Origin of the sequence: Streptomyces cucumeris, assembly GCF_024295805.1 — a bacterium.
Lineage (GTDB): Bacteria > Actinomycetota > Actinomycetes > Streptomycetales > Streptomycetaceae > Streptomyces > Streptomyces cucumeris.
The window spans coordinates 111,547-167,737 of record NZ_JANCLX010000019.1 but is presented as its reverse complement, the minus strand read 5'-3'; the positions used below and the strand labels follow the sequence as shown (position 1 = coordinate 167,737).

The 56,191-nt window shown below is 69.3% G+C and carries 54 protein-coding genes and 2 pseudogenes; 16 read left to right on the top strand and 40 right to left on the bottom strand.

The features are described from left to right. Positions 1-140: 140 nt before the first annotated feature. On the top strand, positions 141-992 hold the full coding sequence (locus NMK44_RS26060; RefSeq protein ID WP_254747255.1) for an oxidoreductase: 852 nt from the start codon (positions 141-143) through the stop codon (positions 990-992). 474 nt (positions 993-1,466) lie between these two features. Here the strand turns inward: NMK44_RS26060 and NMK44_RS42740 are convergent, their stop codons facing one another. From NMK44_RS42740 to NMK44_RS26040, 5 genes are all read right to left on the bottom strand, one after another. Beyond that, on the bottom strand, positions 1,467-1,682 hold the full coding sequence (locus NMK44_RS42740; RefSeq protein ID WP_374215342.1) for a transposase: 216 nt from the start codon (positions 1,680-1,682) through the stop codon (positions 1,467-1,469). A 127-nt stretch (positions 1,683-1,809) separates the two neighbouring features. Then, positions 1,810-2,109, bottom strand: coding sequence for a hypothetical protein (locus NMK44_RS26055; RefSeq protein ID WP_254747253.1), 300 nt, complete (start codon positions 2,107-2,109; stop codon positions 1,810-1,812). Between the two features lie 143 nt (positions 2,110-2,252). Further along, complete coding sequence (locus tag NMK44_RS26050; RefSeq protein ID WP_254747251.1) at positions 2,253-2,651, bottom strand: DUF5958 family protein; 399 nt, start codon at positions 2,649-2,651, stop codon at positions 2,253-2,255. Between the two features lie 552 nt (positions 2,652-3,203). Continuing rightward, the gene (locus tag NMK44_RS26045; protein ID WP_254747249.1) at positions 3,204-3,620 is read right to left on the bottom strand and encodes an SCO4225 family membrane protein; all 417 of its coding nucleotides are present in this window, start codon (positions 3,618-3,620) and stop codon (positions 3,204-3,206) included. Positions 3,621-4,019: 399 nt separating this feature from the next. Then, a complete protein-coding gene (locus NMK44_RS26040) occupies positions 4,020-5,177 on the bottom strand; it encodes a Dyp-type peroxidase (protein ID WP_254747247.1) in 1,158 nt (385 codons plus the stop codon). 88 nt (positions 5,178-5,265) lie between these two features. Here NMK44_RS26040 and NMK44_RS26035 point away from each other — a divergent pair, with 88 nt between their 5' ends. After that, positions 5,266-6,606, top strand: coding sequence for a right-handed parallel beta-helix repeat-containing protein (locus NMK44_RS26035; protein ID WP_254747245.1), 1,341 nt, complete (start codon positions 5,266-5,268; stop codon positions 6,604-6,606). Positions 6,607-6,613: 7 nt separating this feature from the next. Here the strand turns inward: NMK44_RS26035 and NMK44_RS26030 are convergent, their stop codons facing one another. The 5 genes from NMK44_RS26030 to NMK44_RS26010 form a co-directional block, all read right to left on the bottom strand. Beyond that, complete coding sequence (locus NMK44_RS26030) at positions 6,614-7,309, bottom strand: hypothetical protein (protein WP_254747299.1); 696 nt, start codon at positions 7,307-7,309, stop codon at positions 6,614-6,616. A gap of 284 nt (positions 7,310-7,593) precedes the next feature. Further along, on the bottom strand, positions 7,594-10,152 hold the full coding sequence (locus NMK44_RS26025) for an SdrD B-like domain-containing protein (RefSeq protein ID WP_254747243.1): 2,559 nt from the start codon (positions 10,150-10,152) through the stop codon (positions 7,594-7,596). Between the two features lie 1,059 nt (positions 10,153-11,211). Beyond that, positions 11,212-12,825 (bottom strand): FAD-binding oxidoreductase, encoded by a 1,614-nt coding sequence (locus tag NMK44_RS26020; RefSeq protein ID WP_254747241.1) that lies wholly within the window; start codon positions 12,823-12,825, stop codon positions 11,212-11,214. A gap of 323 nt (positions 12,826-13,148) precedes the next feature. Further along, positions 13,149-13,289, bottom strand: a complete 141-nt coding sequence (locus NMK44_RS26015) for a DUF8825 domain-containing protein (protein WP_308358554.1) — start codon at positions 13,287-13,289, stop codon at positions 13,149-13,151. Positions 13,290-13,554: 265 nt separating this feature from the next. After that, on the bottom strand, positions 13,555-14,160 hold the full coding sequence (locus NMK44_RS26010) for a dihydrofolate reductase family protein (protein ID WP_254747239.1): 606 nt from the start codon (positions 14,158-14,160) through the stop codon (positions 13,555-13,557). A gap of 1,120 nt (positions 14,161-15,280) precedes the next feature. On the opposite strand from NMK44_RS26010, the gene NMK44_RS26005 reads away from it, so the two are divergent. The 3 genes from NMK44_RS26005 to NMK44_RS25995 all read left to right on the top strand — a co-directional run bounded on the left by NMK44_RS26005 (position 15,281) and on the right by NMK44_RS25995 (position 19,280). Further along, complete coding sequence (locus NMK44_RS26005) at positions 15,281-17,041, top strand: serine/threonine-protein kinase (protein WP_254747237.1); 1,761 nt, start codon at positions 15,281-15,283, stop codon at positions 17,039-17,041. A 139-nt stretch (positions 17,042-17,180) separates the two neighbouring features. Beyond that, positions 17,181-17,405 (top strand): hypothetical protein, encoded by a 225-nt coding sequence (locus NMK44_RS26000; protein ID WP_254747235.1) that lies wholly within the window; start codon positions 17,181-17,183, stop codon positions 17,403-17,405. 840 nt (positions 17,406-18,245) lie between these two features. Then, positions 18,246-19,280: an ABC transporter permease gene (locus NMK44_RS25995; protein ID WP_254747234.1), complete on the top strand. Its 1,035-nt coding sequence runs from the start codon at positions 18,246-18,248 to the stop codon at positions 19,278-19,280. A gap of 863 nt (positions 19,281-20,143) precedes the next feature. Here NMK44_RS25995 and NMK44_RS25990 read toward each other — a convergent pair. Both NMK44_RS25990 and NMK44_RS25985 read right to left on the bottom strand, forming a co-directional pair. Further along, entirely contained in the window at positions 20,144-21,319 is a 1,176-nt protein-coding gene (locus NMK44_RS25990; RefSeq protein WP_254747232.1) for a TolB-like translocation protein, read from the bottom strand. Further along, the gene (locus NMK44_RS25985; RefSeq protein WP_254747230.1) at positions 21,316-21,864 is read right to left on the bottom strand and encodes a SigE family RNA polymerase sigma factor; all 549 of its coding nucleotides are present in this window, start codon (positions 21,862-21,864) and stop codon (positions 21,316-21,318) included. The genes NMK44_RS25990 and NMK44_RS25985 overlap by 4 nt, the downstream gene beginning before the upstream one ends. A gap of 182 nt (positions 21,865-22,046) precedes the next feature. On the opposite strand from NMK44_RS25985, the gene NMK44_RS42140 reads away from it, so the two are divergent. Next, the gene (locus NMK44_RS42140; RefSeq protein WP_302888648.1) at positions 22,047-22,139 is read left to right on the top strand and encodes a ribosomal protein L7/L12; all 93 of its coding nucleotides are present in this window, start codon (positions 22,047-22,049) and stop codon (positions 22,137-22,139) included. Positions 22,140-22,223: 84 nt separating this feature from the next. Here the strand turns inward: NMK44_RS42140 and NMK44_RS25980 are convergent, their stop codons facing one another. Together NMK44_RS25980 and NMK44_RS25975 are read right to left on the bottom strand one after the other, a co-directional pair. Beyond that, positions 22,224-22,373: a hypothetical protein gene (locus tag NMK44_RS25980; RefSeq protein WP_254747228.1), complete on the bottom strand. Its 150-nt coding sequence runs from the start codon at positions 22,371-22,373 to the stop codon at positions 22,224-22,226. Between the two features lie 112 nt (positions 22,374-22,485). Next, positions 22,486-22,896, bottom strand: a complete 411-nt coding sequence (locus NMK44_RS25975; RefSeq protein WP_254747226.1) for a winged helix-turn-helix transcriptional regulator — start codon at positions 22,894-22,896, stop codon at positions 22,486-22,488. A 101-nt stretch (positions 22,897-22,997) separates the two neighbouring features. On the opposite strand from NMK44_RS25975, the gene NMK44_RS25970 reads away from it, so the two are divergent. Further along, the gene (locus NMK44_RS25970) at positions 22,998-23,855 is read left to right on the top strand and encodes an alpha/beta hydrolase (protein ID WP_254747297.1); all 858 of its coding nucleotides are present in this window, start codon (positions 22,998-23,000) and stop codon (positions 23,853-23,855) included. A gap of 24 nt (positions 23,856-23,879) precedes the next feature. Here NMK44_RS25970 and NMK44_RS25965 read toward each other — a convergent pair. The 4 genes and pseudogenes from NMK44_RS25965 to NMK44_RS25950 all read right to left on the bottom strand — a co-directional run. Beyond that, a pseudogene (locus NMK44_RS25965) lies at positions 23,880-24,714 on the bottom strand (IS5 family transposase); the annotation flags it as partial. Between the two features lie 101 nt (positions 24,715-24,815). Beyond that, entirely contained in the window at positions 24,816-25,484 is a 669-nt protein-coding gene (locus NMK44_RS25960) for an HAD family hydrolase (protein WP_254747224.1), read from the bottom strand. A 49-nt stretch (positions 25,485-25,533) separates the two neighbouring features. Then, positions 25,534-25,746: a hypothetical protein gene (locus tag NMK44_RS25955; protein WP_254747222.1), complete on the bottom strand. Its 213-nt coding sequence runs from the start codon at positions 25,744-25,746 to the stop codon at positions 25,534-25,536. Between the two features lie 557 nt (positions 25,747-26,303). Then, positions 26,304-27,812, bottom strand: a complete 1,509-nt coding sequence (locus NMK44_RS25950; RefSeq protein ID WP_254747220.1) for a hypothetical protein — start codon at positions 27,810-27,812, stop codon at positions 26,304-26,306. Positions 27,813-28,820: 1,008 nt separating this feature from the next. On the opposite strand from NMK44_RS25950, the gene NMK44_RS25940 reads away from it, so the two are divergent. The 4 genes from NMK44_RS25940 (at position 28,821) to NMK44_RS25925 (ending at position 32,145) form a co-directional block, all read left to right on the top strand. Next, positions 28,821-29,150 carry a hypothetical protein gene (locus NMK44_RS25940; RefSeq protein WP_254747218.1) on the top strand — a complete coding sequence of 110 codons (330 nt, stop codon included), beginning with the start codon at positions 28,821-28,823 and terminating at the stop codon, positions 29,148-29,150. 160 nt (positions 29,151-29,310) lie between these two features. Then, entirely contained in the window at positions 29,311-29,685 is a 375-nt protein-coding gene (locus NMK44_RS25935) for a hypothetical protein (RefSeq protein ID WP_254747216.1), read from the top strand. Positions 29,686-29,762: 77 nt separating this feature from the next. Further along, on the top strand, positions 29,763-30,554 hold the full coding sequence (locus NMK44_RS25930; protein WP_254747214.1) for a class I SAM-dependent methyltransferase: 792 nt from the start codon (positions 29,763-29,765) through the stop codon (positions 30,552-30,554). Positions 30,555-31,176: 622 nt separating this feature from the next. Beyond that, complete coding sequence (locus NMK44_RS25925) at positions 31,177-32,145, top strand: SDR family NAD(P)-dependent oxidoreductase (protein WP_374215341.1); 969 nt, start codon at positions 31,177-31,179, stop codon at positions 32,143-32,145. A gap of 551 nt (positions 32,146-32,696) precedes the next feature. On the opposite strand, the gene NMK44_RS25920 is transcribed toward NMK44_RS25925, so the two are convergent. From NMK44_RS25920 to NMK44_RS25885, 9 genes are all read right to left on the bottom strand, one after another. Next, positions 32,697-33,299 (bottom strand): helix-turn-helix domain-containing protein, encoded by a 603-nt coding sequence (locus tag NMK44_RS25920; protein ID WP_254747201.1) that lies wholly within the window; start codon positions 33,297-33,299, stop codon positions 32,697-32,699. A 35-nt stretch (positions 33,300-33,334) separates the two neighbouring features. After that, positions 33,335-33,790 (bottom strand): acyl-CoA dehydrogenase family protein, encoded by a 456-nt coding sequence (locus NMK44_RS25915; RefSeq protein WP_254747295.1) that lies wholly within the window; start codon positions 33,788-33,790, stop codon positions 33,335-33,337. Between the two features lie 199 nt (positions 33,791-33,989). Then, positions 33,990-35,216 carry a Cmx/CmrA family chloramphenicol efflux MFS transporter gene (locus NMK44_RS25910; protein ID WP_254747199.1) on the bottom strand — a complete coding sequence of 409 codons (1,227 nt, stop codon included), beginning with the start codon at positions 35,214-35,216 and terminating at the stop codon, positions 33,990-33,992. A 296-nt stretch (positions 35,217-35,512) separates the two neighbouring features. Continuing rightward, positions 35,513-35,764, bottom strand: coding sequence for a globin family protein (locus NMK44_RS25905; protein WP_254747197.1), 252 nt, complete (start codon positions 35,762-35,764; stop codon positions 35,513-35,515). A gap of 236 nt (positions 35,765-36,000) precedes the next feature. Further along, complete coding sequence (locus NMK44_RS25900; RefSeq protein ID WP_254747293.1) at positions 36,001-36,558, bottom strand: TetR/AcrR family transcriptional regulator; 558 nt, start codon at positions 36,556-36,558, stop codon at positions 36,001-36,003. Positions 36,559-36,563: 5 nt separating this feature from the next. Next, positions 36,564-36,926, bottom strand: a complete 363-nt coding sequence (locus NMK44_RS25895) for a DUF1304 domain-containing protein (protein ID WP_254747196.1) — start codon at positions 36,924-36,926, stop codon at positions 36,564-36,566. A gap of 12 nt (positions 36,927-36,938) precedes the next feature. Beyond that, on the bottom strand, positions 36,939-37,346 hold the full coding sequence (locus NMK44_RS42735; RefSeq protein ID WP_374215340.1) for a transposase: 408 nt from the start codon (positions 37,344-37,346) through the stop codon (positions 36,939-36,941). Between the two features lie 310 nt (positions 37,347-37,656). After that, complete coding sequence (locus tag NMK44_RS25890; RefSeq protein ID WP_254747194.1) at positions 37,657-38,151, bottom strand: DoxX family protein; 495 nt, start codon at positions 38,149-38,151, stop codon at positions 37,657-37,659. A gap of 105 nt (positions 38,152-38,256) precedes the next feature. Continuing rightward, complete coding sequence (locus tag NMK44_RS25885; RefSeq protein WP_254747192.1) at positions 38,257-38,646, bottom strand: VOC family protein; 390 nt, start codon at positions 38,644-38,646, stop codon at positions 38,257-38,259. A gap of 104 nt (positions 38,647-38,750) precedes the next feature. Here NMK44_RS25885 and NMK44_RS25880 point away from each other — a divergent pair, with 104 nt between their 5' ends. Next, positions 38,751-39,809, top strand: a complete 1,059-nt coding sequence (locus NMK44_RS25880; protein WP_254747190.1) for an Lrp/AsnC family transcriptional regulator — start codon at positions 38,751-38,753, stop codon at positions 39,807-39,809. A gap of 89 nt (positions 39,810-39,898) precedes the next feature. Further along, positions 39,899-40,282 (top strand): annotated as a pseudogene (locus tag NMK44_RS25875) (nuclear transport factor 2 family protein). A gap of 441 nt (positions 40,283-40,723) precedes the next feature. On the opposite strand, the gene NMK44_RS25870 reads toward NMK44_RS25875, so the two are convergent. Both NMK44_RS25870 and NMK44_RS25865 read right to left on the bottom strand, forming a co-directional pair. Next, positions 40,724-41,083: a DoxX family protein gene (locus tag NMK44_RS25870; RefSeq protein ID WP_254747188.1), complete on the bottom strand. Its 360-nt coding sequence runs from the start codon at positions 41,081-41,083 to the stop codon at positions 40,724-40,726. 172 nt (positions 41,084-41,255) lie between these two features. Next, positions 41,256-41,759 carry a cupin domain-containing protein gene (locus NMK44_RS25865; RefSeq protein WP_254747186.1) on the bottom strand — a complete coding sequence of 168 codons (504 nt, stop codon included), beginning with the start codon at positions 41,757-41,759 and terminating at the stop codon, positions 41,256-41,258. A gap of 75 nt (positions 41,760-41,834) precedes the next feature. On the opposite strand from NMK44_RS25865, the gene NMK44_RS25860 reads away from it, so the two are divergent. Next, positions 41,835-42,686: a LysR family transcriptional regulator gene (locus tag NMK44_RS25860; RefSeq protein WP_254747184.1), complete on the top strand. Its 852-nt coding sequence runs from the start codon at positions 41,835-41,837 to the stop codon at positions 42,684-42,686. 290 nt (positions 42,687-42,976) lie between these two features. Here NMK44_RS25860 and NMK44_RS25855 read toward each other — a convergent pair whose 3' ends face one another. Together NMK44_RS25855 and NMK44_RS25850 are read right to left on the bottom strand one after the other, a co-directional pair. Next, positions 42,977-43,858, bottom strand: a complete 882-nt coding sequence (locus NMK44_RS25855) for a GNAT family N-acetyltransferase (RefSeq protein ID WP_254747182.1) — start codon at positions 43,856-43,858, stop codon at positions 42,977-42,979. A 368-nt stretch (positions 43,859-44,226) separates the two neighbouring features. Continuing rightward, positions 44,227-45,192, bottom strand: a complete 966-nt coding sequence (locus tag NMK44_RS25850; RefSeq protein ID WP_254747180.1) for an SMP-30/gluconolactonase/LRE family protein — start codon at positions 45,190-45,192, stop codon at positions 44,227-44,229. A gap of 99 nt (positions 45,193-45,291) precedes the next feature. On the opposite strand from NMK44_RS25850, the gene NMK44_RS25845 reads away from it, so the two are divergent. Further along, positions 45,292-45,750, top strand: coding sequence for an Lrp/AsnC family transcriptional regulator (locus tag NMK44_RS25845; protein WP_254747178.1), 459 nt, complete (start codon positions 45,292-45,294; stop codon positions 45,748-45,750). Positions 45,751-46,067: 317 nt separating this feature from the next. Here NMK44_RS25845 and NMK44_RS25840 read toward each other — a convergent pair whose 3' ends face one another. From NMK44_RS25840 to NMK44_RS25805, 8 genes are all read right to left on the bottom strand, one after another. Then, positions 46,068-47,135, bottom strand: coding sequence for an alpha/beta hydrolase (locus tag NMK44_RS25840; protein WP_254747176.1), 1,068 nt, complete (start codon positions 47,133-47,135; stop codon positions 46,068-46,070). A 4-nt stretch (positions 47,136-47,139) separates the two neighbouring features. Continuing rightward, positions 47,140-48,333: a bifunctional 3-oxoadipate enol-lactonase/4-carboxymuconolactone decarboxylase PcaDC gene (gene pcaDC / locus NMK44_RS25835; protein ID WP_254747174.1), complete on the bottom strand. Its 1,194-nt coding sequence runs from the start codon at positions 48,331-48,333 to the stop codon at positions 47,140-47,142. After that, positions 48,330-49,730 (bottom strand): 3-carboxy-cis,cis-muconate cycloisomerase, encoded by a 1,401-nt coding sequence (pcaB, locus tag NMK44_RS25830; RefSeq protein ID WP_254747172.1) that lies wholly within the window; start codon positions 49,728-49,730, stop codon positions 48,330-48,332. Before pcaB ends, pcaDC begins: the two co-directional genes overlap by 4 nt. Then, a complete protein-coding gene (gene pcaG, locus NMK44_RS25825; RefSeq protein ID WP_254747170.1) occupies positions 49,717-50,259 on the bottom strand; it encodes a protocatechuate 3,4-dioxygenase subunit alpha in 543 nt (180 codons plus the stop codon). Before pcaG ends, pcaB begins: the two co-directional genes overlap by 14 nt. Continuing rightward, positions 50,259-51,014 carry a protocatechuate 3,4-dioxygenase subunit beta gene (gene pcaH / locus NMK44_RS25820; RefSeq protein ID WP_254747168.1) on the bottom strand — a complete coding sequence of 252 codons (756 nt, stop codon included), beginning with the start codon at positions 51,012-51,014 and terminating at the stop codon, positions 50,259-50,261. Before pcaH ends, pcaG begins: the two co-directional genes overlap by 1 nt. A 6-nt stretch (positions 51,015-51,020) precedes the next feature. Further along, positions 51,021-52,211 carry a thiolase family protein gene (locus tag NMK44_RS25815; protein WP_254747166.1) on the bottom strand — a complete coding sequence of 397 codons (1,191 nt, stop codon included), beginning with the start codon at positions 52,209-52,211 and terminating at the stop codon, positions 51,021-51,023. Positions 52,212-52,282: 71 nt separating this feature from the next. Then, positions 52,283-52,927 (bottom strand): 3-oxoacid CoA-transferase subunit B, encoded by a 645-nt coding sequence (locus tag NMK44_RS25810; RefSeq protein ID WP_254747164.1) that lies wholly within the window; start codon positions 52,925-52,927, stop codon positions 52,283-52,285. Next, complete coding sequence (locus tag NMK44_RS25805) at positions 52,927-53,709, bottom strand: CoA transferase subunit A (protein ID WP_254747162.1); 783 nt, start codon at positions 53,707-53,709, stop codon at positions 52,927-52,929. The genes NMK44_RS25810 and NMK44_RS25805 overlap by 1 nt, the downstream gene beginning before the upstream one ends. A gap of 148 nt (positions 53,710-53,857) precedes the next feature. Here NMK44_RS25805 and NMK44_RS25800 point away from each other — a divergent pair, with 148 nt between their 5' ends. Then, complete coding sequence (locus tag NMK44_RS25800; protein WP_254747160.1) at positions 53,858-55,519, top strand: IclR family transcriptional regulator domain-containing protein; 1,662 nt, start codon at positions 53,858-53,860, stop codon at positions 55,517-55,519. Between the two features lie 61 nt (positions 55,520-55,580). Here the strand turns inward: NMK44_RS25800 and NMK44_RS25795 are convergent, their stop codons facing one another. Further along, a complete protein-coding gene (locus NMK44_RS25795) occupies positions 55,581-56,075 on the bottom strand; it encodes an MFS transporter (protein WP_254747158.1) in 495 nt (164 codons plus the stop codon). Positions 56,076-56,191: the final 116 nt, after the last annotated feature.

The window sequence follows — 56,191 nt, the reverse complement described above, 5'->3', positions numbered from 1 at the left end:
TCCTGCTGTCCCCGGGGCGAAGCGGACCCCCCGGAAATCGATCAGCAGCCGATTCCGGTGCTGAAGTGGAACGTGTCGGGACCGACCGGGGCCTCACCGCCCCGGTCGGTCTCTGTTCGCATCGAACGAAGGGAACTCCTGTGTCGGACACCAAGACATTCCTGATCACCGGCGTCAGCACCGGCCTGGGCCGCGCACTGGCGTGCGCGGCGCTGGCAGCGGGCCACCGGGTAGTGGGCACGGTGCGCACGCCCGCCGATGCACGGGCCTTCGAGGCGCTCGCCGGCGACGCGCACGCCCGCATCCTGGACGTGACCGACCATGACGCGGTGGACACGGTCGTGGATGAGACCGAGCGCGACCTGGGCCCGGTCGACGTACTCGTCGCCAACGCCGGGTACGGCCATGACGGCCTCTTCGAGGAGTCGTCGATGGATGACCTTCGCCGTCAGTTCGAGGTGAACGTCTACGGAACCGTGGCGGTGATCAAGGCCGTGCTGCCACACATGCGGGAGCGCCGTTCGGGCCACATCATCGCCGTCACCTCGATGGGCGGGCTGATCACCATGCCGGGCCTCAGCTTCTACCACGGCAGCAAGTTCGCGGTGGAGGGCATCCTCGAAACGCTCGGCAAGGAGGTCGCCGATTTCGGCATCCATGTCACCGCCGTCGAGCCGGGCAGTTTCCGGACCGACTGGTCCGGCCGCTCGATGATCCGCGCACCCCGTGTGATCGCCGACTACGACGAGCTGTTCGAGCCGCTGCGCGCCCGGCGCATCCACGGCAGCGGGCAGCAGCCGGGCGACCCGGACAAGGCCGCAGCTGCGGTGCTGCGCATCGTGGCGGCCGACCAGCCGCCGACGCGCCTGCTGCTCGGCGCCGACGCGCTTCAGCTCGTCCAGGCCGGACGCGACGCCTTCGACCGCGACGTGCTGGCATGGGCCGAGCTGTCGGCCTCCACCGACTTCGACGACGTCAGCCGGTCCGCCTGACGTCACTCGCTGTCGGGCCCCCGGCGCGGGGCCTCGACGGCGACCACCATCGCCAAGTCGGCCGTGGAAGGTCAGCACTGCGCCCGCCAGGATCCGCCGTACGGCATCGGACCGAAACGCACCGCGCGACTGGCTGCGGTACGAATCCGTACGGCGGCTGGCTTCAGCGGCTACCGGCGTGTGCAGAACACCCACTACAACAGCACCGGCGATGTGCTCGTGCTGAACAGCGGCCGTGTCATCGACATCCCGGCACCGGTGAGGCCAGACCGACCACACTCGGGGCGTCAGAACGGCAGTCGATCGAACAGGGAGGACTTGCAGGCGATCAGGCCCGACTGCAGCGGCAGGAGTTCGGTCGGCGTACGGTGACGCTTCAGCACAACAGCGCCCTCCGCCGAACACTGAGCGCGTCGGTCGAGGCTGCCAGGCTCCTGCAGCCCTGGCTGTCATTCGCTGCCTGTGGCTTCTCCATCAGTCTCGGTCGCTGACGGCCAGGTCACGCGAGCGACTGGGAGTGGAGGCGAAGGTCCCGTCGACAGCCCACCGGGCAAACCTGCCGTGCACGGTCTGCCAGGGGCCGAACCGCTCCAGTAAGTCCCGCCAGGGCACCCCCGTAGGGAACTTGAACACGATGCGTTCCATCACCTGGCGGTGATCACGCCACCGACCGCGGGCACGGCCCCGCAGGCGGAAGAAGCGGCGCCATCACTGCCCACGCGGCATCGGAGATCTCAGGCACATCCCTCATGACCATCCAACGACCCGATGACCGGCAAGACGCTGCCTGGGCATACCGGCAACTCGGCGGGGCCCGTCAGTCCGTGGCCGGCAGCGCGTTGTCCAGGAGGATCTCCGTCGCCGTCCGCGCGTGCCGGCCGTAGTCCGCCTCGCCCAGCACCATGGCGCGGCTGGCGGCGCCGTCCGCGAGGGTCACGAGCTGCTCGGCGAGGACGGTGGGCTGGCGGCAGCCCAGTTCCGCTACCAGGTCGGCCACCAGTCGCACCATCAGCAGTTTGCGTTCGCGGGCATAGGAGTGGACTGCGTTCTGCGGGTCGGGGAACGAGCACGAGGCACTCCTGGTCGCGGCTGAGCACTTCGTCTTCTGCCCGGACACATCTGCAGGGCAGCAGGCCGTACACACCAGCCGCATACGCCGAACGGATCGTCGGCGCCCATCACCGGGACTTGGTGGGACCGATCCGCTCCGCGGAAAACACTCAACCGGGATCTGGCCTTCAGAGGCGCGGTGCTGGGTTTTCAGGCGACGGCGGACAGTCTGTGCCACCAGTGACTGCAACCGCCAGAGCAGAAGCGCTCGCGGCGGCGCGCGTCGGCAAGCGTGAGCACCGCGATCAGCAGCCTGAACCCCTTGCGGCGCTCGTCGAGAGGCGCGAGACCGGCGATTTTTCCCAGTTGCTCGTCGATCCGGCCTCGTGAGATCAGCACTGCAGGCGTATGCGTCGGGCGCAGCCCGGCACGGCGGATGCTCTCCGGTGCGTCCTCGGCGACAGCGCCGGCCTGGACACAGTGATGACGCAGGAACAGCAGCACCTCGGACTGCTCTTCCCAGCCGAGGCCGTCGAACCATTCGATGCCCTCTGACATCGGACGCAGCCCCTGCGCGAGCTCGTTGAGCAGGACGTCGCGTTCGTTCAAGCCTGCCTCCCGTGGGGCAGAGGCCGCCTTGCAGCGTTGATCAGGATTCCGAGGAGCACCGCCAGATCGGCCGCGCCTCCAGCGTCGACCTCGAAGCAGCGCCAGAGGTCTTCCTTGTCCCAGTAGGAGCACATCCATGCTGTCACCAGCCCACGATGACATAGTCCTCGATGTCTTCCTCGAGTCGATGTCTGAACAATGTTGAAGGATCGGGCCACGCTGATTGCAACAGATGAGGCGGGGCGCGTGGTGAAGAGCCCCTCGAAACCAGTGACAGGCAGGATGCCGGCCAACCCCAAGCGTGGTAACGCGCATATGGTCCTGGAGCTCGTCGAGGAAGGCATGGAGGGCAGCTGGTAAGTCCAGGTGCTGCTTCGTGACGACAACACGTACCAACTCGAATGCCGGGACGGGGTAGCCGCCCAGCACTACCAGACGCGCACCACTTCCCAGGAGAAGCTCCACCCCCACCATCCCAGGCCCAGTGTCCCCGGACATCGCCCCCATCCGACGCGCCTGACCCTCCATACGACAGGACAAGGCCCGCCACCATCACGGCAGGCGGCCCCGTGCGCTACCCCCCTGCTGTCCGCGGGGCCGACCCACCCACCGGGCCACAAGACCGATCAGGAAAGCATTCACCACTGCTCCAGCCGCCATTGCAGCCACCTCAAAGGCAGGAGCCAGCCAACCGGGAGCACCCTCTGCCCCCCACACCGGCTCCAGCGCGCCGAGCAGACCGATCGCCACAGGGCTCGTCACCACCAGCGGATAGACAACCGAATAAGAGGCGTCCAGCTGATCGTGGACGCCTGACGCCACAAGCCAGAACACCACGGCCACGGCAACCACACCCAAGTAGAACTGCGACGGCCCATTGCCGAGGATCAGCCCTCGCAAGGATCCAACGCGCTGCATGCTTTTGCGCCCTTCGATCTCGAACTCCCACAAACCGGTACGGCGAAGCATGCAGGGTCAAGACCCGTCGGCAGATGGGCATCCGTACCTAGACGCCGTACTCGAGTAGCCGCTACTCACGGAGTACCCGGATGCCCGGCGATCCCCAAACTCCTCCCTTGATCCTTCGCGCAACCAACTGAGGACCCAAGCGATCCTGAGTGAAATCGCGGATCCTCATCACCCGGAATGACATCAAGAGTCACTGACATTGATCATGACGCTCGGCGCAAAGCGACTCCCGAAGAAACCGAAGCACACCACGAGGAGGAGGGTCAGCCTGTCGGCAGGGTTCGGGCGTCGCGCTTCGGTCGCTCACCAGATGCCTCCCCTCCCCCGTCTGCTCCTGCTTACGCGGTGCGGCGGTCACGTCAGCCGTCTGATCAGGTCGAGGCGGCGAAAACGGGGTAATCAGGCGAACATCTGGGAGCCGAGTGGGTGTTGCCGATCGAAGCCGGGGAGGATCAGGAATGTCGCGCTGGCGGTTGTGGTGGTGAATTGCAGTAGTGCGTCGGAGGTGTCCATGTGGGTGAGGGTGGCGGTGAAGGTCCGCAGGTCGTTCTGGAAGCTGATGAAGAGCAGGCCGGGGGCGAGCTCGTCAGTGCTGTAGGAGCGGCGGAGCATGAGGCCGGCGCCGACCACGGAAGGGTTCGCCCTGCGCACGTGGGCGTCCGCGGGGACGAGGTAGCGTCCGTCCGGTGTCTTGGCGCCGAGTTCCGGGCCCGAGGCGACGGTGCCACCGGAGAGGGGGACGCCGCTGGCCCGGCGCCGCCCGAAGACCGCTTCCTGCTTGGCTACGGACAGGGCTGCAAACCGGGGCAGGTCGAGTTCCATGCGCCGCAGTACGGCAAGGGTGCCACCGGCGACCGCGGGGGGCCCGGCCAGCCACAGGTCGCGTTGTTGTTCGGCGGTCGTGTGCGGGCCCACGATGCCGTCGATGAAACCGAGCGGGTTTCGTGGCGCGGTGAGGCCGTTGCCGACGGGCACGTTCGCACCGCGGCGCCCGGACTGCCGCCAGCGTTCGTGGATGCGGTCACCGGCCTGGTCCAGGATCGCGGCGGCGACGACCGGTAAGAGCAGCGCGTCGCTGGCGCAGATCTGCATCAGCAGGTCACCGCCGCGTGCCCGCCGGGCGATCCGCTCGCGGGAGAACCGCGGGAGGTCGGTCGCGCCAGGCAGCGAAGCACCGGCCATGCGGACCAGCCGGGGACCCACACCCACGGTCACGGTGAGGTCGCCCGGCGGCAGACCCAGCAGCCGCGGATCGTTCCCCGCGACGAGTGTGCGGATGGCTTGGCCGAGTTCGGCCAGTAACGGGCCGGGAGCCACGGTGGCACCGAGGTCGGCCACCACGGCCAGCAGGTTGCGCTGGGCCGGCTGGGGGAGCGTGATGCCTGCCTGATGCCGGCCCGTCGCCACAACCGGCGTCGGCGTGGCCGCGGCGGTAGGGGCGTGCCGGCCTGGCTGAGCGGACTCCGATGTGCACCCGGCAGTCAGGCCGGCGGCCACCATGGTGCCGGCGACATCGAGGAACGCGCGGCGCGACGGACGGTGATCGGCTCGATGCATGGGGTGCAGGGTGCCACATCCCGACCGTGCACGTCGGTCAATCTCACCAATTACGGCGAGTAATTGGGCGTTCTGCCAGACTGGGGCCATGCCTCGATTAGCTCTTCGCGTGGTGGCGGCGGTACTGGGCACGCTGGCACTTGTGGTCGGCTGCGGCGGCGGGGATGGCGGATCGGCCAAAGGCCGACGACCGACCGGTGCGCATGTGACGATCCGAGTGCCTGCCGATGCCCCGACGATCTCTGCTGCGGTGTCCTTGGCTCACCCCGGTGACCTGGTGCTGGTCGCGCCGGGCGTCTACCACGAATCGGTGAAGATTGACACGGCTCGCATCACTCTTCGCGGCGCGTCCCGGGACAAGGTCGTCATCGACGGGCGGTTGCGGCAGCCGAACGGTGTCGTCGTCGCTGCGCCCGGGGTGGCCGTGGAGAACCTGACCGTGAAGAACAACACGCAGAACGGGGTGCTGGTCACCGGTTCAGCGGCGGCCGCCGCCGGGCTGCCGGGGCAAAGCGGCGGCTACGACACCGGCGATGAGCCCGTCACCTTCCTGAAGTCGTTCCTGGTCTCGTACGTGACCGCGACCCGCAACGGTCTGTACGGCATCTACGCGTTCTCCGCGCAGAACGGTGTCATCGAGCACTCGTACGCGTCAGGCGGGGCCGACTCGGGGATCTATGTCGGGCAGTGCAAGCCGTGTCACATCGTGGTGCGGGACAACGTCGCCGAACTCAACGCGGTCGGTTACGAAGGGACCAACGCCGGCGGCGAGATGTACGTGGTCCGCAACCGTCTGGTCGGCAACCGGGTCGGCCTGACCACCAACTCCGACCACCAGGAGAAGCTGCTCCCGCAGCGGGGCGCCGTCATCGCGGGCAATCTGATCGCCGCCAACCAGCAGAAGGCCACCCCGCAGCAGGCCGACGGCGGGTGGGGCACCGGCATCGGCATCGACGGCGGCGGCGACAACCAGTTCGTCCGCAACCGCGTCGCCGACAACAGCAGCGCCGGGCTGGTGATCACCGCGACCGCCGACATCCCTTCGGTCGGCAACCGGATCGTGGACAACACGTTCACCGGCAACGGCATCGACGTCGGCTGGACGTTCCCCACCGCCACGCGGGGGCGGGGCAACTGCCTGCGCGGCAACGATCTGCGCACCACAGTCCCCGCCCGGCTCGCGACAACCGCGTCCTGTCCGCTGCCCGCCAAGTCGCCCTCGCCGGGCGGCCGGTGGACGATGCCGACGGCACCCGGTGGCATCCCCTTCAGCAAGGTCGCGGCGCCTGCTCGACAGCCGCAGTTCCCCCACGCCACCACGACGGGCGCCACCGATGTCCCGGCCGTTCCGGCCCCGCCGGACACGGCAGACATCCCGCTGCCACCGGCCTCCCTGCTTGCCACGGACGCGCGGGTGCGGACCTCCTGAACAGCGGCTACTGGGTCGGGGTGACTCCGGGTACCGGCTTGACCGGAACGTACTTGTGGGGGTCGAAATCGATGACCACCGGCCGCGACTCGGAACCCACACTGACGCGGACCCGGTGCATGGTGCCGTCCGAGCCGACCCAGTAGCGGACCCTGCCCGCCGTACCGGAGCGGTCACGGGAGGACGGCCCGGCCATGACGTCCACCCGATGCCCATCCACCTGGTCCCGTCCAAGCCAGGCGGCGCCGTTCTGCGGCAGAAGTTGGGCGTTGTCCGGCCGGTCGCTGCCGAGGCTGAGTGCGATGGCCAGCGAACTGTCCAGCGAGCTGCCGGACGACTGCAGCGGACGGCCGTACCAGCCCGAGCGGGGCGGCGACGCGGGTGCGTGCGCCGGGGCGTTCGCCATTGGGTGGACGAACACCGAGCGGGCCGTCCACTCGATCAGCCCATCGCTGGATGTGTCACGCCCGGCGCCGTGCACCACGCCATAACCGATCTTGCGTTGGTAGTCGACGGACCCGGTGACGATCAGCCCCCCGGCGGTACCCGGTACGGTGATCGTCATCGAGCGGCCCTGCGCCTCGTAATTGCGGAACCGCGTCATCGCCAGCCGGTTCACCTCATCCGACGTCAGTGCGCGCGGACCGCCGGGGCCGGAACCGCCGACGGCGACCAGGAACGCGGTCACCGCGACGCCCGCCATGCCGATGAAGGCGGCCGCCCAGCGTGGCCGCAACCATCGGCGCCGGTCAGCCGCACGGCCTGGTCGAGTTTGCCGACTTCTCACGCTCCGCACCCGACTCGACGCTGACACGCTGATTCACCCTCTCAAGCACCACACCGCTCGGCCGCCGTGCGGTCGCGGCGACACTCGGCAGTCCGGTGACAGACGACTCCAAGGCCGGCTCTCGTGGACCGGCCGAGACGTGATCTGCCTGACCGCGCCATACGGATCGCGGGCAGGCAGATCACTGTTGTTCGCTTCGTTCAGTGTTTCTGGGCGCGACGTTTCCGGCTCACGAACGCGATGGCCAGACCCGCACCCACCAGCAGACCGACGAGGGCGATCACCTGTGGCAGCCCGGACGTACCGGTGTTCGCCAGCGAACCCTTGCTCCCCCCGGCCGGGGCCGGGTTGGCAGGCGGCGCGCCTGACGCCGGCGAGGTCGGGACCGGTGGTGAGGTCGGGGCCTGGGTCGGTGGTGAAGTCGGGGTCGGGTTCGCGGTATCGGTCGGGGTCGGGGTCGCGGTATCGGTCGGGGTCGGCGTCGGGGTCGGCGTTGCCTTCGGGATGTACACCCCGGCGTCGATCGTGTGATCGACCCCGCCCGGCTTGTCCGGCGCCGTGACAGGCGCGGAGCCGTCGCACAACCGCCCGGTGGTCGGCGGGGTCACATTGGAGTCATGCGCACGGTTGCCACCGGCTCGCGGGAGCGTGAACCGCAACTCGCTCGCCGCAGGCTGCTCGGGCACCTTGCTGGTGTCCGCGGTGCACACGTCGAACTGCACCGTGTACTTCGCGCCCGGAGTGAGTTCGTACTCGGCACCGACACCACCGAAGTAGTACTCGCCGTCGGCATTGGTCCTGGTCGTGGCGACCTGTTTGCCGTCCGCGTCCAACAGGTTGATCGTCGCCCCCGGCAGCAGCACGTGCCCCGGGTCCTGGATCCCGTTGTGGTCACCGTCGAACCACACGACGTTGCCGATCTGGACCGGCGCGTTCGCCGCCGCGTACGCGATGTCACCGAGCCCGCCGGCCTTGCCGAACCCGCCTTGTTCCCGGCTGACGAACTGGAACCCGTTGGCCTTCGGGTTGTTGCCCGGGCCCTGACCGGTCGTGATGTCGTGGTACCCGGTCCCTGAGGTCGCGACGTCGACGACCGGGTCGAACTCCGTGCTGGCGACCCACTGCTGCTGCGGGATATAGGCCACCGATCCCAGCGCGGTCTCCTGGTGTGCGTTGGCGTAAGAGTCGCCCGGGAAGTATTCGACGACATCGGCGGGCTGGCCGCCACTGTTGGCGGGGGTGGCGTGGTTGGGGCAGCTCCCGGTGCCTTCCCACTCGTATTCACCGGTGGGAGTGGCGCAGACCATGGTGATGTCACCACCGGACATGGCGTTTTCCGCCGTGTCGTTCCCCGGGCGGGGGTCCAGCCCTCCCCAGCTGAGCACGTCCATGAACCGGTCGCGGAAACCCAGGATCATCGAGCCGTCGCGGCCGAAGGCGAGGGAGGACAACTCCGGCTGAGGATCGATGAAGACCCCGCCCGCCTTCCGGTCGTCCCACGTGTCCAGACTGGTGTTCCACGGGTTCCAGTGGGTGGCCTTGTCGCCCGAACCGAAGACGCTGCCGCGTGTCTCCGTGAGCGGGTGGCTCAGCACCGTGGTGAACCGTTTGCCGTCGTAGGTGGAGACGAAGGCTTTCAGGTCCGCGCGCCGCTGCGTGCTCTCCGCGCTACACACGCCGCCCACGTACAGCGTGTTGTTATGGACCTGGAGACCGAACGGCCGCCAGTCGTCGGGGCTCGCGCACCCCGGGTCCGGGATCGGGACCGTCGCCTCGGGCTCCGAGGCGGTGTTCCCTGTCGCGTCGAAGCTCACCAAGCTGCGGGTCCGCAGGTTCACCGCGTACAGCGTGGAGCCGTCCTCCGACAGGGCCAGGCCACCGATGCTCTCCTTGCCCGGCGCGTCGGTGAACCCGGGATCCTTGATCATGTTGGCGGTGTCGTGCTGCGTCACCGCGGCGTCCGGCACCCGCGCGAACAGCTCCGGCGCACCCGAGCCGTTGACCGGCACCGTGTAGATCGCGCCGGCGCCCTGCGGCCCGTACGGGGCGTACCGGCGGGCGAACGCGCTCTGGAACAGCCGGGTCCGGTCCTTGTCGTACGCCAGCCCGAACGTCGTGCCCACCTGGTCCTGCGTGGCCAGCGTGTCGGGGCACGCCACATCGGTGGGACACGTGCCCCGGGTCTTCGTCCCGAACGCCACCAACGCCCGGGTGTCCGTCCCGTTGGCGCCGTTGTGGACCGGTACGAAGTACCGCGAGTCCGGCAGCGCGTAGTCGGCCGGATCCCACACCCCCGTCACCACTGAGGCGTTCTTTCCGTCCGACACCTCCACGAACGACGTGAAGCTGTTGAAGTGGTTCTCCGCCGTCGACGCGGGCGCCGCCCGCAGATAGTCGCTGTACGGGGCCGGGATGCTGACGTCGACACGGTATTGGCCGCCCTTCAGCACCGTCGACTGCGACACCACGACCTTTCCGGTGGCATCGGTGACGCCGGTGACCACGTGCCCAGCGGGGTCGGAGATCTCCACCTTCATACCCCGCTGGGGCACGTCCATCGTCGTGTTGATCACGCCGGTGCCGAAGAAGTCGCGCAGCACCTCGACCGTCAGCGTGCCATCGGCGGTCGAAGCGGCGGCCGGTCCAGCCGTCGCTCCCACGGCGCCGCCTGCCACCAAGAGAACAGATAACCCTATGCGCGCCAGCGGCCCTGCAAGCCTGCGGGCCGACCGGCGTGAGTCTCTGCCGACTCGGTTCATGGCATCACACTCCACACTTCTCTTGTCGTGAAACCGAAGCCCCCGCTTCTCGCCGCACGTCCACTTCGTGGCCCCGGACACGGATGCCGCCCGCGAACGCCACGGAAAAGAAAAAGGGCCCACCGCTGTTGCGCGGACCACATGGTGATGATCGTTTGCGGGTATTGCGGATGGGCCATAACCGCCGTGGGCCAGGAAAAGCGAACGCGCGTTCAGGGCCTCGAGCAGGACCGCCCCGGATGGTGTCTTTTTGCAGCTCAACCACGGCATGCCCCCACCACCGACCTCACCGACCGCCATCGCGAGCAGCGCGCGATATCTTATCCGGTGGAGTCTCGCCGTCACCAGCAGAACCCCTGGAATCCATCGGGATACCCGATGGTCCCCGAGCACCCAGAGAATGGCGGTCGGAAGAATGTGCGACAGTTGCGTGATGACCGGATCCGGTCCCGTCGGGTGCGTTTAGGCCGTGGTGTGTCACGCCTGGGACGCGCTCGTCACGCAGAGGCGTTGGGTAGCCGAGATTGGTCCACGGTTCGCCTGCTGAATGATTGTTGGTTTGTCATATTTGTTATGCGGAAAGGGGATCCCGAACGCGAATGGTTCACGGATGCCCCACAATAGGTACTGGACGTCCTCAGGACGTCCCGCCAGGGCGCCGTAGCCCCCCCCGCCACCGCGATAGGACCCATCGGCTCAAAGTGCCGCGTCCAGGACCTGCTGCACGAGCAGGGTGTTCACGTGCGCGAGCGCGGACTGGAGCAGGTGCGGGGCGAGCACCGAGGTCTCGGCATGTTCCTTGTCCGGGCCGGTCAGGGCGCCTTCCGGCTCACATCTGCATCATCACACCCCGCACTGACAACGCCAGGGATCGGCAGGACACTCAATATTGCCGACCCAGCCAATGTGGTCAGGTCGCCGGTGGGCAGCCCCACTTCGCCCGGGTCGCCGAGGCCGAACTACCCCAGCAAGAGCACGACGCCGGTGTCGACGGCGCTCTGCGTCCAGGCGGTGATGTGGAGCAGGATTTCGTCAGGAGGCTGCCCGGGTGTGCCAGGGTCACCTCGGCGGACGGACGGCCAAGGTGTGCCGGAACTCGTCGCGGGGATCCCAGCGGGCCTTGATCCGCTGCAACCGGGGGTAGTTCCCCTTGTAGTAGAGGGTGTGCCACGCGGTGCCGGAGGTGTTCAGGTCGGTATCGGCGAGGTCGGTGTCCGGGTAATTGATGAAAGCGCCGTCGTTCGCCCCACCGGGTGCGGGCACACCACCGCTATCGGCGTACACGGCCCGGTAGAAGTCGCGGACCCACTCAAGCCGGGGGTCGACGTCCTGCTGGGCTTCCCATTCGACCAGATAGATCGCCTTGAGGATCGAGTCCCGCTGTGCGACGGCGGTCGCCTCCGCGGGGACGGTGTTGACCTTGCCGCCGTAGGAGACCAGCCACAGCGCCCCGTCAAAGCTGACCCCCCTCTCCAACCTGTCGTGCACGACATCGATCTGACGATCCGTGAAGCGGTGACGCAGATAGGCCGCCTTGGCCTTGAACGGTGCGGCGGCACTCTCCTGTACGGCTCCGGCGGCCTGTAGCCACGGTTGGCTCTCGTGCCCGCGCACCGGCTCCACCGTCACTCCGCGCCCCACCGCGGCCACGTAGTCGTCGATCAGCCGCTCCGCGCCTCGGCCACTGGAATCCAGCTGACCGGCCAGGGTGACGCTGTCCGCCTTGCGGGATCTGAGCATGAGAATGCTGAACAGGCCGGCGTAGGGCGAGTCCGGCCCGCTGTTGCGCTCGTGCCAGCTTCCGTGGTTGCGCACCAGCCGGGCGAAGGAGCGCTGGTCCAGGTTCTTCCAGCGCCACGAGGCATAGAAGGAGGTCACGGACTCCGGCGGGCGGGGCAGCAACCGCGTGGGGTCCTCGCCCTTCGCCGCCGGGTCGCGGAACCAGTAACACGTGACGATGCCGAAGTTCCCACCGCCTCCACCGGTGTGTGCCCACCACAGATCGTGGTGAGGGTCGGAGGGCTCGCGCGTGGCCACCACACTGCGCACCTCGCCGGACGCCTCCACCACGACGACCTCCACGGCGTACAAGTGGTCAACGGACAAACCGTGCCGGCGCGACAGTGTTCCGTATCCGCCACCCAGGACGTGTCCTCCCACCCCGACCTCGGCGGTCGCACCCGCCGGGATGGTCACGCCCCAACCCAGGAAGAGCTTGCGGTACACCTCCCCCAGCAGAGCGCCCGGCTGGACCGCGAACGCCCCGCGGCGGGCGTCGTAGGAGACGGACGCCATCGGAGACAAGTCGATGACGACCTTCACCGCCGGGTCGTCGACGAAGCCCTCGAAGCAGTGTCCGCCACTACGCACGGCTATGCGCTTACCCTCCCGTACCGCCTGCCGTACCGCGCTCACGACCTCTTCGGTGGAGCCGGCCACGCGTATGTAGTCCGGCCGGCCGACGAAACGCGCGTTCCAACCGCGGTGCGTCAGGGACCGGTAACGCGGATCGCCGGGCGCGACCATGATCGAGCCCACCGGCACCTCACCGCCACCCACCGGTGACGCCACCGCCTCATGCGCCGTCACACCTTGTGCCACCACCCCGGTGGCCGCCGCTCCCCCGAGCACTGCAGCGCCGGCCAGGACACCTCGCCGCGTCACCTCTGCCATGATCCACTCCCATCGAGCCGGATGCCGGGATGCTCCCGCCGTTTCCTCAGCAATCCTCGGGGGACCAGCGCGACCGGACATCGTCTCCGAAGACCAACCGCCCGCTACATCCAAGGAATGAGCAGTGCCGTCCCCAAGAAGGTTTCGCCGGACGCCGCTCCGGAGCTTCAGCCGCCCCGCATCAACAAAAGGTCGTACGAGGTGAGCCAAAGCCGCCGACGAGAGTCCCACGGCGGCGAGGTCGCGCAGCGATGGTGCTTCGCCGTGTTCGGCGATCCAGTTGCGGGCGGCGCGGGCGAATGCTTCCTGACGGTTGGTGAGGGTCACTGTTCCGCCTGCCGCCGTGCGTGCTCTTTGAGCGCCATCGGTGCGGCGGGTGTGCCGGATGGGCAGTCCCAGAACGGATGACCGGCGATCCGGGCGGACAGCTCCTGCAGACGCCTGCGGTACACCGTGGCACCCACGGTGGGCTCTTGTGTGCGAGTGCCCGGTATACGCGCTACCAGGCGATCTGCGCTGTCAGGAGATCGGAGGGGGAATGAGACTGAGCGCTTCAGTTTGCCCCATCGGCCATGTGGAGCGCCCAGCTCGCGAGGCTCTACTCTGAAAAGCGTCCAGCGACGCATCCGTATCCGGAAGTTGGATCCTTGCAGGGACTACGGTTAGGTCTTGCTCCGCGCCCGCCGTCCGCCGGCCTGGCGGTCGTCCAGACCGGCGGACGGGGCGACGTCATGTGGGGACACCGAGCGGCGGGTGCTCGAGCACGCGGGGCTTGTACTCGACCAGCTGGATGCGGCCGTCGAAGGTGCGGTGCTCGATCATCTCGAGGGCAACGTCCGGATAGCCGTCGTAGATGCGTTCTTCACCCGTGGACCCGGTGATCACCGGGAACATCACGACCCGGAAGCGGTCGACGAGTCCGGCTCGCAGCAGGGACCGGCACAGGCTGAGGCTGCCGATCGTGCTGAGGAGCCCCGAGCCACTCGATTTCATGGCGCGGACCGCCTCGACGGCGTCGTCGCGGACGAGCGTGGAGTTGCCCCACGTCAGTGGCTCCTCGAGTGAGGAGGAGAACACCACCTTGGACGCTTGCGTGAGCTCGTCGATGGACGCCTCTTCTTCGGGCCTGAACTCGTCTTGACCATTCGGGACCTCGCCTGCGGCGAAGCCCGACATCAGGCGGTAGGTGTTTGCTCCCATCAGATAGGTGGCCTCGGGCTGCTCGCCGAGCCACGCGAGGTACTCCGGACCCTCGAGGCCCCAGAACCCGGGCCATCCCTCTCCCGATGCATGGCCGTCGAGGGAGGTGATGAAGTCGACGAGAAGCTCTGACATGGCGGTTCCCTCCTGAGGTGTCACGAGCTTGGACCGGCCGCGAGACACAAACTCATCGGCCGCGCCGTGGACTGGGGACGGCGGTTTGGGTCCCGCCAAAGACCCAGCTCAGCCCCACCCGCGAACGGCCCAGGTCAACCGTCACGCTCAGCCGGCCGAGTACAAGGCTCAGAGCAACTGAAGCGCTCAGTCACAGGAGATCGCGCTCGGTCACGACCATATTGGATAGTATGTTCGATTTTCGAGGCAGCCGGGCAGCTCGCGGCACCCGAGCCGCCTGCGTTCCGCCTCAAGCGATCTGGCTCCGGGCTGGGCTACTGACGTGCGGCGACCAGTTCGTTTGCACCTCGATGTCGGCCACGGTGCGGTCGGGCACGCCTCTCATTCGAAGGTCTTCGCCCACAGCCAGGAACTCGATCTGGGCCTCGAACCGGTCGCAGCGGCCGTCGGATACCCTACCGGCCGCGGCGGCGGAACAGCCGCCGTGCCGTAGTGCTGCCGCGGGTCGTGCCCTGGCCTTGGCCCCCGTGTCCCCTCCACGTTCCGCTTCTCCCCTGAGCTGGCCCAAACGCTTCGTCAGGCGGCTGACCCTACCGGCCTCTTCTCGTGTCTGCTCGCGCCGACCAGTCCCCTACCGCCGCGCGGGATGCACACCCCCGGCTGTGCCCGCCCAGCGGGCCCTGAGTCCCACTGACGGGCATGTAGCTGTTGCACCCCCGGACCGCCGTGGTTCGTAGATCACCAGCAGCATGCTGTAGACCTGCTCCTCGTCCAGTCCCCAGTTGGCCGGTGCCCGGCTGGAAGGCGCCGACGGCCCGCGCTCCGGTACCAGATCGAAGTCCCCTCAGCCGCCCCGGCCGCATCGCTGCTCGGCGGGGACCGGGCCGCGGACGGTCTTCCTTCGTCCGGACCGCTTCACAGGGCGCTCGACGGACTGCAGTACCCCGCCGATCGCGAGGCGTAGCGCGCATTGCGCCAGGACAGCCTCTGGATGAACGACCGGCGCCTTCATCGAGCTCCTCCACACCGGCCCACGCACGCCGGTGTAGAACGCCCCGGTCGGAGGCGTTGGAGCCACCTGCGTGGGGCAGTGTCACCGGCATCTCGTAGTCTCCCAGCCATGAGCGATGGTCAATCCGGCAGACGGGTCATAGATGGGCGCTTCGAGTTGGAGGCGCGGCTCGGTGGCGGCGGCATGGGCCTGGTGTGGCGGGCACGCGATCTGGTCCTGGACCGGGCCGTGGCACTCAAGGAAGTACGGCCGCCCGATCCGGGTCTTGCCGAGTACGACCCGCAGGGCGCGGCCATGCTCCGGGCCCGGGTACTGCGCGAGGCACGGGCGCTCGCCCGAGTCGACCACCCCAACGTGGTGACCATCCACCACGTGGTGGACGGCGGGGAGCACACCTACCCGTGGCTCGTCATGGAGTTGGTGACCGGCGGATCGCTCCACGAACGCCTCGGGAAGGGGCCGTTGGCGCCCCTCGAGGCCGCCCGGCTCGGCCGCGAGCTGCTGGCCGCGTTGCGCGCCGCACACGACGTCGGCATCCAGCACCGCGACGTGAAGCCCGCCAACGTCCTGATGAGACCCGACGGACGTCCCGTCCTCACCGACTTCGGCATCGCAGCCATCAGGGAGTCGACCGCCCTGACCGCGACCGGGGCCATCATCGGCACGCCCGACTACATGGCACCCGAGCGTATCTCCGGCCACGAGGGCGGCCCGGGCTCCGACCTGTGGTCGCTGGCGATGATGCTGTACGTCGCTGTCGAGGGGCACCACCCGCTGCGCCGGGGAACCACTCTCGCAACGCTGGCGGCCCTCCTGAGCGAGGAGCTTCCGCCGCCCCTCCGGTCCGGACCGCTGACCGGCTTCCTGAACGCCGTGCTCGTCAAGGATCCACTCGGCCGGGCGGACACGGAGACCGCTGACCGCATGCTCGCAGAAGCGGCCGAGGGCCAGGACACGGCTGCTCCGAGCACTGAAGGAGCGCGCGGCGCCGGCGGGACCACCTCGTACCGGCTGACGCCTCCGACGGGGCCGACGACCACACCCTCCACACCGGTTGCACCGGCCGGATTCGGACCCCCGTCGGGCTTCAGGCCGCCGATCGACTCCGGACCGTCGGCTCCGCACGACGCCGTGCCCGCTCCAGTCGAGTCGCCGACTCCCTACTCGGTGGGCTCCAAGCGGCCGACGCCCTCGCGACCGGGCGGCCATGCGAAGAGCCGGGTCGCGATCGCCTCGTCCGCCGTGGCGACCGTGCTGGCAGGAGTCCTGGTGTGGACCCTGCTGCCGGACGGAGGCGACAAGGACCGCGGAGCGGCAGCCAATCCAGCCGCCTCATCCCCGGCCAAGACGAATGACCCGACTCCCGCATCACCCAAAGCATCCCGTTCGGTGTCGACGCCCCGGGCCGACGCGAAGACCGATCTGCTGACCCCGGACGGCATCCGGACGGCGGTGAAGGAGATCAAGGCCGCGACCCGCACGGACCGGGCGTGCGACTTCACCGTCTATCCGGACCACGTGTCCACGGAGATCATGGTCAAGGGCAGCGACACCAAGTACGACAGCTACTCCTACCGCCCGGGCCAGGGCGTCGAAAAGGGCATCATCAGCAGCTCGATCATCGGCGGCGACCGCCCGTTCAGCCTGGACGACTTCGACTGGGACGTCCTTCCTGCCCTGCTGAAGCGGGCGGAGAAGGACCTGAACGTCAAGCACCCGACCATGCGTTACGTCCTGGTCCGCGCCGCCGACGACACGTTCGGCACCCCGCTGGGGCTGGCCGTCTATCTTGCCGACGACCACGTCACCGGCTATCTGGAAGCCAACCTGAAGGGCAAGGTGACCCGGGTGATGCCGGCCCAGGACTGACAGTGATGCTTGCTGTGGATCCGCTCGGCGGTCGACCCCAGGAGTGACTGGCGCTTCGGTCCCATCACCGTCTTGTCCGTCTGCCCGAGCGGCACGTGTCTTCCCACACGCTTCAGTTGGAAGGACACCTACCACGAGCATGGCAGCAGACGAGACAGCGGTCATCGGCGGCATCGATACTCACACCGATGTCCACCAGGCCGCGGTGATCGACACGATAGGCCGGCACCTGGCCACTGAGGCATTCCCCACTACCCCGGACGGCTACCAGCATCTGCTGGACTGGCTGTACTCGCATGGCGAACTGCTCCCGTGGGGCTGGGAGGCACTGGCGCCTACGGCGCCGGGGTCGCACGCTTCCTGACCGCCAACCGCAAGGCCCGCCGGGATAACGGCAAGCCGACCTGACCAGTGGCGAGTCGGGGGCGGGCGCCGACGCGATCGGTGTCGCGCAGGATGCTGCCGAGCTCGGTCAGCGCTTTGGCGTGCTCCAGTCTGCCGACTGGCTCCTGAGCTGCGGCCACGGCTTCTTCGAGCAGGCGGACTCCCTCGGGTCCTGGCGTAATGCAGGCAGCGGCCCGCAGGGCGCGGCTGAGCATGTGGGGTGCACCCCGGGTGCGGGCCCAGGGCGACTTCTCCGCGGGCATACTGGTGGGCTTCAGCGTTGCGGTGCAGGGCAGGGGCGGACCCGCCCGGCTGCTCTGCTTCAGGTCTACCGGCGCGTGACGATCACCCGCGTTGGGGAAGCAGCCCAAAGTTTGGGGGTCGGCGAGTCGCGGGCTGTCGGCCCGGGCGGGGGGGAACGCGCGAGTGGGAAGCAAGAGCCTCCTGCGGCCGTGTTCGGACAACGGCTCAGCCTGCGCGGGTTCGGCGTCGGCGGCATCACCGGCGATGAGCACACCGGTAGGCGCCGGGGGTGGGCCGCTGTGCACTCGGCTCGGCAGTCCGCCGCATGTGCCCCCTCTCCAGAGCATGTGCCGTTTCGGGGATTCCGGCGCCCTCAGGCATTGCGGTAGCGATTACTCAAGGCGGCGGAAATCGCGCTCTTAGCCTTTCCTCGTCATGACGCACAGCACTACACGCTGCCGCGTGGAGATGCGCTTGTGCCGACGCAGGATGGTCCCGGGCTGGAGGCCCGGGCATCCTTCACGGGCTGGCCCCGTGGCCGCCCAGATCGTTTCCTGGAGGATCCATGAATCCGGCAATGACAGGTGGGCTGGCCACCGAGGGCGAGGCCACCACGGACGTCTCTGCGGCCGGGGCGGGCTCCGCTCCTCGCCCCGGGAAGGCGCCGCTGCCCATCGTTCTGGCTGTCGTTCTGGCTGGGGTGCAGCTGCTGGTGCTCATCGCGTTCGCCTGGCCCGCGGCCCGTATGGGCCCCAACGGGGTACCCGTCGTCGTGGCCGGTGACGGTCCGGCCGCCGCGGCACTGCAGAGGCACATCGAACAGTCCAAGCCGGGCGGATTCGACATCGCCCACCGCAAGGACGAGGCGAAGGCTCGTGCGGCCCTGCTCGACCGTGAGGCCTACGCCGCCGTGGTCGTCGGCGGGAAGGGGCAGATGAAGGTGCTCGTGGCCTCGGCGGCCAGCGCCGCCATCAGCTCGGCGTTCCGTGATGTCGCCGCCGATCTCGGCGAGAAGAGCGGCAACAGCGTTCCGGTCGAGGACGTGCAGCCCGCCCCGACCAAGGACCCGCACGGTGCCGCGTTCGCCTCGAGCGTCCTGCCGGTGGTCCTGACCAGTCTGCTCGGCGGCATTCTGTTCACCCTGAAACTGCGGCAGCGCCGCAGCCGCGCCGTCGCCGCGCTGGCCTTCGCCGCCGTGGCCGGCCTTGCCACCACCGCTCTGGCCCACGGCTGGATCGGCGCCCTCAACGGGTCCTACCTCGGGGAAGCATCCGTGGTGGCCCTGATGATCCTGGCGATCTCCGCGACCGTGGCGGGCCTGGGCAATGCACTGGGTCACGCCGGGATGGCGCTGGGGGCTCTCACCATGCTGCTGATAGGCAACCCGTTCTCCGGCGTCACGGCGGCCCCGGAAATGCTGCCGACCCCCTGGGGGGACCTGGGCCAGCTGCTTCCCCCTGGCGCGGGCGCGACCCTCCTACGGTCGGTCACCTTCTTCGACGGGGCAGGCGCCGGCAGGCCCCTGACCGTGCTGCTGATCTGGGCGGCGTGCGGACTCGCTCTCCTCGCCGTACGAGCCCGCGGCAACACTCACACCCCGGCATCCCCCTGAATCCCGAGTGCCTCCGCTCGGCGCAGGAGCCCTGACACAGCCTGCGCCGAGCGGAACACCGGCCCGGACCCGGTGCGGTACGGCAGACGCGATGCTGCCGCGCCGGGCCCTGGCCCTCCACTGCCCGGGCCGTCCGGTCGGCGTGAGGCTGTCTCCGCAGCCGATGACGCTCGCCACCGCGGGAATTCACGGCTTCGGCCCGAGATTGGATCCAGTCCCCCGCCCTCGCGCCAGCACAGAGGCAACGGGCGTCTTTTCTTGCCAGTCGTCATCAGAGAGGTCGGGATCCTGAACCCGCTGACCGCGACATCCCGCCCCGCTTCTGCGGTGACGACCGGTCCAGGCGGTCCTCGGCTTCCCCTGATCCCCCTTGGTGCTACGTGACGAGGTGACCGTGACCGTTGGGCCTGGCGGAAGCGTGAAGGGGGCTGTGTGGGATTGGTACTCAACCGGTAGCGGAGGGCTGCGAGGCGCTCGGCCATGCAGCATCACACGTGGTACGAGCTGCTGGGGAAAACGACCCGAGCGACTATGTCAGTCGCTCCGCGCGCGAGCGGAGACGGGGTCGCTCCCTTCTGGCGGCGCCACCCAGATAGCGGCTGTCCCGCAGCTGAGTGGTGCTGAAGGAGCCTCCCCGAGCCCTGGAGCAGTGGGACACGGGCAGCACGGCCCTTCGAGCAGCAACGCCGTGCAGCAACAACCCCGCTGCCCGAATAGCACCCGTATGCCGCCTGCCAACAGCCCCGACCGTCATCATTCCCCGGCAACCAGGGCACCAGGGCAGAGTCGTCAAAGCCGAGGGACCGGAAGCCGAGGCGGCACGGTGCCCGTCCGCGCGGAGCGGCCGGGGACCGTGCCGCCGGTCAGCGTCGGGTGATCAGCGGCTCCCACTCCCGGGGGCTGTCGTCGTACCGGTAGCCCGTGAGCGGGACCCTGCTACGCCCCGCGGGATCGGTCAGCACCAGCCGCTCGCCCATGCCACGCGTGCAGCCCCGATCCGGCCGGCACTCCCAACGCACCAGGCGCCCGTTGTCGGCCCACGCGAGTGTCATGCTCCCGCTCGACCCACTGACCGTCCGGTGAGTCCGTGTCTCCTTCACCGTCGCCGTCCAGCCGTCGCCCACCGTGTAGTAGCGGCCGTCCGGTGACAGGCCCGAGGGCGCCGCGTCCGAGCCCTCGTACGAGGGAGCCTTCTCGCTCGCCTGCCCATCCAGGTCGTACCAGGTCTCCATGGCGCCGCCCGGCGGTGTCGGAACCACCAGCAGCGTGCCGTCCCGGCTCCACCGTACGTCGATACGGCCGGCCCCGACGGAGCTGTCGCCGGTGTCGACACCCATCGGGCGGTATTCCTTCCGACCCGAGTCGACGTCGACCAGGTAGTAGCCGGTCCTCGCATGGGGGGTGAACCGATCGCGGGCGCTGGTCTCCACATCCGGGTATCCGCGGTACGTGGTCACCACCAGCCGCTTCCCGTCCGGCGACCACTGCACCCCGCCCGCCTTGCGCGCCAGCGGGATCCACTTCGTCACCTTCCCGGTGTCCAGGTCGAGGATCCCGACCCGGGACGCGGGCAGTGTCTTCTCCAGCACGGCCGCCTGCCGCATACCGGGGGCGACATCCAGCCAGCCCCAACGCGTCTTCTCGTAACGCTTCGTCCCGCGGTCGTACACATACCAGGTGTAGGTCGTCCGCTCGACCCCGTCCTGCGTCTGGGTCTTCCAGTCCGACTGGTACGCGGACACCGCGACGTCCCCGGCGGCGATCAGATGGCGCGGCGGAGATTCGCGCGGGTGTGCGGACACCGTGTTGTCGATCAGGCTCCCCGGCCCCGAGTGGACCGGCTGGTCGCTCTGGGCCAGCACGGGCACCGCCACTCCGCCCGCCAGCAACGCGAAGGCAGCGGCCGCGACCGTCAGCGAGGTCGCCCGGCGCCGACGGCGCCGCAGCAAAGCCCGGCTCGCCAGGTCCGGGCCAGGCGGGGGCGGTGTCTCCTCGGCCCATTCGCGCAGGGTGTCCCGCAGCAGCCGGTCAGCGTTCATTTCCACACCTCCGAGGGTGAGTTGCCGAATTCGTGGTCGCGAGTCGCGGCGCCGGGGTCCAGCTCCGGCACGAGCTTGCGCAGTTTGGCCAGCGCCCGGTGCGTCGTGCTGCGGACCGTGCCCACCGAGCAGCCGAGCAGTTCGGCCACCTCCCTTTCGGGGCAGTCCTCGAAGTAGCGCAGCACGAGCATGGAGCGCTGACGTACCGTCAGCCGGGCCAGCGCCCGGCGCATCTGGATCCTCAGCTCGGCCGGGCCGGTGGAGTCCTCGCGCCCGGCAGCATCGGGGAGTTCGGCGACCGTGGTCTCGCGGCGCGTGCTCAGGAGCCGCCACAGACTCACCTGCTGTCGGTAGAGCACCCGCCGCAGATATGCCTCGGGGTTGTCCAGCCTGCCCCAGCGGCCCACCGCCTTCGCCAGCGCAGTCTGCAGCAGGTCCTCGGCGGCGTGGGTGTCGCCGCCGGTCAGGAGGGTCGCCGTGCGCATCAGCGCGGGCGAACGCGCCGCGACGAATTCGCGGAAGCGGCGCTCTTCCTCATCATTCATGGTTCCCCGTGATCGGTCGACTTCATCTCGCGGTCGTCTGTCACCTCCATGGACGTGTTCGGGGGCGCGCCGCTATGCCTGGTCCATCAAAAAAGTTCGAGTTCGGGCCGACGCCCCCTCGCCTCGAACTCCAGCAGTTGCCGCTTGCGGTCGAGCCCGCCGCCTGAGCCGGTGAGGCTGTCCTGGAGTCGGCCGGTGACAACCGACTCCAGGTCATCAAGGTCGTGTGCCAGGCCGTCTCCGGTCTCGGCATCATGGAGGCCAAGGAGACATGACCGTGCGGCAGTTGGTCGAAGTCGTCCGGCTTCGACGCGAACTGGCCCCCGACTCCGACATCAGACTGGGGGCCTCGGGCACGATCACTTCACCAGTTCCTTCATCGCCAGCCGCTGCGCCGGCGATTCCCCTTCCATCTCCCGCTCGCCCAGCAGCCCGCAGTACCGCTTCATCGCGTCCACGGCCGTCGCCGTGCCCTGCCCGTCGAAGTGGAACGACGTGCCCAACACCATCGCGTCGACGTCCTCCTCTGGCGTCGACTGACAAAGCGACGTAATGCCAGGGCGGCGGTGCCGGCTGCATCGAGCACCCCAGCCACCGGTACTGAGCGCGAAATCGGCCTGTCTACCCCTCATCAGCCTCCTGGGCGGCAGCTTCGTTGGCGCGCTCGATCTCGGCCATGTGCTCCTCCGCCCAGGTCCGCAGCCCCGCAAGCGCGGCTTCCAGGGACAGCCCGAGTCCGGTGAGTCGGTAGAAGACCCGCGGCGGCACGGTGGGTTCGACCCTGCGCGCCACCAGCCCGTCGCGGGTCAGGCTTCGCAGCGTCACGGACAGCATCTTCTGCGACACGCCGGGCATCCGGCGTCTCAGCTCCGCGAAGCGCACCTCGTCCGGTGCGGCATCGGCGAGCGTCTTGACGGCCATGGACGTCCACTTCGTACCGATGCGGTCCAGCAACTGCCGCGTCGGGCAATGGGGATCGAACAGATCGCCGCGTACCCCGTGACCGGGGGCCCGGGCTCCTCGGGTGGTCACCTGTGGCTCACCACCTTCCCTGAAAGTGCCGTCTAGGAAGCGGTCGGTCAGTTACCTATCGTTCTGTGGTCACCAATGGTAACCATCAGGGAGGAGCCGTCATGCCCGTCACCACCGCACACCACCTGCGCCGCATCGCGACGCACGACGTCCAACTCAATGTCGCAATCGCCGGGGACGGACCTGCGGTTCTCCTGCTGCACGGCTTCCCGCACACCTGGCAACTCTGGAGCGGCATCATGGGCCGACTGGCCGGGCAGTACCGGGTCATCGCCCCGGACCTTCGAGGCTTCGGTGCCAGTGCACGCGCCGTCGAGGGTTACGACGCAGGCACCCTCGCTGCCGACGCCGAAGGGCTGCTCGACGTACTCGGCGAGCCCTCGGCAGCGGTGGTCGGCATCGACGCGGGCGCTGCCCCCGCCGTCCTGCTCGCGCTGCGCCGGCCCGGCCTCGTCCGGCGCCTGGTCGTGATGGAGGCACTGCTCGGCCGCCTGCCCGGAGCAGAGGACGTCGTCGCGGGCGGTGTCCCGTGGTGGTTCGGCTTCCACGCCGTCCCCGGCCTCGCCGAGACCGTCCTGGCCGGCAACGAGGCCCCGTACATCGACTGGTTCCTCGACTCGGGGACGCTCGGGCGAGGAGTACCCGACGATATCCGTGCGGCCTTCGTCCACGCGTACACCGGGGGTGAGGCTCTGCGCTGCGCGTTCTCCTATTACCGGGCCCTGCCCACCAGCGCGCAGCAGATCCAGGACGCAGTCGCGACGGCCCGGCTGACCATGCCCACCATGGCCGTCGGCTCTCACCCCGTCGGCCGCGGGCTCGAACGCCAACTCCGTCCCATCGCCGATGACCTGGTCGGATACCACCTTCAGGACTGCGGCCACATCATCCCCCTGGACCGCCCCGACGCGTTGTTCGCGCTCCTTGCTCCCTTCCTCTCCGCCGATCTGCCGAAGTGACCGGAGCGGGGCCGGAGGATCACGTCGGCGGTCCGGGCGTTGGTCCCAGCGGTGAGTTGTCCAGGACCGCCGGATCAGGCCGCGCACGGTGATGATCGTGTCGGCGAGACCGAAGAACGCATCGACCACGGTGGCGCGCCGCTCGGAGCAGCGGGCAAGCCGGTGGAAGGCGTTCTGCCAGGCGTGGTGCGTTCGATGTGCCAACGCCGACTGGCCTGGATGGGCGCCTTCTCGCCTTTGTGCGCGATGCGGCCGTGGAGGCTGCGTTTGTTGAGCAGGGCGCGGGTGGTGTCCGAGTCGTAGCCGGCGTCCAGGTTCACGGTGATGTCGTCGGGCAACGGCCCGAGGTCGTCCAGGCAGTCCAGGGTCGGGGCGAGCAGCGGAGAGTCGTGACGGTTGGCACCGGCCAGGACACGGCCCAGCGGAATGCCGTATCCATCCGTCATGCCCGAGCGCTTCAGTCCCTGTTTGCCGCGGTCGACCGATGAGCGTCCGGCGGCCTCCCCGCCTCCAGATGCCTTGGTGATCGCTCCGTCGACGGCGATCTGGTCGAGGACGAGACCGATGATTCGGCCGCAGGACTCCAGCGCGAGCTGTATGGGCAGGGCGAAAACGCCCAGTCGGATCCACTCGTCGCGGCGGCTGAGGATCGTGGTGGCCGAGCAGGTTGTGTCGGCGATCGCCTCGTAAGAACAGCCGAAGCGCAGCAGTTGCAGCATCTTGTCGAAGATGATCCGGTCGCTGATGCGTCGGCGGTGGCAGCCGAGTGGATGGTCCGGGTGGTACTTCGGCCGCTCAGGCAGCAGGGCTGCGCATTGGTCCCAGAGAGGTTCGTCAGCCATGGTGGAAGCGCGGGCACAGGTCTCCCCAGTGATCACAGAGCGTCGCAACTCCATGATCACCGGGATCTGTGCCCGCTCTGTTGCCGGTGTCCCCAACCGCGCCTATCCGCGCGACCTCTTAGGCTGCCGGGCTCCGGTGTGGTCCGGACGCGAAGCCAAGGATGTGCGGAACCGCCTCACGCAGGCTTTCGAAGTGGCGGTGCACGCCCTCCACCGCGACAGCGGCGTTCACGCCCCACACCTCCATCCCGGCCCGCAGGCCGGACTCCACTCCAGACGGTGCGTCCTCGATGACCAGGCAGTCTCCCGGCTCGGCACCCAGCCGCGCAGCGGCCCGCAGATACGGAACAGCAGAAGGCTTGCCCTCCTCAACAGCAGCCGCGTCCACGATGACGCCCGGCAACGGCAAGCCCGTCCGCTCGAAACGTCCGCGTACCCGGTGCTCGTAGTTCGAGGTCACGAGCGCCCAGGACCCTGTCGGCAGACCATGCAGCAGCTCCGCCGCACCGTCGAATGCCGCATAGACGCCGGACCGCACGTCCTCATCCTCCAGCTCATGGAGCGCGGCCAGGCACTCACGCGGATCACGGTCCCCAGCAACCCGCGCGAACGTCTCCATCGGCCGTGTCCGCAGGGCTACTTGGTAGACCTCGTCTGCGTCCAGCCCGTTCCGCTTCGCCCACGTCCGCCACACCTGGCGCTGATTACTCACCGCGTCCATCAAGGTGCCGTCGACATCGAACAGGACATACCTCGGACGGCGGGACTGCGCCGAATCACTGGTCACACGTCGATCATGCCAGAGACTGAACAGACGGCTGCGGGACAGCCCTTCATCACGAACGACGGATTCCAGGAGCAGCGGCTACTGCGCTGGAGACAGATACACCTCGCCGGACCGCGTCAAGCCATTCCGGGAGCCCCTCGCCCTGGCGTTCGGCCAGCATGACGGCGAACGAGCGGCGGAGGTGCCGGGTCAGGGCCTCGAGTTCGGGGTAGTGGGCCAGGACGGTCCTGAGCTGGAGCTGTTCGGCCTGGGACAGTGTCATGGGGTCGGCCGCAAGCTAGGAGCGTTGCCTCAGCAGCCACAAAGCCGGACGGGACCGGCTGGACGCACAGCGAGAGGCTGCCTTGTGACCTGCTGCTTCTCCCGTTGCCTCACGGCTTGTCGGACATCGGAGACCCAGCTTCGTGTCGCTTCCCCGGCGGTCCGTCCTGATCGGAAGCAGACCGCCGGGCCAGTGAACTGGGCTGTCGCGCACCTTCCAAGTCACCAGCCCCAGATATCCCACCTGTGCGGCTGTCCAGGAGGTTCGAGGACGAGCGCAGTGTCCGGGTCGGAAGTGCGGGCACACCTCGGCGCCGCTGGCGAGGCCTGGATGTCGGCTGCCGGAGCGGAACTCGCCCGGACAAGCCTGAAGATGTTCTCGCGGTGGCTGGTGTGATCGGACGGTCGGCATGCCGGTGGCGTCCTGGCGTTGCGTCGGGTCCCGGCACCAAGGTCGGCTCTCGAGAGCCGCCAACCCAATATCAGCCCGCAGTGCCGTCGCCGCAGGCCGACCCCTCGCCTGCCCCCTGGTCGGTTGTGCCAGCGCAGCTGGTGCTGTCAGCGGTTCCGGCGCTTTCGACGTAGCAGCAGCATTCCGCCGGCCGCCACAAGGACGGCCGCGCCGGAGCCGATGGCCCAGGCGAGAGGATGACCGTGCGAGGCGGAGGCCGTGTGTGCAGCGGGGTCCACGGTGACCCGTGCTGTGTTGTCGGATCGGTCGGGATCCTCGGGGTGTTCGCCGGGGCTGCGTTCCTTGAGCCGCACGGTGCCGGCGGCGCCTGTGCCGAGCCGGAGTGTGAACGGGAGGGTTTTGGCCTCGCCAGGTTGATGCACTGACAGCGGGCAGGTATAAGTGTCCTGCTCGCGGCGGCACACCGGTTCGTAGGCTTCTTCGTCGATCTCCTCCATCGGCTCCTTCAGTACCTCGGCTCCCTTCGGCAGAGTGAAGACCAGGTCGAAGGTGCCGCCGTCGCCGAGATCCCCGGGGCCGTCGTTGCGGGCGCCGACTTTCACCTCCCGCTCGTCGCCTGTGGCTCCCCGCACCCGGTCGCCGATGGCCGCGTAGTTGGCCGGGATGTCTGTGCGCACCTCGGTCCACACGTCGGCCTCGTCGCTCCACTGCCCCTTGCCGCCCGAACGCAATTGCGGCTCAAGTTCCGGGCCGTGGCCGAGCCTGCCGCCAGTGGGCACGTGGACGTCCTCGTAGGGGCCGAGGTCCACGGGCCAGGCGGACTGGTGCAGATCGGCGTGGTTGAGGACCTTCGGGGCCCGCATCCGGAGGCCGGGGGTGAAAACTGCGGTCTGTCCAGGCCGCAGGCGCAGGTCGGGGAAGGTGCAGTAAGCGGTCTGCTGTGAGTCGCCGCCGCTGTAACGGCAGTTGGCGAACTTCTGCTTCAGCGGCAGCTCACTGTCGACCGTGAACTGCAGGGCGACCCCGTGGGCCGGGGTCTCGCCGGAGTTGCGGACGGTCAGATCCATTTCCGTGTCAGCGCCGGGTCGCACACCGTCGATGACTTCGGGCCGACGGATCTCCAGGATCGGTCCGCCGACGACCACCCGCGTCGTCGCGGTGGACACGCTGCCGTCCGGGGCCTGATACCGCATGCGCAGCTCCCCTGTGTCACCGGGTTCGCTACCCGAGGCAGCGTAGGGAAGCGCCCCGGCCCAGTCCGTCCAGCTGTCGTAGCGCGCCCCGACTTTGCACACCACGGTCAGGCCACCGGTGCTGGTGCAGCGGTGGCCGAACTTCTTCAGGCGCAGTACGTCCTTCGCGTGACTGACGTCCATCGTCAGGCGCCCCGTCGGGGGCCCCTGCTTCCCGCCGCGGCCTCTGTCGTAACTGATGTGGAGCCTCTTGTCGCGGTCCGGTCGCTTCCTGCCGCCGGGCGGCTTCACATGATAGGTCCGCGGTGCGACGAGTTCGGGGGTAGCGTCGGACGCGGCGAACGCGGACGGCGTGGCCCCGGTGGGCAGGAGCCCGGCAAGCACACCGAGCACCAGCACGACGACGTCGGTGTAGGGACGGCCGACCGCACCGCGCTCACGTTTCGTGGGCTGATCAGGCATGCGTGCCAGTCGAGCACAGGCCTTCCGAGCGGCCAAGAGCCTTCGGTCACGTCTCGACAACAGCCGCGCGGGAACAATGCCTCGGGTTAGTGCCGCATCAGGCCCTCCAACCCCTTATGCCATCAAATGCCCCCGCACTACCCCGAACCCGCCCAACTCGAGCCGCCCTGCCCACCCACAGGGCTGCAGCCGGAGGCCCCGCTGCTCTCGGTGCACGCCGCCGTGAATCTCGTCCTGGCCGTGGCTGTGCACGGTGACGCTCCGGCCGCCCGAGAGGGAGGGCCGGTGCACGACGATCGGTGCACTGCTCACGCCTCCCAGCATGCCCCGGGCAGGCCCGGTGGGGGGGTCGGCCCGGGACGGTCACGGAGCGCCACCGGTCCAGTCTCTGCGGTCCGGGTCACCGGGGTGCGGGTCGTTCATCGCCCGGCCTCCGGCGCCAATCTGCCCCAGCTCGGTGGCCGGCGCGACGCCGGTATCGACCTCGTTCGGCGTGACGGCCGGTGATGTCGAGCAGCGGGTCGCCGACCAGTTCGACGTAGCGCCGATCGGGCGTGGGCTGGGTGGTCGTGGCCGGTGCCGTAGACCCGGCGGCGTGGCAGTTGCTCGTCGTCACGGTCCATCCGTTCAGCCTGGCAGGCATCGCCGACAGGCGGGTCCGGTCGCGTCAGAGCCTGTTCCCAGGGCTGAGCCGGTTGTCTGACCTGGTGCCGCGGACTCCGCCCACTGCGGGGTATCCCGCTGTTAGCTTCCTTGCTGGAAACTCAGGACGGCGGGAGACGAACACTGATGAGTGGTGAGGCGGAGAGCCCAAGGCGACAGGCCCCCTTAGTCCCTTATGGCCGGGTTCTTGTTGCCGCTTGTCTCAGCGTGTTACTCACGCTGTTGACGTCTGCATGCTCGAACAGCGGCACAGACTCCTCCGACGAGAATCGGCCTGCATCCTCGGCCAACACGAGTACATCTGCCGGCAAGCACTTCCTCTTCTACGCCCTCTATCGCAACAGCGTGGGCGAGCACTACTTCGATCTGCTCGAGTGGCAGACCGACTCCAAGGGGGTCCTCTCGGGAAAGTGGACGAGTGTGTCCTCCTCGGACAGCGGGGACATGACGCGAACTCCCCACCCTTTCAACGGTCGGCAGGACGGCAACAACGTCTCCATCGACGCGGAGCCGGACGGGATGGACAGGCCTGTCCACGGCTCGATCAGCAAAAGCACTCTCACCCTGGACGTCGATCTGGCGGCCCAGTCGAACACCTACAAGGCAACCAGCCGGGAAGCCTTCGACAAGATCGTCGGTGAGGCGGAAGCAGCAGAAGCGTCTCACTCGCCCTGACTCTCGGGCGTCCTCCCTGGGCGTCGGCTGCTGACAACGTCGCGACCCCGGACTGCATGCCGGGGTCGCGGGACCCGTCGCGCACAGATGTCAGGCCATGCCACTCATGACCAGAGGGTGGAATGGGGCGGCCACTCAGCTGCGGAACCGGGAGAACCAGGTGCCGCCGACCCGCTACATCCTCTTCCTGGCGCTCGTGCCTGGCATGCTCGGCCTGGCGTTCGGCGGTGATGGCTCGCTGCTTGCAGTCGTCGCACAGGTGCGGTGGGTCTCGCGTGGGGCGTTCCATCCGGCAGGGCCGATGGTCTTCCACTGTGCGTCGGAACCGGGAGCCACAGCTGGCTACCTTCCCGAACTGCAGCACCTAGCCACAACCGCCGATACATGGTGGCCGGAGATCTCCGAAAGCAGCACCAACCGGGTCATCGAGACTACCGCCCGCGACGCCTACAGCTTCCGCAACCCCGGCAACCAGTGCTTACGCACCCGCTGCGCGACCGCCCGTCGAGCCCGTGAACACCTCGATGTCCGCTAATTTCGTTGAGCCCGCACCCTGCAATCGTGTTGGCTCAGTACCGCAGGTGTCCGCTTGGCTGTAGCAGGGAGTTAATCGTGCAGGACATTGTTGTCGATCCGGTTGCCCACAATCGGGCAGCCTGGGACAAGTATGTCCAAGAGGGCAACGAGTGGTCGAGGCCGGTGAGTACTGAGGATGTCGAGCGCGCCCGCATGGGCGACTGGTCGATCGTTCTCGTCGGGCATGAGCCCGTCGACCGCTCCTGGCTGCCGACGGACCTGACCGGCAAGGACGTATTGTGCCTGGCCTCCGGCGGTGGCCAGCAGGGTCCGATCCTCGCGGCCGCAGGGGCGCGGGTCACCGTATTCGACAACTCACCCCGCCAGCTCGGCCAGGACCAGATGGTGGCGGCGCGCGACGGACTCGAGCTGCGCACCGTCCTGGGCGACATGCGCGACCTCAGCGCCTTCGGTGACGCAACATTCGACGTCGTGTTCCATCCGGTCTCCAACCTCTTCGTACCGGACTTGGCAGCGGTGTGGCGTGAGTGCTTTCGCGTCCTGCGACCGGGCGGAACTCTGCTCGCGGGCTTCCTCAACCCTGATGTGTACTTGTTCGACCACGAGGCGCTCGACGAGCGCGGCGAGCTGAACGTCGTGCACAAGCTGCCTTACAGCGATGTCACGCAATACTCCGCCGAGGAACGCGCCACGAAGTTCGGCGCGGATGCCGCTCTTGAATACAGCCACACCCTCACCGACCAGATCGGCGGGCAGCTCGCCGCGCGGTTCGTCCTCACCGGCTTCGCGGAAGCGCCGCACCAATCCAACGCATCCGCTCAATACATGTCGCACTACTTTGCAACGCTGGCGGTCAAGCCAGGCTGACCCAGCCGTGGGGCCGGCCGAAACGGCCCTGTCTCCGAATGGCCAAGTGGAGCGCTGTGCCAGCCTGCCCCTTCACCAACTTCGCTGAGCCCGGAACGTAGCGGTGCCTGCGCGAGACACAGTCGCGTCGTCCCTCGGTGACATCCTGACCGGTCCAGGAGACGACGGACGTGGAGCAGACCGAGGCGGACAGCGGTTCGTTGTTCGATCCTTCCGGCCTCGATGCGCCTGGCCCCGGAGGAAGGTCAGGGTCTTGCCGATGCCGATCTCTCCCAGCCACCCTTCGAGACCGGCCCCGCTTGCTGAGTGTCATTTGCACGCACACCCTTTGCGCCCGGGGGGGGGGAGAGAGAGCACCTCCTTTTCAGATCCACCTGGACAAGGAGTGGACAGTGCAGAAAATCCTCTAACCTCCCGCGGTCGAGCCTCCCAGTTGGCCTTTGCGGGCTCCGGGTTGGCCGAGGTGGCGGTCACTGGCATGGTGCGGGGACAGGCCAGCAGCGTGTCGGTGGGATGTCGGCCGTCTGGCGGGACTGCCGGTGATCGATAGGCAATGTGTCGGTGGCGGCTGGAACTGTGGGTGTCGGATTGCCCGCATGAAGCAGCAACCGTTGTCACAAGCATGGGAGTTCCCGCCACCGTGTCGTCCACATCCTCCACCCTGCCCTGGAATGTCCACCGGCTGCCGCGTGCCGATGGCAGCGTCTTCCTGGTCACCGGCGGCAACGCCGGCATCGGCTACTTCGTCGCGGAGCAGTTGTCGGCAACCGGAGCAACCGTCGTACTCGGCAGCCGGAATCCTGCGAAAGCCGAGAACGCCACTGCTTCGATACGTGCACGTATTGCTGGTGCGCGGGTGCGCACCGTTCGACTGGACCTCGCCGACCTCTCGTCGCTGCAATCAGTGGTGGAGTCACTGGAGGTGGAGTGCCTTGACGCGGTGGTCCACAACGCCGGCGTCGCGCTTGACGACCCGCCACGCAGCGAAACACCGGACGGTTATGAGCTGATGTTCGGCACGAACCACCTTGGGCACTTCGCGTTGACGTGGTGGCTGATGCCGCTGCTGTCTGCCGCACCGGCGGCCCGCGTCGTGACCGTGGGCAGCTTCGCCGCGAAGTCCGAGCGGCTCGACCTGGACGACCTGCAGTCCCGGAAGGGCTACCAGCCCAAGCGCACCTACGGACGCTCCAAGCTGGCACAGATGCACTTCGGCATCGAACTCGACCGCCGCCTGCGCGCTGTCGGCAGCACGGTGGCGAGCGTGGTGGTCCATCCCGGCGGCGCCCTGGACTCCCTCACCCCCTCACGGCCGCCGATCCATGTACCGACGACCGGCGCACGGCTGAGCGCGGCACCTGCAGCGCTCCTCGTCCAGGGCAAGCATGCCGGCGCGTGGCCCGCGGTCCGGGCGGTGCTCGATCCGGCCGTGCTCGGGGGCCAGTTGTGGGGACCGCGCGTCTTCGGTCTGCGCGGCGAGCCCCGACGTGAACCGGTGTGGAACCATCTTGCCGACACCTCCGTGGCGGCGCGGTTGTGGGACGCGAGCTGTGACCTGACCGGCGTCGACCCCGGTGCCATCCCCGGATAGCCCCAGGCATGCGCACACTGGCGAACAGGCCTGACGGGGCGCTGATCGGGGAGAGCGCGGGCCGGGCCGCCGGGGCGTCGGCGGGTGACGAATACCGGACCGCGGGCGCGGCTTTTACACCTGGGGCGGGAGCCGCGCTGCGGGCTACTGCAGGGCGACTCAAGCCGGGTCACTGTCGACACCGAACGGTGTGTGGATACGGGTGGTGGTCCCGGTGAGGGCCACCGGGACTCCCCCAGCAGCTCGTGCCGCGTCGTGCGGTCCTCGGGCAGCCTCAGCACATTCGCGACGGTTCACGGCTCCGCGTTCCGCGGGTCGACAGCGATGTCTTCCCCACCAGCACGCGCCCGGCTGTCCGAGCAAGGCGCGCGCTGTCTCACGCCTGGTCGTCGTCTCCGAGTCCGCCTTCGGCGAGCACCGTGCCCGGCCACATGCTGAAGCGCACCACAGCGGGCCCCTATCAATTGCTGCGACGACACGCGAGGCCGAGCGCCGGGTCCAGGACGAGATCCTTGTGGACAGCGGCCTGAGCTGGACGACGCCGCCCCGGCTCATGCACCGGAGGCGGGCGTTCGGTGTGTCGGGCGGGCGCGTACATGCATCCGCTCACCCTGGCGGCCGAAGACGCTGAGGACCTCGACCGGCCCCTCCCCCGTACTGCCGAACCAGTGCGGCAGCCGGGTCTCGAACTCGGCCACCTCACCGGGGCCGAGGACCAGATCGTGTTCCGCCAGGACGAGCCGCAGCCGTCCGGAAAGCACATACAGCCACTCGTACCCCTCGTGGGTGCACAGCTCAGGGGTGGAGCGGTCCGCCGGCAGGATCATCTTGTAGCTCTGCAGCGGCCCGGGCTGCCGGGTCAGCGGCAGCACGGTGTTGCCGTTCACCAGGTGCGATTTGAGCCGGACTCGCGGATCGCCCACCTCCGGAGCGCCGACCAGTTCGTCCAGGGGCACCTGGTGGGCTTCGGCGATGGGCAACAGTAGTTCGAGGCTGGGGCGGCGCTGTCCTGTTTCCAGACGCGACAGTGTGCTCTTGGAGATGCCGGTGGCCTCTGACAGCGCGGCGAGGGTGACGCCACGAGCGGTACGCACCCGTTTGAGCCGGGCACCGACAGCGGATAGGGCCTGGGTGATCCTCGGTGACTGCTCCACGCCGTCATTAGACTGATGTGTTTCCGAAGTCGCAATCAAAGATGCTGTTTTCGGAACACGCGTGCCTCGGCACGGTCAGCCGGGAGGGCGGGGCGTGACCGGCGTATCGGCTCCTTGATCACCTCCGTCGTCCCGCCATAGATCGTCTGCACCCGGCCGTTGACCCAATTCCTGGGAGATCTCTTCTTCAGATAGCCGTGGCCTCCGTGAATCTGGAGGCAGCGGTTGGCGATGTCGACCTGGAGCTCCGTCGTCCACCACTTCACCTCGGCCGTGTCCGCCGACGACAGCCGCCCGGCGCCCTTGCCGGTCTTGGCGGTCTTGGCGGCTCGCTGCCGCCGTCCAGCCGGCCAGGGTGGTCGGCGTCGTTCTCGATGTCCTCGTAGAAGGGCAGCACACGTTCCCAGGACCAGTCCGAGCTCCCGGGGCCTCCCAGGCGCCCCAGCGAGGTTGCCCGCGCACGGCGATGGCACCGTTGACGGCGGAGCCATCGCCGACGACCTCGCCGAGCCGATACGGGAAGCGTTCCCTCGCATCGGCGGCCTCCCCGACCTCGAGTACTCCGCCACGGTCCTGGACCGGCTCCTCCAGGCGGGCTGCTGGTGCGGAGGCCGGCCCGGCAGTCCCAGTGGTGGCCGCCCGGTCGATGGATGGGTACGGGGAACGCTGGCTTGGAGCGGACGGGCGAGGTCAGTTCTCGCTGGTCCGCGGGCTCCGCGCCCGACTGCGGGCCATCGTCCGCTCGATCAGGACGACCGGAATGGTGAGTGCGGCCAGGCAGGCGCCCAGCCAGGGGATGTAGGTCAGTCCGGCGCCGGCGCCGAGGGCGACGCCCGCGAGGACCGGCACCAGGCTGATGCCGAGCTGGAACATGGAGACGGCGGTGGCTCCGGCGAGCGTCGGCGCGTCGGCCGCCACAGTGAACACCCGCCCGTAGACGGCCGGGTTGAGTATGAATCCGGCGATGCCCAAGAGCAGCACCAGGACGATGACGGCGATCGCGTAGTCGGCGAAGACCGCAAGCAGCACCGACGTGACGAGGATGCCACCGGCCCCGATGAGGAGAGCGTGGTGGGGACGCCCGTCGGCGACCCGGCCGCCGATGGACAGGCCGATGAAGGCGCCGACACCGAACAGGACGAGGATCGGCGGCACCCACACGGAGTCGACTCCGGTGATGTCCGTGAGGAATGCCGCCAGGTAGTTGTACGAGATCATGTACGCGGCGGTGCTCAGCAGCGTCGCGGCGTACACCACCCACAGCTGTGGCTGTCGCATGGTGCGCAGCTCGCGGCTCACGCTGGGTTCCCGGGCCGCCTGGGTTGAGGGGACGGCGACGGCCGTCGCCACCGCGCCGAGGACGGTGAGAGCGACCACCGCCCAGAACCCGCCCCGCCAGCCCGTGAAGTGGCTGAGGAACGCGCCGGCCGGACCTCCGCCGACCATGGCGATGCTCAGTCCGCTGACCACCACGCCGGAAGCCCGTGCGGTGCGGTCGGGGGTGACGAGTCCGATCGCGGTGACCGCGGCGACCGCCCAGAATCCGGCGTAGGCCAGACCGCACAGGAAGCGGGTGGCGATCAGGACGCTGAAGTTGTCGGTCACCAGGCCGACCGCAACGCAGACGGCGAACACGACCTGCGAGACCACCAGGGTGGTGCGCCGTGGCCAGCGCAGCGTCAGGACCGCCAGTGGCGGGCCGCCGATGACGACGCCGATGGCGAACGCGGAGATCAGGGCGCCGGCGGAGGAGAGCGAGATGTTCAGGTCGTCGGCGATGTCGGGGAGGACACCGGCGAGCAGGAATTCGGCGCTGCCCATTGCGAACAGGCTGAACGCGAGCAGGTAGACCGCGAACGGCAGCCGGTCAGCGGCCTTGCGGGTGGCTACCTCGTGGGCTTCGGCCTGGACGCTCATCGGCTGCCGCCGAGCAAACGGAAAGTGGTCGAGCGCATGGGGAAACTCCTTGGGGAGGGCTCGGGGCGGGCGGACCAAGCCGGGTGCGCGCCGGTCTGCCCGGCGCGCGGGGCACGGCGTCACCCGGACACCTCGGGCCGGCCGAGTGGCGCGGACGCCTGGGCCATCCGCTTGATCGCGATGATCACTACTGGTCCCCATGCTGGAACCGGGTGTGGCAGACGGACAACATTTGTTGCCGATACCGGGACGCGCGGGCGGGATCCGGCGGGGCCGGTTGGCTTGGCCCCGCCGGGTCAGTCGTCACCGGGAACGGCCTCGCCCCAGCCCCGCTTCTTGATGGTGATACGACTCGAAGGCCCTTCGAGCGACTGGGAGTTGCCCATCGCGTAGCGCGAGCCGAAATCCACGCAGCCGACGAACGCCAAGCCGCACTCCGAGCCCCCGGGAAGGCATGCGACGTCCAACGCCTCCAGCATCAGCTCGACCCACCGCCGCCACTGCCTGGGCTTGACGGAGCGGCGCCCCCGGCCTGCCAGCGGCGGCACCAGGCGTGATTCACCACGCCATCACCGCCACTCCCGTGAACGGCCCGGCGGCATCCCGCGAGCCGTCGAGAAGTGGCTGCCGGCGCAGAACTGGAGCAGCGTGCTCACTGCTGCGGCTGCGAGGCGTTCCAGCGCCGCTCCCTCTACATCCGAGCGGACGGCAACACGGTGAATCTCCCCTCCGAAAGCCCGTGCCACGTGTCCCGGCCCCTCCCGCCGACGGGCCGGATGGTCCGTCAGGACAGAGGGGTGCGGTGCAGGTTGACGAGCAGGCGCCAGACCCGCTGGGCAATCTCGGAGGGAGTGGCCTCGATGAGGCCGTGCAACCAGTCGGCGAGCACCCCGGCGAAGGTTGCGGCCACGGCCGAGGCGACCAGGTCGGGCTCCGGTGCACCGGCCAGGGTGCGTTCGGTACGGCTGCGGGCGCGCAGATCCTCACACAGCACTCGGCCGAGAGGGCCGCTGCCGCCCGGGCGCAGCAACTCCCGGTACAGGCCGACGTGCGGGGCGAGGCTCTCGAAGAAGGCGGGCAGGGCGGGCGGCGGGGTCGTGGGATCGGGCAAACCGCGCCATGCGTGGAGGGCGTCCACGGCTTCGCGGACGATGTCGGCGCAGGCGTCGACGGCGAGCGCCTCCAGGTCGGCGTAATGGAGGTAGAAGGTCGCGCGGCCGACTCCCGCCCGGCGTACCAGCGAGGCGACGCTGATCTCTCCCAGGGGGCGGAGGGCGCACTCCTCCAGCAGCGCCTTGCGCAGTCTGGCCCGGGTCCGCGCCGCACGGGGATCGGCCTGCATCTCGGTCACCGTGCTAGCAGGACGGCGGCGAGCGACAGGGCTCCGGGCAGTGCCTGGGCGACGAGGATGCGCCGATTGGCGGTGAATCCGCCGTACAGGCCGGCGACGAGCACGCAGGAAAGGAAGAACACCTGGACCCGGAACCCGGTCGGATCCCACGCGATCAAGCCCCAGACCAGCCCAGCGGCCAGGAATCCGTTGTAGAGGCCTTGGTTCGCGGCCAGCGGGGCCGTGGCCCGGGCCATGTCCGCATCGAAGCCGGAGAGACTGCGGCCCGGCTTCTTCTCCCAGAGGAACATCTCGAGAACCAGGATGTACGCGTGCAGCGCTGCCACCAGCGCGACCAGCAGGTTCGCGGCTATTTCCATGGGCGTTCCCTACTACTCAAAGGACTCCTGGACATGTGTCCATAATACATGGACACATGTCCAGGACAGAATGTGGAAGTCGCTGGTATCCGAACCTGTTCTTGTCCGCGCGGAGTTTGACGGGTCGGCGCCGCCGTGGTCCCCGGTGGGACCCGACGGCGGGTGCAGGCCGGCCTCGGTCCATACCGTGAAGCGGCGATGCGCGGCAGCGGGCGACGTGCCGAAAGTCGGCGGCAGATGCGGCCCGACACAGCCGCTGGCCAGCGTTTGCGCCACTGCCGTGAACACGGCCCGCTCGTCACACCGAGCGGTCCCACCACCTTGGAGACGAGCACCGAACGATGGCAGCAACGGGGCGCCCCGTTCCCAGAGTTCATCACGAAACAGACGCCTCGATAGATCAGCACCCACGACCGGCATCAATGCCGCACGAACATCACGTCACGTGAGACACCCTCCTAGACGGGTGTCTTCGGCTGACGAAGACGGCCTGGAGCGCAGATCAAGCTACCAGTGGATGGTTGGATTCATTGGGTGCCAGGTCGGCTTGGAGTTGAGCTCTGGCATCTTGCGTTTGGTCCGAGGGTCGACTGGGCGTGCCCGGCCAGAGGTGACGGGAGCGTCTTGGCGGCTGTTGGCGAGACCTGTCGGAGAAGCCGTCTCGGCCGGGTCGGTGGTCAGGCTCCAGCATGACCTCACAGCGGTCCATTCTTCGAGATACGGGCATCTGCTACCGCAGACTCCGCGGCGGGGAGCTGAGCGGGGGCTCCGCGGAGATCCCCGCAACCGCCCGGCCGTGGCGTGCCAGCACGGTGATGGTGGCCGCGAGGAAGACGGTCTGGGTGGCCGTGCGGGGGCCGAGCTCCTCCCACCAGGGCACATCGCCGTGGGCGGCGTGCACGTTGGCGGGGAACATCACGATCAGCATCGCGCTGAGCACGGCGGCCGAACCCCGGGCGATCCGTGACCACAGCAGGCCGAGTGCACAGGCGAGTTCGGCCAGGCCCGTCAGCGTTACGAGCAGGCCCGGGGCAGGCAGAGCTGATGGCACCATGGCGACGATCTCCTCGCGCATCCCGATGAAGTGGGCACCACCGGTGAGTGTGAACATGGCCGCCAGGCCACCGCGCAGGGCGACGGTCGGCTGACGGAGCCGCTCGGCCCCGAGCGCCCCGGCGAGCAGCAGCAGGCCGGCGACGGCGACGAGTGTGATGAGCGGTTCCATGCCTGAGTCTTCCTGCCGTGACTTGGGTCGTGATGCATGTCGTGATGGATCTGTTGAGAAGTACGGGGGGGCGGGCCGGTGGGGGGCTGTGTTCGGGGCTGCTGGTCAGGCGGGATCGCCTGCCACGGTCGCGGCCGACTGGCGGACGGTGTCCGGGTCGATGTGCTGGATCTGCACAATGACTCCGTCCGGGTCGGTGACCCGGATGCTGCGGCCGAAGTTCTCCTCGACGAGCTGATACGGGTAGCCGTCGCGTTCGAGCCGCTTGGCGACTTCTTCCAGCGGCTCCTCCGTGGCGAAGCCCAGTTCGGTGGTGCCCGGTGGCCGGCCCTGGGAGACGGCGGCGGCATGGACGCCGACGGCGCCTGCGTCGGCGGTCAGCCGGACCCAGACAGCCGCGCCGGGCTCTGGCCGCACGGCCAGTCCCAGCCCGGCGTAAAAGTCCCGGGACGCCTCGACGTCGGCCACGTACCTGATGGGAAGGACGGTCAACATGATCTGCCTCTTTCATGTGGTTGCCGCCAGCGTCCTGCCCGGTGCTCCCTTGCGCGCTGTAATGTCACCGGGATAGACGCGACCGGACATTCGGAGGGGACTTGGTGACGCAATCCGTCACACTCGACACGCTGGACCGCCGCCTGATCCACGCCCTCCAGATCGACGGACGCGCCTCGTTCAGCACGATCGCCTCCGTGCTCGGCGCCCCGGAACGCACCATCGCACGCCGCTACCACCGGCTGCGGTCAGCCCTGGTGGTCCGGGTGGTCGGACTCATCGACAGCCGGCGGATCGGCAGGCTCGACTGGTTCGTCCGCATCGACTGCACACCGGACACCGCGGATGCTCTGACCACAGCTCTCGCGCAGCGGGACGACACCTCGTGGATCGCTCCGCTCGTCGGCGGAACACGGCTGACCTGTATGGTCCATACCCCGGTCGCGGGGACGGACAGCGGACGACCGCTTTTCGACCACCTGCTGCGGACACCGGGGATCCGAGATGTCGAGGCGGGCTGTGTGCTGCGCCCGGTCGCCGGGGTCGGCGGCTGGGCGGGCCGGACGAGCGCGCTGGACGCGTCCGAGCAGGCCGCCCTCCTCGGCGTCACACCGCAGTCATCGGATGGTGCGGAGGCCCTTACCGAGGCATCCGGCTGGGGTGAGGCGGAGGCGCGGCTGGCGGGCGAACTGGCCCTGGACGGCCGGGCGGAATTGGCACGGCTGGCCACCGTCACCGGGTGGTCGGCCTCGACCGTGCGCCGCCGCATCGCCGGGCTGCGGGCCGCCGGGGTGCTGCACTTCGAGGTGGACGTGAGTCCGTCCCACTTCGGCTTCCCGATGGAGGCATTGATGTGGCTGGAGGTGGCGCCGGCCGCGCTGAACGAAGCAACCGAGGCGCTGGGACGGCACCCCACAGTCGCTTTCGCCGCGGTCACCACGGGCCGCGCATCGGTCTTTGCCATGGTCCAGTCCCGGGACACCACCTCCCTGCACGACTTCCTGGCCGACAAGCTGGGCGCGCTGCCGGGGATCGGACGGATCGAGACCGCCCTCGTCCAGCGTCGCGCCAAGCGAGCAGGGCCGCTCCTCCTGCCGACGACGGCGCAACGTGACCACCGGGTGAGCCAGACAACTCCGAAGCCCCTGAGGCCGGCTCGATAGGTGGCGAGCGGCTGGTCCGAACCCGAACTGTGCCCTGCGGATGGTTACTCGGTTGCGGTGAACTTGGCCACCTGGGCGAAGATCCCTGCATGAGCGAAGAATCAGATGAGGTGCGCGAAGCGATCACAGGCGAGCTGCGCCTCATGGACCCCGGCGTGCGCAGTTCACGCTCGCTTGTCCGACAGCTGTTGGACCCGGACTTCACAGAAGTCGGCGCTTCGGGGCGGCAGTGGACGTATGACGAGATACTTGCAGCGATGCCCGAGATGGACGGCGGGGCAGAACGCGGTCCGCGCTATGAGCCCTCAAAGATCACCGGTGTCCTGCTGACACCCGGGCTGGTGCACCTCACCTAAGAGACCACGTTGGATGGGAACCGGGCACGGCGGAGTTCGCTCTGGCGCAAGAAGGGGGCCACGACGTGGCGGATGTACTACCACCAGGCCACCCCTATCCCGCCCGACAGCATATAACTTCGATCTCGGGAGGTGATCGTTCGTTGTTGCCTGTGTGGGGATGACGGAGCGTCTGATGCGCGATGGCCTGTGGGAAATCCTTGTGCAGATTGCTCCTGCACTTCCAGTGCGTCCTCGAGGCGGGGCCGGAGGAAGGCTGAGGGCCCGGCAGTGCTCGCGGCGATCATTTACGTTGCCAGGACAGGCTGCTCCTGGCGGCAGCTCCCGCCCGTTTTGGGCGCCAAACGGTGCATCGGCGGTTCACTGGCTGGTCCAAGGCCAGGGTGTGGACCAAGCTACACCGCTTGGTGCTCGCCTTCCTCGGCGCTGGCGGAGGGTTGGACTGGTTCGCGCTACGCAGACGGCTCGGTCAGCGTCCGCGATAGATCTCAACACTCAGCGAGCAGCAGTATTCAGCTTCTGGAAAGTCGCATCCACCGGCCGAGGAACTGTGCTCGATCATGGCCTGGTAGCCAACCAGATGGTCACGGCTGCGGTGGCGGTGAGCCCGACGTTGAGTGTTATCCGGCGGTCTTCGCCGGTCAGGTGGACGGCGATCGCACCGGTCTGCAGGAGGACAAAGCCGATGGCCGCGGCCGGCGCCAGTAAGGGAGCGATGCCGGTCAGCGGCGGCAGGATCAGGCCGGTCGCGCCGAGTATCTCGACCGTCCCCAGCGCCCTGAGAGCGGGCAAGGGTACGCGGTCGACCCAGGCCATCATCGGGCGGAGTTGATCACGGCTGCGGAACACCTTCAGCGTGCCTGCGTAGATGTAGAACATGGCGAGCAGCCCCGCGACGGTCCAGTAGGCGATGTTCATGGTTCCCCTTCATGGGCCACCACCGGTTCGGCGGCCCGTCGAGTGCGTCGATTGCCAGGCAGGCCCCTGGAGAAGGCCCGGTCCGTCGTCCGAGGGGTCCGGGCACGAAAGGCGGGAGCATCACGGCACCGCCGGTCGAGAGGAGTCGGCCGGGCCGTTCCGTCCCGTCGGTTCAGGCGAGGTCGGTGGCGGGCTCGGTCGCGTAGCGGCTCATCGCGTCGGCGTTGGCCTGTGGCGTCAGGGGCTGGCCGCCGGCGAGCACGTCCTGGAGGTCGCGGAAGTACTGCACGTACAGGTCGGGGGTGAATGTGCTGAGCATGACGGCGGGTTGGTCGGTCAGGTTGGCGAAAGTGTGCGGGGTGCCGGGCGGAACCATCACGAGCGTGCCCTTGGTGATGTCGTGGTCCTCGTCCCCGACGGTGAACCGCACGGTGCCGGAGAGGATGTAGAAGCCCTCGTCGTGTTGGGCGTGGCGGTGCTGCGGTGGTCCCTGGGTGTGCGGGGCTAGGACGGACTCGGCGATCGCGAGGCGGTGCCCGGTGTGGCTGCCGTCCTCCAGAACGCGCATACGTGTGATGCCCAGAACGATCGTCTCGCCCTCGCCGGGGCCCATCACCGATACGGCGGGGGCGGCGGTCCGCGGCTCGCTGGTCTTCACTTCTTCGCTCATGTTCATGAGTTCACCGCCGAGGCCCCGGGGCTGTCCAAGACCTGTCCTGCAGCGCCGATACCTCATGGGTATCGTTGCAGTGTGGAGCTACGGACCTTGCGCTATTTCGTGGCGGTCGCCGAGGAACTCCACTTCGGCCGGGCCGCCACCCGACTGCACATGAGTCAGCCGCCGCTGAGCCGAGCGATCAAGCAGTTGGAGGCCGATGTCGGGGCCCTGCTGTTCGCCCGCTCGCCGGCCGGCGTCACGCTCACTCCCGTGGGCACAGTGCTGCTCGAAGAGGCGCGAGCCCTGCTCGACCATGCCGACCGCGTCCGTGTACGTGTGAGCGCTGCGGTCGGCGTCGCGACCATCACCGTCGGCATCCAGGGCGACGGCACCGACCGGGGGGTGTCCAAGCTGGCCGCCGCCTACCGCCGAGACCACCCCGGCATCGACATCCGCATCCGTGACACCGATCTGACCGACCCGACGTGCGGACTGCGGGCCGGACTGGTCGACATCGCCCTGACCCGAGCGCCGTTCGACGAGACGGCCCTGACGGTGCGTGCGCTGCGGACCGATCCGGTCGGCGTGGTCCTGCGCGCCGACGATCCGCTGGCCCGCCGCGACCGGCTGCGGCTGGCTGAACTGAGCGACCGCCGCTGGTTCCAGTTTCCGCAGGACACCGACCCCATCTGGCAGTCGTACTGGAACGGCGGCACGCCACGCGAGGGCCCAGTGGTACGCGCCGTCCAGGAATGCCTGCAGGCCGTGCTGTGGAACGGCACGGTCGGCCTGGCCCCACTCGGACACGACCTGCCCGCGGAGCTGACCGCGGTACCGCTGACCGACATGGCGCCGAGCCGAGTGGTGGCGGTGTGGAACGAAGGTGACACCAACCCGCTGATCCGGTCCTTCATCGAGATCGCGACCGCCGCTTACCGCCACTGAGCGCAGGCAACCGATGCTAGCGCGGCTGAACCATTCGAACGCCGTGGCCTCCGGGGGGGGGTGCCTCCCGAGGTGGTCAGCTTCTACTGCTCCTTCTCGCGCACAGAGCCGGCAGCCCCACCGACAGTGGCACCCAGCGACCGCGAAGTGGCCGACGGCCTCCTGCTCCTGTGGCGCGTTGCCGAACGCGGCATGGTCCCGGCCGCCCAGGAGAGCGAGGACCCGCCCGGTGACACCTGACGGCGAAGTCGGGATGGGCCCGGGGCACGCCTCGAGCCCATCCCGCTGCCTCACAGATCGAGCTGATACTCGAGTGTCCGGTGTGTCGGTTCGTAGCCGAGCATGTCGTTGATGTTCTTCATGGGCCGGTTGTTGTCAGCGGTATCGGTCAGCAGGCCACCGAGCTCGGGGTGGCACTCGCGGGCCTGTCGGATCGACTCGGCCTTCATCCACCGCCCCAGGCCGTGTCCACGATGTTCGGGCAGAACACCGGTTCCGTAGTGCTGGCCGTCGCCCTTGCCGTCGCCGGGGACAACCAGCTCGGTGAACCCGACGATCGAGCCGTCCGATTCGTCGACAGCAACGACCGTGTGCAACAGCTCGCCTCGCTCTTCGATGGTCCGCGCGGCGGCTCGGACCCGGTCCACGTCCCAGGTCACCGTCCCGTAGTCGGTGTCGTCCATGGGCATGTCATCCATGGCGCGACGCGATACGGCAAACGTGTGAGCGAGGTCGTCAGGAACCATCCCGTGCCACGACGCCAGCCGGTATCCGGGATGCGGCCGCTCAATGACCTTGTGGAGAGCCGTGATGTCCACTCCGGCCAGTGGCAACCGGGCAAACGTCAAGGTGAGGACCTTGCGGAAGCCCCGAGTCGGCAGGAAATGAGCGCCAGAGGATTCAGCCTCGGCTTGGGCGAGAACGCAACGTCGGCGGTTTTCTCGGGCAGCGGCCACAACCTCGTCGAGGAGGCGCGAACCGATGCCGTGGCGTCGCTCGACCGGATGCACATGAAGTTTCAGTTCGGCCAGGTGCTCCTGCCCGGCATTGGTGAAGAGACGCAGAAAGGCCGAACCGACAGGAATTCCGTCGGCATCGGAGGCCAGCCAGGCCAGCCGGTAGCTGGACAGACCACGGTGGGGATCGGTCAGGGGGGTGATACGAATCGACAAGAGGTCTCCGTCGTGAGGAGGTGGCAGGTGATGGAACGCGGATGCAACTGCTGAGAGCTCGTGCGCATGCGCTGCACACCTCCTTGTCGACGACGCCGGTCCGGTGAAACGCGGACAGCCCGGGAGAACCTAGCTACTCCTGCAGGCCGGCGGCAAGGCAAATTCGAGAACGGTACTCGGTCACGTGATTGAGACCGGCACGGGACCGGGCCCGCCGTCCAGGAGGCCCGCCAGGTGCGGGCGATCCAGCAGAGCGAGGGCGAATCCGGCAGACTGGACTCTCCCGGCCCCGGCAACGCGTCATCGCCCCGGCCGCCTGGACGTGTTTCCCGGCTACGCCTCACACCGCTGAGCCGGGCGCGCTGTCCTCACCGGCACCGGGACTCCGGGTCCAGCCAGGGCATGCGCCCCGGTCCGGTCGGGTGCGTACCTGTGACCCCCATGACCACGGAGTAGAGGCTGGTCTGTGCGGTGATGAAGAGGCGGTTGCGTTTGGCGCCGCCCCAGGCGATGTTGGCAACCGCCTCGGGTACGTCGAGCCGTCCGATCAGCGTGCCGTCGGGGTCGTAGCAGTGCACTCCGTCGTCCATCGCGGCCGCCCAGAGCCGTCCGCCGTCGTCGAAGCGGAGGTTGTCGAAGCGGGCCGCCGCACGGGTCCCGGCTTCGGCGAAGATCTCGCCGTCCGACAGCGTGCCGTCGTCGCGTACGTCGAAGACCCGGATGAAGCCCGCCCGGGTGTCGGAGGCGAAGAGCCGCCGCTCGTCGTGCGAGAAGACGAGGCCGTTCGGAGCGCCGAAGCAGTCCGCGACCAGCCGCACTTCGCCGGTTGAGGGATCGATGCGGTAGACGTTGTTGGAGCCGATCTCGCTCTCCGCGCGGTAACCCTCGTAGTCGCTGGTGATGCCGAAGTCCGGGTCGGAGAACCATATGGAGCCATCCGACTTGACCGCCGCGTCGTTCGGGCTGTTCAGTCGCTTGCCCTGCCAGCGGTCGGCCAGCACCGTGACCGTACCGTCGTGTTCGGTCCGGGTCACCCGACGGTTGCCCTGCTCACAGCTGATCAGTCGGCCCTGGCGATCGAGAGTGTTGCCATTGGTGTGTCCGGCGGAGCGGCGGAAGACGCTCACGGAGCCGGTCTCCTCGTCCCAGCGCAGCATCCGGTCGTTGGGGATGTCGCTCCAGACCACCTGCCGCCAGGCCGGCAGGTAGATGGGCCCCTCGGCCCAGCGGCAGCCGGTGTACAGGACCTCCAGGCCGTCATCGCCGTTCATGCAGCGGCCGGTACGGAACCGGTCGTCGAACATCTCGTACAGGGCGGGACGCTCGCTGGTCATGTCAGTCCTCATTCCGATACATGCCGAATCTCCTTCGGCATGTTAGTGAGATTGCAGGATGAGATACGGTGACGGCAAGCCAAACCCGAATGGAGAGTTGTGGATCACATCGATCGCACCCTGCTGACGCACCTGCAGCAGGACGCAACCCAGTCCTACGCCGCGCTGGGCAAGGCCGTGGGCCTCTCCGCCGGGGCCGCTCACGAACGCGTGCGGAAACTGCGGGAGCGCGGCGCGATCCGGCGCACCACCGTCGAGGTGGACCCGGCGGCGGTGGGCAATGCCGTTCTGGCCTATGTGATGGTCAACTCGGACGCGTGGATGGGAGATTCAGCGGAGGACTTCGCCGCACTGCCGGAAATCATGGAGGCGCACGTCATCGCCGGGAGTGCGTCGGTGCTGGTGAAGGTGCGGACGTCGACCACCGAGCAGCTGCAAGACGTCCTGCGCCGGATCTACGCGATCGAGGGGGTCAGCGGGACGCAGGCCACCGTGGTGCTGGAGACGTTCTTCGAGCGGCCGGTCTCGCCTCGGATCGTCGACGCCGATCAGGAGTGATCGCGCGAGGGACAGCCCCGCGCACCGATGCCCCGGCAGCCGGAAAGCGGCTGCCGGTGCATCGGCGAATACGTGGAGCGGAGGGGCTCCCGGACTCCCGAATTCCGAGCAACCTGGCCGTAGATGAAGCTCGCACAGGTCCCGAATAAAGGAGGACGACTTGGCGGATCACCGGGGTCCTGCTGGCGCTGCGGCAGGACCTCTCATACGTCTCCGCGCGAGTACAGGCCGGCCGTGCTCCTACCCGGCGGACCGGGCTCACGGCACCCAGCCGCGGTGCCGTCGCAGCGGCTGGGTGCGGTCCGCACAAGCGAGTGTCAATGCCCGCCGGTGCCGAGTGCGCTCCTCAGGAAGGTGACGACGGTCTGCCATGTGGGGTGTGCCGGGGCGGGGCGTGTGGTGTGGCCGTCGCGGGTGGTCTCCTGACGGGCGCCGCGTCGCGTGTCGTCGTCGCTGAGCATCTGCAGGAATGTGCCGTGCCGGGCGTCGGGGAAGGAGAAGAACCGGGCGTCCTTGCCCACGGAGGCCAGCTTGTCGAAGAGCAGCCTGCTCTGGTGGTGGGGCACGAGCTGGTCCTGCTCACCGTGGAACATCAGGAACGGCGGGACCTGCCGCTTGCCGATGTAGGTGAGCGGGCTGGCCGCGGCGGCCTTGTCGGGACAGTCGTTGATGGCACAGCCGAGCAGTCGTGATTCGGGCGACTTGGGGCCGCCGTGACATGCGCTGGGCAGGGAAGCGCCCCTTCGCGGTGTGCAGTCGCTGAGCATGTGCTCGTCCATCCGCAGGAAGTCGGTGGGCGGGTAGAACGGCACGGCCGCCTGGACGGCGCTGGAGGGGCCGCGGACGCCCACGGTGCCTTCCAGCTTGGGAACGTCCCCGGTCACGGCTGTCATCGTGGTGGCCCAGCCACCGGAGGACTCGCCCATGATGGCGAAGCGGTGTGGGTCCAGGTGGTACTTCTCGGCGTTGGCGCGCAGCCAGCGGATGGCGCCCTTGATGTCATGGAGCTGTGCGGGGAACCGTGCCTGTGCGCTGGAGCGGACCGCCACACCGGCCACGGCGAATCCGTGCGGGTTGAGCCGCGCCGCGACCTTGTCGGCGTCCATCCTGCCGTTGTCGGCCATCCAGCCCGAGCCATGCGTGAAGATCACCAGCGGGAGCGGGCGGTGCGACCGGGGAACGTACAGGTCCAGCTTGTGCCCCTGGGTGCCGGAGGGCTGAGCGGATGCGTAGGAGAGGTCCTTGGTGACGTCGACATCGTGTGACGAGGCCGCGGGGGCGGTGCGGGCCCGTACCGTGACGGCCACAGCGGCGGCGACCAGGGCCATCAGCAGGACGAGGAGGGAGACTTTGCGGAACGGTGTTCGCACGAGGCGGCGAAGCATGACGTCACTCCGTTTCGGACGGGTTCTTGTGCGTGCCGGGGACGGGCGCGTTGTGTCGGAGGTCGTCGTGGATAAGGGGTTCAGCGACGGCGAAGGCCGCATTGGCTGCGGGGACGCCGCAGTAGACAGCGGTCTGGAGCAGCACCTCCTGGATCTCGTCCGGGGTGAGCCCGTTGCGCAGCGCCGCTCGTACGTGCAGGGCGAGCTCTGTGTGGTGACCGCCCGCGACGAGGGCGGTGAGGGTGATGCAGCTTCGGCTGCGGCGGTCCAGGCCGGGGCGGGTCCAGATCTCGCCCCAGGCGTAGCGGGTGATGAAGTCCTGGAAGGCGGCGGTGAACGGGCCGGCACGCGCGGTGGCACGGTCGACGTGGTCATCGCCGAGGACCGCGCGGCGCATGGTCGTGCCCGCCGCGCGGCGGGCGTCGTCATGCGGGGCCGGGGCACCGAAGTGGTTCTGGAGGGCGGTGAGTACCGCCTGTGGCTGCTCGACCAGAGCCAGGTGGGAGGCGGCGGCGAGCTCCAGCAGGGTGGAGCCGGCGATGCCGTCGGCGAGCTCGCGGGCGTGGGCGGGTGGCGTGGCCGGATCGTCGCGTCCCGCGATCACCAGGGTGGGTGCGGTGACGGTGGACAGCTCGGCCCGCAGGTCGTAGCGGGCGAGTGCGTCGCAGCAGGCCGCGTATCCGGCCGGGTCGGTGTCGCGTAGGTCGGCGACCAGTGCGGCGGTGGCCGCGTTGGTGAACCCGGGGGTGAACCAGCGGCCCGGCGCGGTGCCGACGAGGGCTTCGGTGCCCTGGGCGCGCACGAGGGCGGCACGCTCCCGCCAGTCGGCGGGCTCGCCGAAGCGGGCCGAGGAGCACACCAGCCCCAGCGCCGCGATCCGTTCGGGAGCGTGGACGGCGAGGTGCGTGCCGACCGCTCCGCCGAGCGAGACACCGGCGTAGGCGAACCGCTTCACGCCGAGGTGGTCGGCGAGGGCGAGCACCTGATCGGCCAGGTCGGCGACGGTGGCGCCGGGCCGGGCGAGCTCGGCGGGCGACCCGCCGTGGCCGGGCAGGTCCCAGCGGACCACCCGGAAGTGCCGTGCCAGGGAGGGAAGTTGTGCGTCCCAGACGGCGAGGGAGGTGCCGAGAGAGGGTCCGAGCAGCAAGGTGGGACTGTCCGCGGCGCCGTCGATGCGGTGGTGCGGGAGGTGTGTCACGGGTGGTCCTGGTGTTCAGGCGGGGCCCTGTGTGCCAGGGCGCGGTCGACCAGCGCGGATGCCGCGCCGAGGTAGGTCTCCGGGTCGGTCAGGCGACGTATCCGGTCGTGGTGGTCCGTCAGCGCAGGCTCCTCCTCCAGCACGGAGGCCAGGCCGCGGCCTTCGGCTGTGGCCCGGTGGGCGGCGTGGGTGAGGAGTTCCCTGGCCGCCTCGCGACCGAGTACCGCACCGAGTTCGGCGGCAAGGCGTTCGCTGACGATGAGGCCCCCGGTGAGGTGCAGGTTGTCCCGCATGCGGTCGTCGCGGACCCGGAGGGCCTCCACGAGTTCGGCGGCGTTGCGGGCCGCTCCTCCTGCCAGCCGGAGCAGTTCGCGGAGGGCCTGCCACTCGGCGTGCCAGGCTCCGGCGGGCCGGTCGTCCTCCGCGATGAGCGACGCCGACAGCACGGAGGCCAGAACGGGCGCCTGGCGCGCGGCGGCGGCGATCAGGACGGCCCGCACGGGGTTGCTCTTGTGCGGCATGGCCGAGGAGTCCCCTCCCCCGCCCTCGGCCAGCTCCCCGATCTCCGTTCGGGAGAGCACCAGGACATCCGCCGCGAGTTTACCGAGCGCGCCGGAGACGAGGACAAGTCCGCTGCCGAGGTCGGCGACCGGGGTGCGCAGGGTGTGCCAGGGCAGCACGGGTTCGGCGAGTCCGAGTTCGCGGGCGTAGGCATCCGACAGCGCGGGCCCGCTGCCGGGCGCATCGGCCAGGGTCTCGAACGCCGCCAAGGTGCCTGCCGCCCCGCCGAGTTGGGCGGGCAGGCGGAGGGCGTCGAGCCGGTCGACGGCGTCCAGGACCAGGCTGCGCCAGCCGGCTGCCTTGAGCCCGAAGGTGGTCGGGACGGCGTGCTGGGTGAGGGTGCGTCCCGGCATGGGGGTGGTCCGGTGCCGGTCGGCGAGCCGCCCGAGGGTGTCGGCCGTTCGCCGCAGGTCCGCGGCCACCCGTGGCAGCGTGCGCACCGCCACCAGCACGGTGGCGGTGTCCATGATGTCCTGGCTGGTCGCGCCGCGGTGCACGTACGGCGCGGCGTCGGCGGGCAGTGCGGCCTTCAGGTCGGCGATCAGGGGGACGACGGGGTTGCCGCTCCTGCGGGCGCGTACCGCGATGTCCCGCAGGTCGAAGCGATCCGCGCGGGCGGCCGCCGTGATGGCGTCGGCGGCGGCTGCGGGCGCGTGGCCGAGGGTGGTCTGGGCCCGGGTCAGGGCGGCCTCGGCGTCCAGCATGGCTTGCAGGAACGCGCGGTCGCCGGTGGCCGCTTCGACGTCCGAGGCGACCCGGACCGGGGAGAGCAGGCCGACATCGGCGACGGCGTCCAGGGGCGCGTGGGCCGGGGTGGGGGCTTCAGCGGAAGTCAAGGAAGACCGTCTCCTCAGGGCCTTGCAGCCGGATGTCGAAGCGGTGGGTGCGGGGGCCTTCCCGGTCGGTGCGGAGCGTCGCACGCCGTTCGGGGGCGAGGCCGGCGAGCAGCGGATCGGTCGCGTCCGGGTCGAGATAGGCGCGGGTGAACAGGTGGTGCAGCAGCCCGCGGGCGAACACGCAGACGGACAGGTACGGCGCACCGGAGGGCGGGAGCGTGCGGATCGCCCAGTGCCCGTCGGCATCGGTGGCGATGCGGCCGAAGCCGGTGAACGTGACCCCGTCCCGGCCGGCGAAGCCGCCGGTGGCCGGATCACGGCGCAGGGAGCCGGGACGGCCGGCCCGGCCGTCCCCGGGTTGCCAGAACTCCAGCAGCGCGTCCGGGATCGGCGCGCCCGCGCCGTCGTACACGTGGCCGTGCACGGTGATGGCGTCGGGATGTCCTGCCGGGGCGATCTCGCCGCCGCCGGGGAAGGGCAGGGCGTAGCCGTAGAACGGGCCCACGGTCTGGGAGGGGGTGGGGTGCATCAGTGGTCCTCCTCGGTCCAGGTGGCGGTGGGGCCGTCGAGGACGATGTCCCAGCGGTAGCCGAGCGACCATTCGGGGACGGTGAGGTCGTGGTCGTAGGTGGCGACCAGGCAGGCGCGCGCGGCGGATGAGGTGACGGACTGCAAGATGGGGTCGTAGGGGAAGAGCGGGTCGCCGGGAAAGTACATCTGGGTGACCAGCCGCTGGGTGAAGGCGGTGCCGAAGAGCGAGAAGTGGATGTGGGCGGGCCGCCAGGCGTTGTGGTGATTGCGCCAGGGGTAGGCGCCGGGCTTGATCGTGGTGAAGGCGTACCGTCCCTGGTCGTCGGTGAGGCAGCGGCCGGCGCCGGTGAAGTGGGGATCGAGGGGGGCGGGGTGCTGGTCGCGCTGGTGCGCGTACCGGCCTGAGGCATTGGCCTGCCAGACCTCGACGAGCTGTCCGCAGACGGGCCGCCCGCCGCGGTCGAGCACGCGGCCGGTGACGGTGATCCGTTCACCCAGGGGTTCGCCGGTGTGCCCGCGGGTCAGATCGGCGTCGAGTTCGGTGACGTCGGTGGTGCCGAAGACCGGGCCGCGCAGTTCCGCCGCGTCCGGGTCCCCGACGGCGACGAGCGGCTGCCGGGGGTGGCGCAGCAGGCTGCTCCGGTAGGGGGCGTAGCCGCGGTCGGGGTGGTGGGCGGTCCCGCTGGTCGCGGTGTCCGTCGCGACGAGCTGGGCTATCTCCTGGGAGATGTCGTGCTGGGTGGGGAGGGTCATCGGGGCCTACCTTTCGAGGACGATCGCGAGGCCCTGGCCGACGCCGATGCACAGGGTGGCGAGTGCGGTGCCGGAGCCCGCCGCGGCGAGTTGGTGGGCGATGGCGCCGGTGATCCGGGCACCGGACGCGCCGAGGGGATGGCCGAGGGCGATCGCACCCCCGCGGGGGTTGACCACCGCCGGGTCGAGGTCCGGCCAGGCGCGCAGGCAGGCCAGGGCCTGGGCGGCGAAGGCCTCGTTCAGTTCGAGGGCGGTCAGGGCGCCGAGGTCCCGGCCGGCCTTGTCGAGGGCTCGGCGGACGGCCTCGACGGGGCCGGTGCCGAAGTACTGTGGTTCGAGGGCGCTGACGGAGCAGGCGCTGATCCGGGCGAGCGGTTCGCGCCCGGTGACCTCGAGTCCGGCGGCGTCGGTGAGCAGCAGCGCGGCCGCCCCGTCACTGAGGGGTGAGGAGTTGCCGGCGGTGACCGAGCCCGCCGGCCGGAAGGCCGGCCGGAGTGCGGCGAGGTCGTGGGCGGACGTGGCTTCACGGATGGGCTCGTCGCGGGCCAGGTCGATGCCCTGGACGGGTACCACCTCACGGTCGAACAGGCCATCCTGCCAGGCGCTCGCGGCCTTGCGGTGGCTGCCGAGGGCGTAGGCGTCCTGGTCCTCGCGCGTGACGCCGTGGCGGTCGGCGACCAGTTCCGCGCCTTCTCCCAGCGGGACCGTCCAGGCAGCGGGCATCTTCGGATTGACCATCCGCCAGCCCAGGGTGCTGGAGTAGAGCTCCTGGTGGCCTGCGGGGAAGGCGCGTCCGGGTTTGGGCAGTACCCAGGGGGCGCGGCTCATCGATTCCACACCGCCGGCGATCACGAGCGAGGTGTCCCCCACGGCGATCGACCGGCAGGCCTGGATCACGGCCTCCATACCGGAGCCGCAGAGCCGGTTGACCGTCACACCGGGCACCGTCACCGGCAGTCCTGCCAGCAGGACCGCCATCCGGGCCACGTTGCGGTTGTCCTCGCCGGCGCCGTTGGCGTTGCCCAGGAACACATCGTCGATCCGGGCCGGGTCGAGCTTCGGCGTGCGGTCGAGCAGTGCGCGCAGTACACCGGCGACGAGGTCGTCGGGGCGGACGGCGGAGAGCGCGCCGCCGTACTTCGCGATGGGGGTGCGGACGGCGTCGACGACGTAGACGTCGCGAAGACGCTCGGTCATGAGGAGCTCCTGTGGCTGTACGGGTACTCATGGGGGGCGTGCGGTGCCCCGGTCGGTCGGTCCCAGGCTGTTCAGCGTGGGGAGACGGCCACCCGGACGGGCGCGGCCGTCTTCGCCAGCACCTCGTCGGGGCCGACACCGGGGGCGGTTTCGATCAGGGCGAAGCCGTCCGGCGTGATGTCGAGGACACCGAGGTCGGTGATGACCCGGTGGACGCACGCACGGCCGGTGAGCGGCAGGCCGCACTCGGCCACGAGCTTCGGCGAGCCGTCCCGGGCGGTGTGTTCGGTGACGACGATGACCGTGCGGGCCCCGTGGACCAGATCCATCGCGCCGCCCATGCCCTTGACCAGCTTTCCGGGGATCATCCAGTTGGCCAGGTCTCCGCGGGCGGAGACCTGCATGGCTCCGAGGATCGCCGTGTCGATGTGGCCGCCGCGGATCATGCCGAAGGAGAGCGAGGAGTCGAAGAACGACGCCCCGGGCACCACTGTCACGGTCTCCTTGCCGGCATTGATGAGGTCGGGGTCGACCTCGTCCTCGTAGGGGTAACGGCCCACGCCCAGCAGCCCGTTCTCCGAGTGGAGCGTCACGTCCACGTCGTCGGGCAGGAGACCCGGCACCAGCGTGGGCAGTCCGATCCCGAGGTTGACGCAGGAGCCGTCGGTGAGTTCGGCCGCCGCGCGGGCGGCGATGTCGGTGCGCGTCCAAGCCATCAGGCTCGCACCGCCTCTCGGTCCGCGCGGACCGATACCGTCCGATTCTCGATGGGCTTGTCGGCCGCCTGCGCGGGGGTCAGCGCCAGGATCCGCTGCACGAAGACACCCGGGAGATGGATCTCATCGGGGTCCAGCACGCCGGGCTCGACCAGTTCCTCCACCTCGGCGATGGTGACCCGGCCGGCCATCGCGGCCAGGGGATTGAAGTTGCGGGCCGCCTTGTGGAAGACGAGATTGCCGTGCCGGTCGCCCCTCGCCGCGTGGACCAGGGCGAAGTCGGTGGTGATCGCATACTCCAGGACGTGGCCACGGCCGTCGAACTCGCGCACCTCCTTCCGCGGTGAGGCCACCGCCACGCTGCCGTCCGGGGCGTGCCGCCAGGGAAGGCCGCCGTCGGCGATCGGGGTGCCGACCCCGGCCGGCACGAAGAACGCCGGGATGCCCGCACCCCCGGCGCGCAGCCGCTCGGCCAGCGTGCCCTGCGGGGTCAGCTCGACCTCCAGCTCGCCGCTGAGGTACTGCCGGGCGAATTCCCGGTTGTTGCCGATGTACGAGCCGGTGACGCGGGCGATCCGCCCGGCGGCGAGCAGGATGCCGAGGCCGCTGCCGTCGACACCGCAGTTGTTCGACACCACGCTCAGCCGACCGGGTCCGCGGTCGTGCAGCGCCTGGATCAGCACGTTCGGCACACCGCTGAGGCCGAATCCGCCCACGGCCAGCGAGGCCCCTTCGGTGATGTCACCAATGGCGTCGGCGGCCGTCTTCCGGACTTTGTCCATGAGAGCCTCGATGATTGTTCGCAGAGTGAATTTTAGTTCATAATTAATGGCTGCGAGAGTGTGCGCCTGTGCGGGGTGTCTGTCAACCTCCGCTTCGCCCGCTCGGCCAGTACGGTTGCCCGAAGCCCGCCCCGAGAACAGAGCCGCCATGCCGACCACCGAACCCCCCGTCCCCGCCGAAGCAGTGGGTCCGCTGATTCGCGGCATCACCGTGCTGCGCGAGCTCACCGCGGCGGACGGCCGTCAGAGCCTCGGCACCCTGGCCCGCGAGACGGCCCTGGCCCGCTCCACGGTGGACCGGATCGCCACCACCCTGATCCGCATGGGATACCTCCGGGCGATCGGCCGCGACGTCGCGCTCACCCCCCGCCTGATGGAGCTCGGCAACGCCTATCTCGGTGCCACCGGGCTGCCCGATCTCCTCGGCCCGCACGCCGACCGCCTCGCCGACGCCCTGGACGAATCGGTGTCCATCGCCGTGCCCGACCGCGACGGCATCCGGTTCGTCCACCAGGCCACCCGCCGCCGCGCGATGTCCCTCACCTTCCGCATCGGCGATCTGCTCCCCGCCGAGCGGACCGCCCACGGTCAGGTGTTCGCAGCCGACTGGACCGAGGAGCAATGGGCCCACTGGCGCGAGCGATGGGAGGCGGACCCGGAGAACCTGCGCTTCCCGGCCGTCCCGCCGTTCCGCCGCCCCGAGGGCTTCCTCGCCGAGACCGCCGCCCTCGCCCGCGAGCAGGGGTGGGCGATGGACGACCAGCTGATCGAGCCGGGCCTGATCGCGCTCGTCCTGCCGGTCCGCGGCCCCCGGGGAGGGCCCGCCGTCTGCGGGGTCAGCGTCGTCAGCCACACCAGCCGGCACAGCGCCGGATCACTGCGCGAGGCCGTCCTGCCCGCCCTGCGCGAGACGGTGGCGGCCATGGAGGACGACCTGCGCAGCGCCCCACCGGCCGAACCGGCCCGGCTGTCCCCCGACGCCATCGGGTCGGGGGCATGGACGAAGGCGTCCAAGCATGAGCTCGGAAGGGAATTCGTGGAGGCGCTGGCGCGGGGACTGACCGTGCTGACCGCGTTCGGCCCCGGACGCGCCGAGTTGTCGCTCACCGCCGTCGCCGAAGCCACCGGCCTCGCCCGGGCCACCGTCCGGCGGGCCCTGATCACCCTGGCACATCTGGGCTACATCACCACGCGGGGAAGGGACTTCAGCCTCACCCCGCGCGTGCTCGACCTCGGCTTCGCACCGCTGTCGCGCACGCCCCTGTCCCGCATCGCCGAGCCCCACCTCGCCGACCTGGCCGTCGCGGTCCAGGACTCCGCCTCCCTCGCCGTGCTCGCGGGCGACGACGTGCAGTACACCGCTACTATCGCCACCCGCCGCGTCCTGAGCGTCAATGTCACGGTCGGAACCCGGCTCCCCGCCTTCGTCACTTCCCTGGGCCGCGTCCTGCTCGCCGACCTTTCTCCCGCGGAACGCGCCGCCCGGCTGGAACGGGCCGACCGCACTCCCCTGACCAGCCGCACCGTCACCGCCCCGGCCCGGCTGAGCCGGCTGCTGGGGGCGACCGCACAGGACGGATACGCCTTCGTCGACGAGGAGCTGGAAGAGGGGCTGCGCTCGATCGCCGTCCCGATCCGCGACCGCACCGGACGGGCGGTCGCCGCCGTCAACATCTCCACGCACACCAGCCGCCGCAGCCCCGCGCAGTGCCGGGAGGAACTGCTTCCCGCACTGCGCGAGGCCGCCGCCCGCATCGAGGAGGACCTGCACACGGCCGGTCGTCACGTGCGGACCGACACCACCGCCTGAGCCCGCCGTATGCGTCGCCGCTCCCCCTCCGCCACGCCCGCGCCGCCGCGCGGCGGGCCCGTCAGACCTCCGCCCTGGCGACCGCCGCGGCCTTCTCCCGGGAGACGAGCGGGACGAGCGCGATGGCCACGGCACCGAGGACGCCGGCCAGGGCGAAGGCGGTGAAGCCCCAACTCTGGTTGCCGCTCGCCGCGAGGACACCGCCCAGCCAGGGACCGGCGACCGCACCGGTACGGCCGACACCGGTGACCCAGCCGAGCCCGGCCACCCGCTCACTCTCCCGATCGACGGTGTGGGTGGTGGCGTACACCATGACCTGCGCGCTGAACAGCCATACCCCCGTGAACGCCACGACGGCGTACATCACCGCCAGCGGCATCCGCGACTGGAGCAGTAGTGCGCCGACGGCGGTCAGCACGAACCAGATCGCCGACACCCGCACCGGACCGAAACGGTCAGCCGTCCAGCCCGCGATCAGCAGGCCGACGATCCCGCCCGCGTTGATCACCAGCAGAAAGCTGATCGAGGAGGTGAGCCCGTATCCGGAGCCCCGCACATCTGGGGCAGCCAGGTGCTCATCCCATAGACCAGCATCAGCCCGCAGAAGCCGGCCGGCCACAGCAGCGGGGGTTCCCCACGACTCGCGCCCGAACAGTGCCCGCACCGCTGCCA

What these genes read in the sequence shown, in the direction of transcription:
- NMK44_RS26045 (WP_254747249.1), bottom strand. Translation starts at nt 3,620, where the DNA reads ATGCTTCGCCGTACCGGTTTGTGGGAGTTCGAGATCGAAGGGCGCAAA.
- NMK44_RS26040 (WP_254747247.1), bottom strand. Translation starts at nt 5,177, where the DNA reads ATGCATCGAGCCGATCACCGTCCGTCGCGCCGCGCGTTCCTCGATGTC.
- NMK44_RS26035 (WP_254747245.1), top strand. Translation starts at nt 5,266, where the DNA reads ATGCCTCGATTAGCTCTTCGCGTGGTGGCGGCGGTACTGGGCACGCTG.
- NMK44_RS26030 (WP_254747299.1), bottom strand. Translation starts at nt 7,309, where the DNA reads ATGGCGGGCGTCGCGGTGACCGCGTTCCTGGTCGCCGTCGGCGGTTCC.
- NMK44_RS26025 (WP_254747243.1), bottom strand. Translation starts at nt 10,152, where the DNA reads ATGAACCGAGTCGGCAGAGACTCACGCCGGTCGGCCCGCAGGCTTGCA.
- NMK44_RS26020 (WP_254747241.1), bottom strand. Translation starts at nt 12,825, where the DNA reads ATGGCAGAGGTGACGCGGCGAGGTGTCCTGGCCGGCGCTGCAGTGCTC.
- NMK44_RS26010 (WP_254747239.1), bottom strand. Translation starts at nt 14,160, where the DNA reads ATGTCAGAGCTTCTCGTCGACTTCATCACCTCCCTCGACGGCCATGCA.
- NMK44_RS26005 (WP_254747237.1), top strand. Translation starts at nt 15,281, where the DNA reads ATGAGCGATGGTCAATCCGGCAGACGGGTCATAGATGGGCGCTTCGAG.
- NMK44_RS26000 (WP_254747235.1), top strand. Translation starts at nt 17,181, where the DNA reads ATGGCAGCAGACGAGACAGCGGTCATCGGCGGCATCGATACTCACACC.
- NMK44_RS25995 (WP_254747234.1), top strand. Translation starts at nt 18,246, where the DNA reads ATGACAGGTGGGCTGGCCACCGAGGGCGAGGCCACCACGGACGTCTCT.
- NMK44_RS25990 (WP_254747232.1), bottom strand. Translation starts at nt 21,319, where the DNA reads ATGAACGCTGACCGGCTGCTGCGGGACACCCTGCGCGAATGGGCCGAG.
- NMK44_RS25985 (WP_254747230.1), bottom strand. Translation starts at nt 21,864, where the DNA reads ATGAATGATGAGGAAGAGCGCCGCTTCCGCGAATTCGTCGCGGCGCGT.
- NMK44_RS25980 (WP_254747228.1), bottom strand. Translation starts at nt 22,373, where the DNA reads ATGGTGTTGGGCACGTCGTTCCACTTCGACGGGCAGGGCACGGCGACG.
- NMK44_RS25970 (WP_254747297.1), top strand. Translation starts at nt 22,998, where the DNA reads ATGCCCGTCACCACCGCACACCACCTGCGCCGCATCGCGACGCACGAC.
- NMK44_RS25955 (WP_254747222.1), bottom strand. Translation starts at nt 25,746, where the DNA reads ATGACACTGTCCCAGGCCGAACAGCTCCAGCTCAGGACCGTCCTGGCC.
- NMK44_RS25950 (WP_254747220.1), bottom strand. Translation starts at nt 27,812, where the DNA reads ATGCCTGATCAGCCCACGAAACGTGAGCGCGGTGCGGTCGGCCGTCCC.
- NMK44_RS25925 (WP_374215341.1), top strand. Translation starts at nt 31,177, where the DNA reads ATGGGAGTTCCCGCCACCGTGTCGTCCACATCCTCCACCCTGCCCTGG.
- NMK44_RS25915 (WP_254747295.1), bottom strand. Translation starts at nt 33,790, where the DNA reads ATGGCTCCGCCGTCAACGGTGCCATCGCCGTGCGCGGGCAACCTCGCT.
- NMK44_RS25910 (WP_254747199.1), bottom strand. Translation starts at nt 35,216, where the DNA reads ATGAGCGTCCAGGCCGAAGCCCACGAGGTAGCCACCCGCAAGGCCGCT.
- NMK44_RS25900 (WP_254747293.1), bottom strand. Translation starts at nt 36,558, where the DNA reads ATGCAGGCCGATCCCCGTGCGGCGCGGACCCGGGCCAGACTGCGCAAG.
- NMK44_RS25895 (WP_254747196.1), bottom strand. Translation starts at nt 36,926, where the DNA reads ATGGAAATAGCCGCGAACCTGCTGGTCGCGCTGGTGGCAGCGCTGCAC.
- NMK44_RS42735 (WP_374215340.1), bottom strand. Translation starts at nt 37,346, where the DNA reads ATGCCGGTCGTGGGTGCTGATCTATCGAGGCGTCTGTTTCGTGATGAA.
- NMK44_RS25890 (WP_254747194.1), bottom strand. Translation starts at nt 38,151, where the DNA reads ATGGAACCGCTCATCACACTCGTCGCCGTCGCCGGCCTGCTGCTGCTC.
- NMK44_RS25885 (WP_254747192.1), bottom strand. Translation starts at nt 38,646, where the DNA reads ATGTTGACCGTCCTTCCCATCAGGTACGTGGCCGACGTCGAGGCGTCC.
- NMK44_RS25870 (WP_254747188.1), bottom strand. Translation starts at nt 41,083, where the DNA reads ATGAACATCGCCTACTGGACCGTCGCGGGGCTGCTCGCCATGTTCTAC.
- NMK44_RS25865 (WP_254747186.1), bottom strand. Translation starts at nt 41,759, where the DNA reads ATGAACATGAGCGAAGAAGTGAAGACCAGCGAGCCGCGGACCGCCGCC.
- NMK44_RS25850 (WP_254747180.1), bottom strand. Translation starts at nt 45,192, where the DNA reads ATGACCAGCGAGCGTCCCGCCCTGTACGAGATGTTCGACGACCGGTTC.
- NMK44_RS25840 (WP_254747176.1), bottom strand. Translation starts at nt 47,135, where the DNA reads ATGCTTCGCCGCCTCGTGCGAACACCGTTCCGCAAAGTCTCCCTCCTC.
- pcaG (WP_254747170.1), bottom strand. Translation starts at nt 50,259, where the DNA reads ATGCACCCCACCCCCTCCCAGACCGTGGGCCCGTTCTACGGCTACGCC.
- pcaH (WP_254747168.1), bottom strand. Translation starts at nt 51,014, where the DNA reads ATGACCCTCCCCACCCAGCACGACATCTCCCAGGAGATAGCCCAGCTC.
- NMK44_RS25815 (WP_254747166.1), bottom strand. Translation starts at nt 52,211, where the DNA reads ATGACCGAGCGTCTTCGCGACGTCTACGTCGTCGACGCCGTCCGCACC.
- NMK44_RS25810 (WP_254747164.1), bottom strand. Translation starts at nt 52,927, where the DNA reads ATGGCTTGGACGCGCACCGACATCGCCGCCCGCGCGGCGGCCGAACTC.
- NMK44_RS25805 (WP_254747162.1), bottom strand. Translation starts at nt 53,709, where the DNA reads ATGGACAAAGTCCGGAAGACGGCCGCCGACGCCATTGGTGACATCACC.
- NMK44_RS25800 (WP_254747160.1), top strand. Translation starts at nt 53,858, where the DNA reads ATGCCGACCACCGAACCCCCCGTCCCCGCCGAAGCAGTGGGTCCGCTG.